The organism is Pseudomonas sp. P7779, from assembly GCF_013386315.1.
Taxonomy (GTDB): Bacteria; Pseudomonadota; Gammaproteobacteria; order Pseudomonadales; family Pseudomonadaceae; genus Aquipseudomonas.
Genome location: NZ_JACARZ010000122.1, coordinates 1 through 57,152, shown reverse-complemented (window position 1 = coordinate 57,152; position 57,152 = coordinate 1). Strand labels below are relative to the sequence as shown.

Annotated in this window: 48 protein-coding genes, 4 tRNA genes and 1 pseudogene; 31 read left to right on the top strand and 22 right to left on the bottom strand. The window is 60.2% G+C overall.

Features of this window, described 5'->3' with window-relative positions; translation table 11 throughout:
* Positions 1-79 precede the first annotated feature (79 nt).
* From HX869_RS28290 to pcaC, 9 genes are all read left to right on the top strand, one after another.
* The gene (locus HX869_RS28290) at positions 80-937 is read left to right on the top strand and encodes a CoA transferase subunit A (protein ID WP_003219830.1); all 858 of its coding nucleotides are present in this window, start codon (positions 80-82) and stop codon (positions 935-937) included.
* A complete protein-coding gene (locus HX869_RS28285; RefSeq protein WP_172834582.1) occupies positions 934-1,716 on the top strand; it encodes a CoA-transferase subunit beta in 783 nt (260 codons plus the stop codon). Before HX869_RS28290 ends, HX869_RS28285 begins: the two co-directional genes overlap by 4 nt.
* The gene (gene pcaF / locus HX869_RS28280) at positions 1,713-2,918 is read left to right on the top strand and encodes a 3-oxoadipyl-CoA thiolase (protein WP_178904001.1); all 1,206 of its coding nucleotides are present in this window, start codon (positions 1,713-1,715) and stop codon (positions 2,916-2,918) included. The genes HX869_RS28285 and pcaF overlap by 4 nt, the downstream gene beginning before the upstream one ends.
* Before the next feature lie 28 nt (positions 2,919-2,946).
* A complete protein-coding gene (gene pcaH / locus HX869_RS28275; RefSeq protein ID WP_003219824.1) occupies positions 2,947-3,651 on the top strand; it encodes a protocatechuate 3,4-dioxygenase subunit beta in 705 nt (234 codons plus the stop codon).
* A gap of 1 nt (position 3,652) precedes the next feature.
* On the top strand, positions 3,653-4,219 hold the full coding sequence (gene pcaG, locus HX869_RS28270) for a protocatechuate 3,4-dioxygenase subunit alpha (RefSeq protein WP_003219820.1): 567 nt from the start codon (positions 3,653-3,655) through the stop codon (positions 4,217-4,219).
* 180 nt (positions 4,220-4,399) lie between these two features.
* Complete coding sequence (locus tag HX869_RS28265; RefSeq protein ID WP_003219818.1) at positions 4,400-5,695, top strand: MFS family transporter; 1,296 nt, start codon at positions 4,400-4,402, stop codon at positions 5,693-5,695.
* Positions 5,696-5,744: 49 nt separating this feature from the next.
* The gene (locus tag HX869_RS28260; RefSeq protein ID WP_178903998.1) at positions 5,745-7,109 is read left to right on the top strand and encodes a 3-carboxy-cis,cis-muconate cycloisomerase; all 1,365 of its coding nucleotides are present in this window, start codon (positions 5,745-5,747) and stop codon (positions 7,107-7,109) included.
* Between the two features lie 10 nt (positions 7,110-7,119).
* A complete protein-coding gene (gene pcaD, locus HX869_RS28255; protein ID WP_178903997.1) occupies positions 7,120-7,911 on the top strand; it encodes a 3-oxoadipate enol-lactonase in 792 nt (263 codons plus the stop codon).
* A gap of 187 nt (positions 7,912-8,098) precedes the next feature.
* The gene (gene pcaC / locus HX869_RS28250; protein ID WP_003219813.1) at positions 8,099-8,491 is read left to right on the top strand and encodes a 4-carboxymuconolactone decarboxylase; all 393 of its coding nucleotides are present in this window, start codon (positions 8,099-8,101) and stop codon (positions 8,489-8,491) included.
* Here pcaC and HX869_RS28245 read toward each other — a convergent pair.
* The 5 genes from HX869_RS28245 to HX869_RS28225 form a co-directional block, all read right to left on the bottom strand.
* Complete coding sequence (locus HX869_RS28245; RefSeq protein WP_256736797.1) at positions 8,488-9,429, bottom strand: polysaccharide deacetylase family protein; 942 nt, start codon at positions 9,427-9,429, stop codon at positions 8,488-8,490. The genes pcaC and HX869_RS28245 overlap by 4 nt on opposite strands.
* 36 nt (positions 9,430-9,465) lie before the next feature.
* A complete protein-coding gene (locus tag HX869_RS28240) occupies positions 9,466-10,734 on the bottom strand; it encodes an OprD family porin (RefSeq protein ID WP_178903996.1) in 1,269 nt (422 codons plus the stop codon).
* Positions 10,735-10,882: 148 nt separating this feature from the next.
* Positions 10,883-11,740, bottom strand: coding sequence for a copper homeostasis membrane protein CopD (copD, locus tag HX869_RS28235; protein WP_178903995.1), 858 nt, complete (start codon positions 11,738-11,740; stop codon positions 10,883-10,885).
* Between the two features lie 3 nt (positions 11,741-11,743).
* Complete coding sequence (gene copC, locus HX869_RS28230) at positions 11,744-12,109, bottom strand: copper homeostasis periplasmic binding protein CopC (RefSeq protein ID WP_178903994.1); 366 nt, start codon at positions 12,107-12,109, stop codon at positions 11,744-11,746.
* Positions 12,110-12,132: 23 nt separating this feature from the next.
* Positions 12,133-12,576 carry a GNAT family N-acetyltransferase gene (locus tag HX869_RS28225; RefSeq protein WP_003207827.1) on the bottom strand — a complete coding sequence of 148 codons (444 nt, stop codon included), beginning with the start codon at positions 12,574-12,576 and terminating at the stop codon, positions 12,133-12,135.
* Between the two features lie 144 nt (positions 12,577-12,720).
* On the opposite strand from HX869_RS28225, the gene HX869_RS28220 reads away from it, so the two are divergent.
* Positions 12,721-13,341, top strand: coding sequence for a TetR/AcrR family transcriptional regulator (locus HX869_RS28220; protein WP_003207828.1), 621 nt, complete (start codon positions 12,721-12,723; stop codon positions 13,339-13,341).
* Positions 13,342-13,459: 118 nt separating this feature from the next.
* On the opposite strand, the gene preA is transcribed toward HX869_RS28220, so the two are convergent.
* The 3 genes from preA to hydA form a co-directional block, all read right to left on the bottom strand.
* Positions 13,460-14,734 (bottom strand): NAD-dependent dihydropyrimidine dehydrogenase subunit PreA, encoded by a 1,275-nt coding sequence (gene preA / locus HX869_RS28215; RefSeq protein ID WP_003207829.1) that lies wholly within the window; start codon positions 14,732-14,734, stop codon positions 13,460-13,462.
* On the bottom strand, positions 14,734-16,101 hold the full coding sequence (locus tag HX869_RS28210; RefSeq protein WP_087694481.1) for an NAD(P)-dependent oxidoreductase: 1,368 nt from the start codon (positions 16,099-16,101) through the stop codon (positions 14,734-14,736). The genes preA and HX869_RS28210 overlap by 1 nt, the downstream gene beginning before the upstream one ends.
* Before the next feature lie 163 nt (positions 16,102-16,264).
* Positions 16,265-17,704: a dihydropyrimidinase gene (gene hydA / locus HX869_RS28205; RefSeq protein WP_003207833.1), complete on the bottom strand. Its 1,440-nt coding sequence runs from the start codon at positions 17,702-17,704 to the stop codon at positions 16,265-16,267.
* 601 nt (positions 17,705-18,305) lie between these two features.
* Between hydA and HX869_RS28200 the strand changes: the two genes are divergently transcribed.
* Both HX869_RS28200 and HX869_RS28195 read left to right on the top strand, forming a co-directional pair.
* Positions 18,306-19,793 (top strand): NCS1 family nucleobase:cation symporter-1, encoded by a 1,488-nt coding sequence (locus HX869_RS28200; RefSeq protein ID WP_178903993.1) that lies wholly within the window; start codon positions 18,306-18,308, stop codon positions 19,791-19,793.
* 179 nt (positions 19,794-19,972) lie between these two features.
* Complete coding sequence (locus tag HX869_RS28195) at positions 19,973-21,256, top strand: Zn-dependent hydrolase (protein WP_087693198.1); 1,284 nt, start codon at positions 19,973-19,975, stop codon at positions 21,254-21,256.
* A gap of 124 nt (positions 21,257-21,380) precedes the next feature.
* Here the strand turns inward: HX869_RS28195 and HX869_RS28190 are convergent, their stop codons facing one another.
* Positions 21,381-21,629 carry a DUF6124 family protein gene (locus HX869_RS28190; protein ID WP_177045914.1) on the bottom strand — a complete coding sequence of 83 codons (249 nt, stop codon included), beginning with the start codon at positions 21,627-21,629 and terminating at the stop codon, positions 21,381-21,383.
* Between the two features lie 431 nt (positions 21,630-22,060).
* On the opposite strand from HX869_RS28190, the gene HX869_RS28185 reads away from it, so the two are divergent.
* Positions 22,061-22,444 (top strand): polymorphic toxin type 44 domain-containing protein, encoded by a 384-nt coding sequence (locus HX869_RS28185; protein WP_256736796.1) that lies wholly within the window; start codon positions 22,061-22,063, stop codon positions 22,442-22,444.
* 109 nt (positions 22,445-22,553) lie between these two features.
* Positions 22,554-22,874 (top strand): hypothetical protein, encoded by a 321-nt coding sequence (locus HX869_RS28180; RefSeq protein ID WP_226476354.1) that lies wholly within the window; start codon positions 22,554-22,556, stop codon positions 22,872-22,874.
* 223 nt (positions 22,875-23,097) lie between these two features.
* On the opposite strand, the pseudogene HX869_RS28175 reads toward HX869_RS28180, so the two are convergent.
* Positions 23,098-23,459: pseudogene (locus tag HX869_RS28175) on the bottom strand (RND transporter); the annotation flags it as partial.
* 297 nt (positions 23,460-23,756) lie between these two features.
* Here HX869_RS28175 and HX869_RS28170 point away from each other — a divergent pair.
* Together HX869_RS28170 and HX869_RS28165 are read left to right on the top strand one after the other, a co-directional pair.
* Complete coding sequence (locus HX869_RS28170; protein WP_178903992.1) at positions 23,757-24,686, top strand: DMT family transporter; 930 nt, start codon at positions 23,757-23,759, stop codon at positions 24,684-24,686.
* On the top strand, positions 24,683-25,930 hold the full coding sequence (locus HX869_RS28165) for an ATP-grasp domain-containing protein (protein ID WP_178903991.1): 1,248 nt from the start codon (positions 24,683-24,685) through the stop codon (positions 25,928-25,930). Before HX869_RS28170 ends, HX869_RS28165 begins: the two co-directional genes overlap by 4 nt.
* Positions 25,931-25,981: 51 nt before the next feature.
* On the opposite strand, the gene HX869_RS28160 is transcribed toward HX869_RS28165, so the two are convergent.
* From HX869_RS28160 to HX869_RS28150, 3 genes are read right to left on the bottom strand one after another with little or no spacing between them, the layout of a single operon-like run.
* Positions 25,982-27,400: an efflux transporter outer membrane subunit gene (locus tag HX869_RS28160; RefSeq protein WP_178903990.1), complete on the bottom strand. Its 1,419-nt coding sequence runs from the start codon at positions 27,398-27,400 to the stop codon at positions 25,982-25,984.
* Positions 27,384-28,550: an efflux RND transporter periplasmic adaptor subunit gene (locus HX869_RS28155; RefSeq protein WP_003207841.1), complete on the bottom strand. Its 1,167-nt coding sequence runs from the start codon at positions 28,548-28,550 to the stop codon at positions 27,384-27,386. The genes HX869_RS28160 and HX869_RS28155 overlap by 17 nt, the downstream gene beginning before the upstream one ends.
* The gene (locus HX869_RS28150) at positions 28,540-31,761 is read right to left on the bottom strand and encodes an efflux RND transporter permease subunit (protein ID WP_003207843.1); all 3,222 of its coding nucleotides are present in this window, start codon (positions 31,759-31,761) and stop codon (positions 28,540-28,542) included. The genes HX869_RS28155 and HX869_RS28150 overlap by 11 nt, the downstream gene beginning before the upstream one ends.
* A 216-nt stretch (positions 31,762-31,977) precedes the next feature.
* Between HX869_RS28150 and HX869_RS28145 the strand changes: the two genes are divergently transcribed.
* Entirely contained in the window at positions 31,978-32,388 is a 411-nt protein-coding gene (locus HX869_RS28145; RefSeq protein ID WP_003207845.1) for a hypothetical protein, read from the top strand.
* Between the two features lie 4 nt (positions 32,389-32,392).
* Here the strand turns inward: HX869_RS28145 and HX869_RS28140 are convergent, their stop codons facing one another.
* The gene (locus tag HX869_RS28140; RefSeq protein ID WP_003207847.1) at positions 32,393-32,554 is read right to left on the bottom strand and encodes a hypothetical protein; all 162 of its coding nucleotides are present in this window, start codon (positions 32,552-32,554) and stop codon (positions 32,393-32,395) included.
* Between the two features lie 263 nt (positions 32,555-32,817).
* Here HX869_RS28140 and HX869_RS28135 point away from each other — a divergent pair, with 263 nt between their 5' ends.
* On the top strand, positions 32,818-33,447 hold the full coding sequence (locus HX869_RS28135) for a peptidase C39 family protein (RefSeq protein ID WP_050550299.1): 630 nt from the start codon (positions 32,818-32,820) through the stop codon (positions 33,445-33,447).
* Positions 33,448-33,493: 46 nt separating this feature from the next.
* On the opposite strand, the gene pbpG is transcribed toward HX869_RS28135, so the two are convergent.
* Together pbpG and folD are read right to left on the bottom strand one after the other, a co-directional pair.
* Positions 33,494-34,426 (bottom strand): D-alanyl-D-alanine endopeptidase, encoded by a 933-nt coding sequence (gene pbpG / locus HX869_RS28130; RefSeq protein WP_003207851.1) that lies wholly within the window; start codon positions 34,424-34,426, stop codon positions 33,494-33,496.
* A 208-nt stretch (positions 34,427-34,634) separates the two neighbouring features.
* Complete coding sequence (folD, locus tag HX869_RS28125; protein ID WP_003207853.1) at positions 34,635-35,489, bottom strand: bifunctional methylenetetrahydrofolate dehydrogenase/methenyltetrahydrofolate cyclohydrolase FolD; 855 nt, start codon at positions 35,487-35,489, stop codon at positions 34,635-34,637.
* A gap of 230 nt (positions 35,490-35,719) precedes the next feature.
* Between folD and HX869_RS28120 the strand changes: the two genes are divergently transcribed.
* From HX869_RS28120 to HX869_RS28075, 10 genes are all read left to right on the top strand, one after another.
* Positions 35,720-35,796 (top strand) — tRNA-Arg (locus tag HX869_RS28120).
* Between the two features lie 32 nt (positions 35,797-35,828).
* Positions 35,829-35,904, top strand: a tRNA-His gene (locus HX869_RS28115).
* A 56-nt stretch (positions 35,905-35,960) separates the two neighbouring features.
* Positions 35,961-36,045, top strand: a tRNA-Leu gene (locus HX869_RS28110).
* Positions 36,046-36,127: 82 nt separating this feature from the next.
* Positions 36,128-36,203, top strand: a tRNA-His gene (locus HX869_RS28105).
* A 401-nt stretch (positions 36,204-36,604) separates the two neighbouring features.
* Complete coding sequence (gene tig / locus HX869_RS28100; RefSeq protein ID WP_177054184.1) at positions 36,605-37,915, top strand: trigger factor; 1,311 nt, start codon at positions 36,605-36,607, stop codon at positions 37,913-37,915.
* Between the two features lie 92 nt (positions 37,916-38,007).
* On the top strand, positions 38,008-38,643 hold the full coding sequence (clpP, locus tag HX869_RS28095) for an ATP-dependent Clp endopeptidase proteolytic subunit ClpP (RefSeq protein ID WP_003174822.1): 636 nt from the start codon (positions 38,008-38,010) through the stop codon (positions 38,641-38,643).
* Between the two features lie 112 nt (positions 38,644-38,755).
* Positions 38,756-40,039 carry an ATP-dependent Clp protease ATP-binding subunit ClpX gene (clpX, locus tag HX869_RS28090; RefSeq protein ID WP_003207856.1) on the top strand — a complete coding sequence of 428 codons (1,284 nt, stop codon included), beginning with the start codon at positions 38,756-38,758 and terminating at the stop codon, positions 40,037-40,039.
* Positions 40,040-40,190: 151 nt separating this feature from the next.
* Positions 40,191-42,587 carry an endopeptidase La gene (gene lon / locus HX869_RS28085; protein WP_003207858.1) on the top strand — a complete coding sequence of 799 codons (2,397 nt, stop codon included), beginning with the start codon at positions 40,191-40,193 and terminating at the stop codon, positions 42,585-42,587.
* A gap of 146 nt (positions 42,588-42,733) precedes the next feature.
* Positions 42,734-43,006: an HU family DNA-binding protein gene (locus HX869_RS28080; protein ID WP_003174819.1), complete on the top strand. Its 273-nt coding sequence runs from the start codon at positions 42,734-42,736 to the stop codon at positions 43,004-43,006.
* A gap of 230 nt (positions 43,007-43,236) precedes the next feature.
* Positions 43,237-45,111, top strand: a complete 1,875-nt coding sequence (locus HX869_RS28075) for a SurA N-terminal domain-containing protein (RefSeq protein WP_003207860.1) — start codon at positions 43,237-43,239, stop codon at positions 45,109-45,111.
* 89 nt (positions 45,112-45,200) lie between these two features.
* Here HX869_RS28075 and nhaA read toward each other — a convergent pair whose 3' ends face one another.
* Entirely contained in the window at positions 45,201-46,535 is a 1,335-nt protein-coding gene (gene nhaA, locus HX869_RS28070) for a Na+/H+ antiporter NhaA (protein ID WP_177028349.1), read from the bottom strand.
* A 115-nt stretch (positions 46,536-46,650) separates the two neighbouring features.
* A complete protein-coding gene (locus HX869_RS28065; RefSeq protein WP_177022254.1) occupies positions 46,651-47,829 on the bottom strand; it encodes an MFS transporter in 1,179 nt (392 codons plus the stop codon).
* 127 nt (positions 47,830-47,956) lie between these two features.
* On the opposite strand from HX869_RS28065, the gene HX869_RS28060 reads away from it, so the two are divergent.
* Positions 47,957-48,856 carry a LysR family transcriptional regulator gene (locus tag HX869_RS28060; RefSeq protein ID WP_178903989.1) on the top strand — a complete coding sequence of 300 codons (900 nt, stop codon included), beginning with the start codon at positions 47,957-47,959 and terminating at the stop codon, positions 48,854-48,856.
* Positions 48,857-48,945: 89 nt separating this feature from the next.
* Positions 48,946-49,785, top strand: a complete 840-nt coding sequence (locus HX869_RS28055; protein ID WP_003207865.1) for a DUF2242 domain-containing protein — start codon at positions 48,946-48,948, stop codon at positions 49,783-49,785.
* Here the strand turns inward: HX869_RS28055 and aceE are convergent, their stop codons facing one another.
* On the bottom strand, positions 49,786-52,455 hold the full coding sequence (gene aceE, locus HX869_RS28050) for a pyruvate dehydrogenase (acetyl-transferring), homodimeric type (protein ID WP_003207866.1): 2,670 nt from the start codon (positions 52,453-52,455) through the stop codon (positions 49,786-49,788). It abuts the gene before it with no gap.
* 145 nt (positions 52,456-52,600) lie between these two features.
* On the opposite strand from aceE, the gene HX869_RS28045 reads away from it, so the two are divergent.
* The gene (locus HX869_RS28045) at positions 52,601-53,071 is read left to right on the top strand and encodes a MarR family winged helix-turn-helix transcriptional regulator (protein WP_008431958.1); all 471 of its coding nucleotides are present in this window, start codon (positions 52,601-52,603) and stop codon (positions 53,069-53,071) included.
* Positions 53,072-53,215: 144 nt separating this feature from the next.
* Here HX869_RS28045 and HX869_RS28040 read toward each other — a convergent pair whose 3' ends face one another.
* The 3 genes from HX869_RS28040 to HX869_RS28030 all read right to left on the bottom strand — a co-directional run bounded on the left by HX869_RS28040 (position 53,216) and on the right by HX869_RS28030 (position 56,705).
* Positions 53,216-54,235, bottom strand: a complete 1,020-nt coding sequence (locus tag HX869_RS28040) for a pyruvate dehydrogenase (RefSeq protein ID WP_134327008.1) — start codon at positions 54,233-54,235, stop codon at positions 53,216-53,218.
* 300 nt (positions 54,236-54,535) lie between these two features.
* Positions 54,536-55,570 (bottom strand): AraC family transcriptional regulator, encoded by a 1,035-nt coding sequence (locus tag HX869_RS28035; RefSeq protein ID WP_177021050.1) that lies wholly within the window; start codon positions 55,568-55,570, stop codon positions 54,536-54,538.
* A gap of 4 nt (positions 55,571-55,574) precedes the next feature.
* Positions 55,575-56,705 carry a carbon-nitrogen hydrolase family protein gene (locus tag HX869_RS28030; protein ID WP_008431963.1) on the bottom strand — a complete coding sequence of 377 codons (1,131 nt, stop codon included), beginning with the start codon at positions 56,703-56,705 and terminating at the stop codon, positions 55,575-55,577.
* Between the last annotated feature and the right edge of the window lie 447 nt (positions 56,706-57,152).

Here is a 57,152-nt window from a genome sequence, read left to right as displayed (position 1 = left end):
CCCCGACCCCCGGCTTAATCTTCAAGCACTTCGGCGCTGCCTCCAGCGCCTTTTTCGATCGATACCGGGAGCCCACCCCATGGCTGAAATCCTTTCGCTGGCTGATGCGGTAAAGCAGTTCGTGAATGACGGCGACACCGTTGCACTCGAAGGCTTTACTCACCTGATCCCTACGGCGGCAGGTCATGAAATCATTCGTCAGGGCAAGAAAGACCTGACGCTGGTGCGCATGACGCCTGACCTGATCTACGACCAGTTGATCGGCGCCGGCTGTGCACGCAAGCTGATTTTCTCCTGGGGCGGCAACCCGGGCGTGGGTTCACTGCATCGCCTGCGGGACGCCGTTGAAAAGCAATGGCCGCAACCGCTGGAGATCGAAGAGCACAGCCACGCCGACCTGGCCAATGCCTACGTCGCCGGTGCCTCCGGCCTGCCATTCGCGGTGTTGCGCGCCTACGCCGGCTCCGACCTGCCCAAGGTCAACCCGCTGATCAAGACCGTGACCTGCCCCTTCACCGGTGAAGTACTGGCGGCCGTGCCGTCGGTGCGCCCGGACATCACCGTGATCCACGCGCAAAAGGCTGACCGCAAGGGCAACGTGCTGCTGTGGGGCATCCTCGGGGTGCAGAAGGAAGCGGCCCTGGCGGCCAAGCGCTGCATCGTTACCGTTGAAGAAATCGTCGACGACCTCAACGCGCCGATGAACGCCTGCGTGCTGCCGACCTGGGCCCTGACTGCCGTGTGCCATGTGCCGGGTGGCGCGCATCCGTCCTACGCCCACGGTTACACCGAACGTGACAACCGTTTCTACCAGGCCTGGGACCCCATCGCCCGGGACCGTGAGACGTTTACTGCGTGGATCAACGAATACATCCACGGCACCGCCAATTTCAGTGAATTCCAGGCCAAGCTGGCCACCGCGCAGGAGGCCAAATAATGGCTTACTCGACCAACGAAATGATGACCGTCGCCGCCGCGCGCCGCCTGAAGAACGGTTCGGTGTGCTTCGTCGGCATCGGCCTTCCCTCCAAGGCTGCCAACCTGGCGCGCCTGACGTCGTCGCCGGATGTGGTGCTGATTTACGAGTCCGGCCCGATTGGCGCCAAGCCTTCGGTGCTGCCGCTGTCCATCGGTGACGGCGAGCTGGCTGAAACCGCTGACACCGTGGTGCCGACCGGTGAGATTTTTCGCTACTGGCTGCAGGGCGGGCGCATTGACGTCGGCTTCCTCGGCGCGGCCCAGGTCGACCGTTTCGGCAATATCAACACCACCGTGGTCGGTGACTACCACCAGCCCAAAGTGCGCCTGCCAGGTGCCGGTGGCGCACCGGAGATCGCCGGCTCCGCGAAGAGCGTGCTGATCATCCTCAAGCAGTCGGCCCGCTCGTTTGTCGACAAGCTGGACTTCATCACTTCGGTCGGCCACGGCGAAGGCGGTGACTCGCGCAAACGCCTGGGTCTGCCAGGCGCCGGTCCTGTAGGGATTATTACCGACCTGTGCATCATGGAGCCGGAGGAGGGCAGCCACGAATTTGTCGTCACCGCCCTGCACCCCGGCGTGACCCGTGAGCAAGTAGTGGCCGCCACCGGTTGGGCGATTCGTTTTGCCGACCAGGTGACCACCAGCGCCGAACCCACCGAGATTGAACTGACTGCCCTGCGCGACCTTGAGGCACGCACCGCTGCCGCCCACGGCCAAGCCCCCGGAGAAGCCTGATGCGCGACGTATTTATCTGTGACGCCATTCGTACCCCTATCGGCCGTTTTGGCGGTGGCTTGTCCACCGTGCGCGCCGATGACCTGGCGGCACTGCCGATCAAGGCGCTGATGGAACGCAACCCATCGGTGGACTGGAGCGCTGTGGACGAAGTGTTCCTCGGCTGCGCCAACCAGGCCGGCGAAGACAACCGCAACGTGGCGCGCATGGCGGCATTGTTGGCGGGCCTTCCGGAGAGCATTCCCGGCGTCACCCTGAACCGCCTGTGCGCTTCGGGCATGGACGCGATCGGCACGGCCTTCCGCGCCATCGCCAGCGGCGAGATGGAACTGGCGATTGCCGGTGGCGTCGAGTCGATGTCCCGCGCGCCGTTCGTGATGGGCAAGGCCGATGCGGCGTTCTCGCGCAACATGAAGCTGGAAGACACCACCATCGGCTGGCGCTTTATCAATCCGTTGATGAAGGCCCAGTACGGCGTCGATCCGATGCCGCAAACCGCCGACAACGTGGCCGACGATTACAAAGTCTCCCGCGCCGATCAGGACGCCTTCGCCCTGCGCAGCCAGCAACGTACCGCTGTTGCACAGGCTGCCGGCTTTTTTGCTGAAGAAATCGTGCCGGTGCGTGTCGCCCATAAAAAAGGCGAAACCCTGGTCGAGCACGACGAGCACCCGCGGGCCGATACCACTTTGGAGGCCCTGGCCAAACTCAAGCCGGTCAACGGCCCTGACAAGACGGTCACTGCGGGCAACGCCTCGGGTGTGAACGACGGCGCCGCAGCGCTGATCCTGGCCTCTGCGGAAGCCGTCAAAAAACATGGCCTGACCGCTCGAGCTCGTGTGCTGGGCATGGCCAGCGCCGGTGTGGCACCTCGGGTCATGGGCATCGGCCCGGTGCCGGCGGTGCGCAAACTGGTGGAACGCCTGGGCCTGGCGGTAACTGATTTCGATGTGATCGAACTCAACGAAGCCTTCGCCAGCCAGGGCCTGGCCGTGCTGCGCGAGCTGGGGATTGCCGACGACGCACCGCAGGTCAACCCGAACGGCGGCGCGATTGCCCTTGGCCATCCGCTGGGCATGAGCGGTGCGCGCCTGGTACTGACCGCGCTGCATCAGCTGGAAAAAACCGGTGGCAGCAAAGGCCTGGCGACCATGTGCGTCGGTGTGGGCCAAGGCCTGGCCCTGGCAATCGAACGCGTTTGAGACCCACAAGAATAAAGAGGATTGCTCCATGAGTGACAAGCCCGGATACCGGCGCCCGCAAGCGGGTACTCAGCCTGATTACCTGCACCCGGCCTACCAGTCGACGAACCTGCGTTCGCCGTCCAAGCCGTTGGTGTTCCTGCCCCATTCCCTGTCGGAAATCACCGGCCCGACCATCGGCGCCGAGCGCGTCAACGAGAAGGACAACGACCTGACCGCCCAGCACGAAGGCGAGCCCCAGGGCGAACGCATCATCATTCACGGGCGCGTGCTGGATGAAAACGGCCTGCCCGTTCCCGGCATCCTCGTGGAAATCTGGCAGGCCAACGCTGCCGGCCGCTACAACCACAAGCGCGACCAGCACGACGCACCGCTGGACCCGAACTTCACCGGCACCGGGCGTACCGTCACCGACGCCGACGGCTGGTACCAGTTCCAGACCATCAAGCCCGGCGCCTACCCGTGGGGCAACCACCACAACGCGTGGCGCCCGGCACACATCCACTTCTCGCTGTTCGGCCCGAGTGTGCTGACGCGGTTGGTGACGCAGATGTATTTCCCCGGTGACCCGCTGCTGGCCTACGACCCGATCTACAACTGCGTCCCGGACACGTCCGCCAAGGAACGCCTGATCGCCTCGTTCGATCTGGAAAAAACCATTCCGCACTATGCCCTCGGCTACCGTTGGGACATCGTCCTGCGCGGCCGCGACGCCACGCCGATGGAGAAATGAGATGAGCCTCAACGCGACTACTTCCCACACCGTCGGGCCGTATTACCACATCGGCCTGACCTGGCTGAACCGCGAAGACCTGACCGTTGCGGCCACCCTCGGCGAGCGCGTGGCGATCACCGGGCAGGTGGTGGATGGCAATGGCGATGTGGTCAACGACGCCATGCTGGAAGTCTGGCAGGCCAATGCGGCCGGCAAGTACGACCATCCCGAGGATGAGCAGGACAAACCGGTGGACCCGAACTTCGAAGGCTTTGGCCGGGTGCCGGTGGACGCTGAAGGGCGGTTTCGCTTTACCACCATCAAGCCGGGCAGTGTGCCGGGGTTGAAGGGCACGACCCAGGCGCCGCACCTGGTGGTGCTGGTGTTTGCCCGTGGGCTGGTGAAGCACCTGCTGACGCGGATTTACTTTGACGGTGAAGCGGCGAATGGGGATGACGCGCTGCTGGCGTGTGTGCCGCAGGAGCGCCGCCGCACGTTGATCGCCAAGGCGGATGCGGCGGGTGTGTATCAGTGGAATGTGATTTTGCAGGGCACAGACGAAGAGACGGTGTTCTTCGATTACTGAGTTGGCTGAGGATCTATCGCAGGCAAGCCAGCTCCCACAGGGGAATGCATTCCAAATGTAGGAGCCGGGCTTGCCCGCGATGAGGCCGGCTCAGGCAACAAATATCCAAAAGTCTGCTTGCGGAACATGGTTGTTGCAAAGTATGTCTAGGCTATAACCGTTCCCACTGAGTGAAAAAACATGACAACAAAAACCAGCCACTACACCGGAGAAGAACGCAGCAAAAGGATTTTTGCGATTGTCGGTGCCTCTTCCGGCAACCTCGTCGAATGGTTCGACTTCTACGTCTATGCCTTCTGCGCTATCTATTTTGCCCCGGCGTTTTTCCCGTCGGACGACCCCACCGTGCAACTGCTGAACACCGCCGGCGTGTTCGCCGCCGGCTTCCTGATGCGCCCCATCGGCGGCTGGCTGTTCGGCCGGGTGGCGGATAAACACGGTCGCAAGAATTCGATGATGATCTCGGTGCTGATGATGTGCGCCGGTTCCCTGGTCATCGCCTTTTTGCCCACCTACAAAGACATCGGCGCCTGGGCCCCGGCCCTGCTGTTGGTCGCCCGGTTGTTCCAGGGCCTGTCGGTCGGCGGCGAATACGGCACCACCGCCACCTACATGAGTGAAGTCGCCCTCAAGGGCCAGCGCGGGTTCTTCGCCTCGTTCCAGTACGTGACCCTGATCGGCGGGCAACTGCTGGCGGTGTTGGTGGTGGTGATCCTGCAACAGATCCTCACCGAAGAAGAACTGCGGGCCTGGGGCTGGCGCATTCCGTTTGTGATCGGCGCCATTGCGGCGGTGATCTCGCTGTTGCTGCGTCGCACCCTGAAAGAAACCACCAGCAAGGAAATGCGTGAAGACAAGGACGCCGGCAGCATTGCCGCGCTGTTCCGCGATCACAAGGCGGCGTTTATCACCGTGCTCGGCTACACCGCCGGCGGCTCGCTGATTTTCTACACGTTCACCACCTACATGCAGAAGTACCTGGTGAACACCGCCGGGATGCACGCCAAGACCGCCAGCTACATCATGACCGGCGCGCTGTTCTTCTACATGTGCATGCAGCCGGTGTTCGGCATGCTGGCGGACAAGATTGGCCGCCGTAACTCGATGCTGTGGTTCGGCGCCCTGGGCACGCTGTGCACTGTACCCATCCTGTTGACCCTGAAAACCGTCAGCAGCCCGTTCCTGGCTTTTGTGCTGATCACCCTGGCCCTGGCCATCGTGAGCTTCTACACCTCCATCAGCGGCCTGGTGAAAGCCGAAATGTTCCCGCCACAAGTACGCGCACTGGGCGTGGGCCTGGCGTATGCGGTGGCGAACGCGATCTTCGGCGGTTCGGCGGAATATGTGGCCTTGGGGCTCAAGTCCATGGGCATGGAGAACACCTTCTACTGGTACGTCACGGCGATGATGGCGGTGGCGTTCCTGTTCAGCTTGCGCCTGCCCAAAGAGGCGGCGTATTTGCACCACGATCTGTAACCGGCTGGCGCATGCCCGTTGCCGGGTATGCGCCACCTAGGGATGTGTTATGACGATGCGCACGAGCAACCAACTGTTCGACGCCTACTTCACCGCCAACGGCATGGCTGAAGTGTTCTGCGACCAGGGGCGTTTGCAGGGCATGCTGGATTTCGAAGCGGCGCTGGCCCGGGCCGAGGCTCAGGTCGGGTTGATCCCGCAAGCGGCCGTCGCGCCCATTGCCCAGGTCTGCCTGGCCTCTCTCTACGACGTAGATGCCCTCGGCGACGCCATCGCCACCGCAGGCAACTCTGCGATTCCGTTGGTCAAGGCCCTCGGCAAGTTGATCGCCAGCGAAGATGCCGGCGCCGAACGTTATGTGCATCTGGGCGCTACCAGCCAGGATGTGATGGACACCGGCCTGGTGCTGCAACTGCGCAGTGCGGTCGAGCTGATCGAACATGATCTGGCGCGGTTGGGGGACATTCTTGCCGCCCAGGCCCAGCGTTACGGGACAACTCCTTTGGCGGGCCGGACCTGGCTGCAGCATGCAACGCCGGTCACGCTGGGCATGAAGCTCGCCGGTTGGCTCGGCGCAGTCACCCGCAACCGGCAACGTCTCAGTGAGCTGAAGCCGCGTTTGCTGGTGCTGCAATTTGGCGGTGCTTCCGGAACCCTGGCGGCCCTCGGCGAACAGGCGATGCCGGTGGCGCAAGCACTGGCCGCCGAGTTGCAGTTGGGCCTGCCGGAGCAACCCTGGCACACCCAGCGCGACCGCCTGGTGGAGTTTGCCTCGGTGCTCGGTTTGATCGCCGGCAGCCTCGGCAAGCTGGGTCGCGACATCAGCCTGCTGATGCAGACCGAAGCGGCGGAAGTGTTTGAGCCGTCGGCCCCCGGCAAGGGCGGCTCTTCGACCATGCCCCACAAGCGCAACCCGGTGGGCGCTGCCGTGCTGATCAGCGCTGCCACGCGAGTGCCCGGCCTGGTGGCAACGATGTTCAGCGCGATGCCCCAGGAACACGAACGCAGCCTGGGCCTGTGGCACGCCGAATGGGAAACCCTGCCGGAGATTTGCCGGCTGGTATCCGGTGCATTGCATCAGGCGCTGCTGGTCAGCGAAGGCCTGGAAGTCGACCCCCGGCGCATGGTCCAAAACCTTGATCTGACCCAGGGTCTGGTACTGGCCGAAGCGGTCAGCATCGTCCTCGCCCAGCGCCTGGGCCGCGAAACCGCGCACCATCTGCTGGAACAATGCTGCAAACGCGCCGTCGCCGACGGGCGCCACCTGCGGGCGGTGCTGGGGGATGAACCCCAAGTGACTGCCGAGCTTTCGGCGGCCGAACTCGATCGCCTGCTGGACCCGGCGCACTACCTGGGCCAGGCGCACACCTGGGTCACCCGGGCCGTGGCCGAACATTTTGCTTTGACTGCCTGAGGAGGCTGCTGTGGGATTTGTACAACTCGCCGATGGCGAACTGAACTACCAACTCGATGGCCCCGAAGATGCACCGCTACTGGTGCTGTCCAACTCCCTGGGCACCGACCTGCATATGTGGGACATCCAGATCGAGGCGTTCACCCAGTACTTCCGGGTGCTGCGTTTCGACACCCGGGGCCATGGCAAGTCGCTGGTCACCGAAGGCCCCTACAGCATCGAGCAATTGGGCCGTGACGTGTTGGCGCTGCTGGATGCGTTGCAGATCGAGCGCGCGCATTTCTGCGGGTTGTCCATGGGCGGCCTGATCGGCCAGTGGCTGGGGATCAACGCGGGTGAGCGTTTGCGCCGGCTGGTGGTGTGCAACACCGCCGCGAAGATCGGCACGCCCGAGATCTGGAACCCACGCATCGAGATGGTCCTGCGCGACGGTGCGGCCGCGATGGTTGCCCTGCGTGATGCGTCAATTGCCCGCTGGTTCACCGCTGACTTCGCCGAGGCTCATCCTGACCAGGCCAAGCTGATCACCGATATGCTGGCGGCGACTGATCCCCAGGGTTATGCCGCAAACTGCGCGGCCGTGCGCGACGCGGATTTCCGCGAGCAACTGGCGTCGATCAAGGTGCCGACCCTGGTGATCGCAGGCAGCGAAGATGCGGTGACGCCGCCGGCGGGTGGGCACTTTATCCAGGCGCATGTGCAGGGCGCCGAGTATGCCGAGTTCTATGCCGCGCACTTGTCCAACGTGCAAGCCGGCGCGGCGTTCAGCGACCGTGTGCTGGAATTTCTGCTATCGCGCTGAGTATCGCTGAACCCTGTGGCGAGGGAGCTTGCTCCCGTTGGGCTGCGTAGCAGCCCCTGAGCAGCCGCAATCCAACTATTTGTACAGCCCTGCAGCGGCCTCACTGGGGCCGCTGCGCGACCCAACGGGAGCAAGCTCCCTCGCCACAGGTATGTGCCTGTCGTCACCGTTGCATGAGGAGCGTTTTGTGGACGAGAAACAACGTTATGCCGAAGGCCTGCAAGTGCGCCGCGAAGTGCTGGGCGACGCCCACGTCGACCGCAGCCTCAATGCCCTGACCGAGTTCAACAGCGAGTTCCAGGAAATGATCACCCGCCACGCCTGGGGTGATATCTGGACCCGCCCGGGCCTGCCGCGGCATACCCGCAGCCTGATCACCATCGCCATGCTCATCGGCATGAACCGCAGCGAAGAGCTGAAGCTGCACCTGCGCGCCGCCGCGAGCAACGGTGTGACCCGCGCCGAGATCAAGGAAGTGCTGATGCAGAGCGCGATCTATTGCGGGATTCCGGCGGCGAATGCGACGTTTCACTTGGCCGAGTCGGTGTGGGATGAGTTGGGGGTAGAGTCGCGCGCCTAGTGCGAGTCAGCGTCCCACACCCAATTCCACACACCTGGCAGGTGCACCACGTCGTCGGCGCTTTTTACCGTACGGGCCATGGCGGCTCGCTGCAAGGTTGCCCGGTCGGTGTAGAAAGGCTGTGTGGCGAGGGGCACGCCATTGATATGGGCGCTGTCCAGCAGGATTTGCAGGTATTCCTTCAAGTGCCAGGCGGTGTAGCGGTTGATATCGTGGAAGGTCACCACCACCGGGATCACGCCGTCCACCGTCGGTAATTCGCCTTTGGCGATGCGCTCGCGCACCACCGAGAGTTGGCGTATCAGGTTTTCCCGTCGACGCGGGCTGCCGTTGAACACCCAGATCACCCCATCGTTTGCACTCAGGTCGGTCAGCAACACATGCATGCCGTGTTGCTGATAGGCGGCGAAGGTGCGCTTGTCATAGTTCCAGAACGGCGGGCGTACCAGTGTGGGCGGTTGGCCGGTGATGGAGGTGAGGGTCGACGAACCCAGGCTGAGGTAGTGCTCCAGTTCAGCCGGATTCTGCAAGCGATGGTTGCTGTGCCACGGGGTCGCGGTGTGGAAGCCCAGGATATGGCCGGCCGCGTATTCGCGCTCCATGGTCTTGTAGCCCCGGGGGTTGCCGCCGGAGCGGGGCGCCTCGGTCTGCAGGAAGAACACCGCCTTGATCCCCGGCTGTATCGGGTTGTTCGCCAGGTCCGCCATCACCGAACGGCTGGGGTTCATGAAGCCCGAGGCGCTGGGGCCGTCATCGAAGGTCAGCAAAAAACGGATCGGCGCCTCGGTTTTCAGGCGTTGTTCGGTTTGCGGTGTCAGCGCCAGGGGCGGGCCGATGCAACCGCTGAGGCTCAGGGCCAGGGCTAATACCGCCGATACGGTGGCGAAGGGTTTCATGGCGGACTCGAATGACATTGGCTGCTGGGGCGGGTCATCCATGACACGCGCGCACCATACAACAAGACTGTCGAGGCTTTACAGCAGGCTTATCGGGTAACTGACGATCAACCGGTTTTCATCAAACTCGTTGTTGTTGTAGTCCCGGCGCATGCTGGAGTTACGCCAGCGCACATTGAGATTCTTCAGCGCTCCGCTCTGCACCACGTAGGCCACTTCACTTTCCCGTCCCCATTCCTTGCCATCGGTCACTGTGCCGCTGTGCACGTTGCTGCCGCTGATGTAGCGGTTCATCAGCGTGAGGCCAGGAATACCCAGGGCGGCGAAGTTATAGTCATGGCGTACCTGCCAGGATTTTTCCTGGGCGTTGTCGTAGCTGGCGTTGTAGCTGTCGTTGGCCAGGGTGCCGCCGCTGGTGCCGTTGACGCGCATCCAGGCGCTGTCGCCGCTGAGTTTCTGCAGGCCGATATAGAAGCTGTTGCCTTTGTATTTGGCCGAGAGCAGGGCGAACGCGGTTTTGTTGTCGAGGTCGCCGGCCAGGGCCTTGCCGTCTTCCTTGCCGGTGAAGAACCCGAGGTTGGCGCCCAGCGTCCAGTCGCCCACGGGCTGGCTGTGGGTCAGGTTGAAATACTGTTGCTGGTAGATGTCACTGAGTTCGGCGTACCACACGCCAACCTGGGTGCGCTTGTCGTTGAAGGTGTATTCGCCGCCGCCGAAGTTGAAGCGGTCCGAGGTGAATGCGGCTTTGCCGTTGAGAAACATGTCATCCATGCTCGCGTCGTTGCGCGGGCTGTTGCCGCGAAACTGGCCGCCATACAAGGTCAGGCCGGCGATTTCCCTGGACGTTACCTGGCCGCCGCGGAACGTTTGCGGCAGTGAGCGGCCGTCATCCGAGCGCAGGATCGGCAGTACCGGCATCCATTCGCCGACTTTCAATTCTGTGTTCGACAGCCTGGTTTTCAGCGCCACGCCCAGGCGCCCGAAGTTATCGGCAGGGCGGCCATCGCTGCGGGTCGGCAGCAGTTGGGTGCCGGCGGTACCTTTGCCGCCGTCGAGTTTCTGCGAGTAAAGGCCCAGCACGTCCAGGCCGAAACCGACGGTGCCTTGGGTGAAGCCGGACCTGGCATCGAGAATGAAGTTTTGCGTCCACTCCTCGGCCTTGCCCTGGGGGTAGGCGGGGTTGGTGAAGTTGCGGTTGAAGTAGGCGTTGCGCAGGTTGAGCGTGGCGGTGGCGTCATCGATGAAGCCTTCTGCCGAGGCGGTGGCGGGGAGGGTAAAGGCCAGGCTGCTCAAACCGATGGCGGCAAAACGGGTGGTGCCGGAGAAATGGCGGACGTGTTGGCTCACAGTGACGCTCCCTTGTCTTCTTGTTGTTTTTATTTTTTGTTATACGTTGTCGTACAACATTGGGAGCGATATTTGCGAGGTTTCAGGGGGTTGTCAATCGAAAGTTATACGATGACTCCCTGCGTGAAGGGAGTCAGTGGGGGAGGAGTTATCCCGCTGCAACCATGGGCGGCAAGGTGCCAAGCAGCGAAACGGCGGCTACCGCTGAAACACCTAGTAACCATTCAATCATCACGCTGGCCTTCAAGGCAGGCAGCCGCTGCTCACAGTTGTGAATCCGCAGGCGGTTCAGCAGCGCCAGGGCGAGCATGCCGAACACCAGCAGCACCTTGATCAACAGGATCAGGGCGAACCCTGTGAACAAGGGCGTCGGCCAGAACTGCCCGGTGAGCACCCGCACGTTGATCAATCCGGTCACCAGCAGCCCTGTCACCAGGCCATAACCGATGCCACTGAAGCGCTTGAGGATCGGTTCCAACGGATAGCGGGGCGATTGCCTGAGGATCAACACCAGCAGGAGCAGGCCGCCCAGCCAGGCACCGACACACACCAGGTGCACCACCTGATTGAGGATCAGCAACTGTCCGGCCATGCCATTGAGCATGGCGCCATGGCCCACCGGTGCCAGTGTCGCCAGCAGCAATGCACAGAGCGGCAGGCGCAACGCCTTCCACGGCGTCATCAGGCCCAGCACCAGCAGCACGTTCAGTAGCAAGTGCCAGGTCCAGACCTGGCCGAAGAAGGTTTTGCCCAGCACCAACTGCACGGTCGACCATTCCAGCGCGCCCAGCCCGACACCGGCCATGCTCGCGCTGATCAACAGCAGCCACGCCACCCCCGACACCAATGCCAGCCACGCCAACCCTTGGGTGATGCGCGACAGTTGGCGGTCCAGCACCGGTTGCGGTCCCGCGCCCAGCAGCCAGGGCCTGAACACAGAGGCCCCGAACATCAACAGCACGACGATGAAATGCAGGAAACGGCACAGCACCAGCAGGGTGGCCATGGATTATTGGCCGACCTTGAAGCTGTATTCACCGTTGCTCTTGTGGGTATCCACCGAGACCGCGTTCCACACCACTTTGTAGGTGCCGGCGGCCAAGGGTGCGGCCGGTGTCACCACCAATACTTTCTTGTCGGCGTCCGGGGTTTCCAGGCCCTTGATCGCGACTTCGGTGCCGTCCTTGCTCAGGGATACCTTGGTGAAGGTCGCTTCAACGCCTTCGCTGAACGTCAGGCGCAGGTCCTTGGGCGCGGCGACGCTGCTGTCGGCGCCAGGCTCCGAGCTTTTCAGGTGGGCGTGGGCAAACGCGGCCGAGGCGCCCAGCAGGGAAGCGAGCAGGGCAACGGTGGTGAGGGTCTTCTTGATCAACATTGTTCAATACCTTCAGGTGAGAGTCAGTCGTTCGGTAGTGCCATGTGCAACAAGGGGAAGGGCTTGCCTTCGCCATCGACGGGCGAGCGGCCGGTCTGGATAAAACCATAGTGCAGGTAGAAACCCACGGCCTGTGGATTCTGCTCGTTCACGTCGACCCGCAGGGTGTCGTGGCGGGCGCGGACGAAGTCCAGCAACTGGCGACCGATGCCCTGGCCGCGTCGGTTCGGGTCGATAAACAGCATCTCGACATTATTGCCGCCGGTGCCGACGAAGCCGCCAATGCCTTGGGTATCTTCGTACACCCACACTTCAAGTGCGGGCATCGGCAGGTAGCAGTCGCGTACCAGGGGCAGCAGGCGCTGGATGTCGTCTTCGCTGAGAAAGTCATGGGTGGCGCGCACCGAGCGTTCCCACAGTGCACCCAGCACCGGGTCGTCGCACGCGCTTCGCTGTCGAATAGTCATGGGGGATGATCCTTCGAGGGGATGGCGATGCTAACCAATCCGCTATCGACGGGGAAGGTTCTTGTACGAAGTTTCACAGTGGCGTGTCGCCGCGATCTAGAGCGGATGGTAGTCTTGAAGCCATGTTGTTGTCAGGGAGCCCTTATGGGCAATCACAAGATCGGTATTCGTCGGGTCAACGTCGAAAAGATTCTGCTGGCGGCTGAAAAGGTCTTCGCCGAGAAGGGCTATGGCAGCACCGCCATGGCCGACATCGCTGAAGAAGTGCAACTGCCGCGCTCCAACCTGCATTACTACTTCAGTACCAAGAGCGAGCTGTACAGCGCGGTGTTGTTCGACCTGCTCGAGGTGTGGAAGCAGGACGCCTTGTGCTTCGAGATGTTCGACGACCCGCGGGTGGTGCTCAGCAGCTACATCCGCGCCAAGATGCAACATTCCCGCAGCCGGCCTTATGGTTCGAAAGTCTGGGCGAATGAAATCATCCACGGCGCGCCAACCCTGGGGGAGGCGCTGGATGTGAGCCTGTATGACTGGGCCAAGATGAAGGAAGCGAAGATCCGCCAGTGGGTGGAGGACAAGCGGATTTTGCCGGTGGAGCCGTCGAGCCTGCTGTATATGATCTGGGCGTCGACCCAGCACTATGCCGACTTTGACCATCAGGTGAAGATCCTGAATGACCATCAGCCGTTGTCGGACATGCAGTTTGAGCGGGCGGTGCAGACGGTGACGAGTGTGATCCTGCGGGGGATCGGGTTGGAGCCCTAGATCGTTCCCACGCTCCGCGTGGGAATGCCGCCTGGACGCTCTGCGTCCGTTCTTAAGGTCGTGACGCGGAGCATCAACGGATGCATTCCCACGCGGAGCGTGGGAACGATCATTCAGGCTACACCGCCTCGCGGTAGGGGTTCCTCGGGTCCTGCGTCCAGTTCAAAAACGGCTTTCCGGTATCCACCGGCACCATCTCGATACAGTCCGCCACCGGGCAGGTGATCTGGCACAGGTTGCACCCCACGCACTCATCATCGATCACCTCGTATTTATGTGTCCCATCCGCCTGCTTCAAGCTGGCAATCGCCTGGTGCGACGTGTCTTCACAGGCAATATGGCAACGCCCACAGCCAATACACGCCGCCTGGTCAATTTTGGCGATCACCTGGTAATTGATATCCAGGTACTTCCAATCCGTCGTATTGCCCACCGCCCGCCCGGAAAATTCCTGCAGGCTGCTGTAACCCTGGCTGTCCATCCACCGCGACAGCCCGTCCTTCATTTCTTCGACAATCCGAAACCCATGCAGCATCGCCGCCGTGCACACCTGCACCGCGCCGCAGCCCAGCGCGACGAATTCCGCTGCATCGCGCCAGTTGCCAATCCCGCCAATCCCGCAGATCGGCAAGCCTTGTGTCTGTGGGTCCCGGGCAATCTCCGCCACCATGTTCAGTGCGATGGGTTTCACCGCCGAGCCGCAGTAACCCCCGTGGGTGCTTTGGGTGCCGACCATCGGCAGGGCGACCATGCGCTCCAGGTCGACACTGGTGATGGAGTTGATGGTGTTGATCAGCGACACCGCATCCGCGCCCCCGCGATACGCTGCCCGCGCCGCCACGCGTATGTCGGTGATGTTCGGCGTGAGCTTGACGATCACCGGCAGCGAGCAATAGGTCTTGCACCAGCGCGTCACCTGTTCCACATACTCCGGCACCTGGCCCACCGCCGCGCCCATGCCGCGTTCCGGCATGCCGTGGGGGCAGCCGAAGTTCAGCTCGATGCCGTCGCAGCCGGTGGCTTCCACCAGCGGCAGGATGTGTTTCCACGACTCCTCAACACACGGCACCATCAATGACACGATCAGCGCGCGGTCCGGCCAGTCCTTTTTCACCTGGGTGATTTCCCGCAGGTTGATCTCCAGGGACCTATCGGTAATCAGCTCGATATTGTTGATGCCGAGCACTTCACGGTTGGCGCCAAAGTGTGCCGAGTAGCGCGATGAGACGTTGACCGCGGCCGGGTCTTCGCCGAGGGTTTTCCAGACCACGCCGCCCCAGCCTGCTTCAAAGGCGCGGACCACGTTGTAGGCCTTGTCGGTAGGCGGCGCGGAGGCCAGCCAGAACGGATTGGGGGCTTTGATGCCGGCGAATACAATCGAGAGATCGGCCATTACGCAGCCTCCACATTCAGCATGAGTTGAGCGTGCATGGCTTGCGCGGCCAGCTTGCCGTGTTGCACGGCCTGGACGGTGAGGTCCTGGCCGAGGCTGACGCAATCGCCGCCGGCGTACACACCGGGGATGCTGGTGCGCAGCTGTTCGTTGACGAAGATCCGATCGCCCTGGCGTTGGAGTTGGTGGGCCAGCGGGTCGTGCAGCGCCTCGTCGTCGAAGCCTTGGCCGATGGCCTTGAAGATCGCGTCGGCGGCCAGTTCGAAGGTCTCGCCGGTGGCTTGCAGGCGGCCATCGACCATGCGGGTGCGGGCGAAACGCATGCCGCGCACATGGCCCTGGTCGTCGAGCAACACTTCTTCGGGCTGGGCCCAGGTCAGCAGGCGTACCTGGTTGGCCTTGGCGATGTCCTGCTCATGGCCGGTGGCGCCCATTTCAGCCAGGCCACGGCGATACACCAGGTTGACGTCGCGAGCACCGAGGCGGGCCATTTGCACCGCCATGTCGATGGCCGTGTTGCCGGCGCCGAGCACGATACAACGGTCGGCCAGGGGCAGTTGACTGAGGTCGTCGGCCTGGCGCAGTTCACGGATGTAGTCGGTGGCGGCGAGCAGGCCGGGGGCGTCCTCGTGTGGCAGGCCGAGCTGTTTGCTGGCAGCCAGGCCAAGGCCGAGGAACACTGCATCGAACTGCTGGTGCAGTTCGCTCAAGGTCAGGTTGTCGCCCAGGCGCTGGCCGTGGCGGATCTCGATGCCGCCGATCTGCAGGAGGAAATCCAGTTCCTTTTGCGCGAAGTCATCCACCAGCTTGTACTTGGCGATCCCGTATTCATTCAGGCCGCCGGCTTTTTCCCGGGCTTCGAAAATCACCACGTCATGGCCGTGCAGGGCGCTGCGATGGGCGCAGGACAAACCCGCAGGCCCGGCGCCGACCACCGCGATGCGCTTGCCGGTGGGCGCGGCGCGCTGGAACGGGTGTTCGCTGAAGTGCGCGTTGTCCACCGCGTAACGCTGCAACAGGCCGATCAGCACCGGGGCGCATTCCTCGGCATTGTTGCGCACGCAGGCTTGCTGGCAGAGGATTTCCGTCGGGCAGACCCGGGCGCAACTGCCGCCGAGGATATTCGCCGAGAGAATCTTCTGTGCGGCGCCCTGGACGTTCTCCGTGTGGATATTGCGGATGAACGACGGGATATCGATCTCGCTGGGGCACGCGTTAACGCACGGCGCGTCGTAGCAGTAGAGGCAGCGCGAGGCTTCCAGTTGGGCTTGCCGGGCATTGAGCGGCGGCGCCAGGTCGGTGAAATGCGCGGCGAGGGCCGCCGCATCTTCATGGGGGTGGGGAAGATGGTTCAGGGTCTGGATCACGGTATTGGCCTCACGGTTTTTGAGGTGCTGCCTCTGGTGGGCAGTGGTTTTTTTGTTGCCTGTACCGGCCTCTTCGCGAGCAAGCCCGCTCCCACATTCGTCCCCATTCCAGCAGGATAAATGCAGTCGAATGTGGGAGCGGGCTTGCTCGCGAATGGCGGCCTCAGCGTTTCACTGCAACCGGCCTGGAACGCTCCGCCCGCTTGCTCAACTGCTCAAACACCGGCGGATACGTCGGCCGTTCGATATACCGACCCGCACCCCGTTCGGCGCGCAAATCCCCATCCGCCCAGACCAGCTTGCCCTGGCTGATGGTATGGCTCGGCACGCCGCGCACGGTCTTGCCTTCGAAGATGTTGAAGTCGACTTTCTGGTGGTGAGTCTTCGCGGAAATGGTCCGTGTGCCTTGCGGGTCCCACAGCACCAGGTCAGCATCGGCCCCCACGCGGATCGCTCCTTTGCGTGGATACAGGTTGAAGATCTTCGCCGTGTTGGTAGACGTCAGCGCAACGAATTCCTGCATCGACAAGCGCCCAGTGTTCACGCCCTCATCCCACAACAGCGCCATGCGGTCTTCGATACCGGCAGTGCCATTGGGAATCTTGCTGAAGTCATCCCGCCCGGCGGCTTTTTGCTCGGCGCAGAAGCAGCAATGGTCGGTGGCGGTGGTGTGCAGGTTGCCCGATTGCAAGCCATGCCACAGTGCCTCCTGATGCCCGCGCGGGCGGAAGGGCGGGCTCATCACATAGCCGGCGGCGGTCTGCCAGTCGGGGTGTTGATACACGCTGTCGTCCAGCAGCAGATGCCCGGCCAATACTTCGCCGTACACCGGCTGGCCCTTGCTGCGGGCATAGGTGATTTCATCCAGCGCTTCCTTGGTGGACACGTGCACCAGGTACAGCGGCGTGCCGATGGTTTCGGCAATCCTGATCGCCCGGCTGGCGGCTTCACCTTCCACCTGCGAAGGCCGCGACAACGGATGCGCTTCAGGCCCGGTAATGCCCTGGGCCATCAGCTTGCGTTGCAGGTGATACACCAGCTCGCCGTTTTCGGCATGCACCGTCGGTACCGCACCCAGTTCCAGGCAGCGTTCGAAGCTCGCCACCAAGGTGTCGTCGGCGGCCATGATTGCGTTCTTGTACGCCATGAAATGCTTGAAGCTGTTGATGCCGTGTTGGCTCACCAGCTCGGCCATTTCCTCGCGGACCTGCTCGCTCCACCAGGTAATGGCGACGTGAAAGCCGTAGTCGGACGCCGACTTCTCGGCCCAGCCGCGCCACTGATGGAAGGCTTCCAGCAGGGATTGCTGCGGGTTGGGAATCACGAAGTCGATGATCGACGTGGTGCCGCCCGCCAACCCGGCGGCCGTGCCACTGAAAAAATCTTCACTGGCCACGGTGCCCATGAAGGGCAACTGCATATGGGTGTGGGGGTCGATGCCGCCGGGCATCAGGTATTGACCGCTGCCGTCGAGTATCTCGGTGCCGGCGGGAATATCCAGATCAGTGCCAATGGCGCGGATTAGACCGTCTGCGCATAAAACATCGGCTCGGTAACTTTCATCATGGGTAATAACGGTAGCGCCACGGATCAACAGCGACATGTCGAGTTCCTCACAGGCTTGACCGGCTTGTGCCAGTTCTAAGTGTTGTCATGCGTCGCGCCGCTGGAAAATTAATTCCTGTCAGCAGTGACAGGAATAGAAACTAGCCCGAGTTTTTCGAATGAGCAAGAATATTTTTTATAAGCTTATGTCTGTAATAACTGATTGAATTTTAACGATAAAAATTCAAAATCACCAAAATGTAGCGACCTCTCACCATTTTGACGCACTTGACAGGTTCCCAATATGAGCAACATTTCCTATTGCAAATCAGACGCTTGAGACATGCCTCTTGACGGGGCCGGTAAATAAAAATAATTGTGTTGCACCAGATTGAGTCCTGAGGGTTCGGACAACTTCTGCGTTATTCGGCCTGAGTAACGCTGAAAGTAACGAGGGGCTCTTCGGTCGAGACAATAAAGCTGATAAACATCAGCAAGTTATATAAGCGGTGCGGGCAGGTTGACGGTTTACGGCACGGTTATTGAGTGCGGTGGCGGTTGGCCGGGTCCCGGATGTCATGTTGTCAACGAGGTACTCCGGCCATCCCGTGCACGTCACGGGATGAGCAAAAATAATTCGAAAAAACCGTGGAGCGGCCATGCAACAGAACAGATCGCAAGTCATTGAGCGCAACGGCCTGTACGAACTCGACGCCGGCCCCGACGTCCTCGACAGCCCCCGCTACAACCACGATATGGCACCGACCAAGGTGCGCGAACGCACCTGGAACAAGTGGCATATCACCGCGCTGTGGATCGGCATGTCGGTGTGTGTGCCGACCTACACCCTGGGCGGCGTGCTCACCGCGTACTTCGGGTTGTCGGTGGGCGAGGCGCTGATGGCGATCCTGCTGGCCAATATCGTGGTGCTGATCCCGCTGACCCTCAACGCCTTCCCCGGTACCAAGTACGGCATCCCGTTTCCGGTGTTGTTGCGCTCGTCCTTCGGCGTGCTCGGCTCCAACGTGCCGTGCCTGATCCGCGCGTTGGTGGCGTGTGGCTGGTTCGGTATCCAGACGATGTTTGGCGGCCTGGCGATCCACCTGTTCCTGGGGTCGATTTTCGAGGGTTGGAAATCCCTTGGCGGCACCGGTGAAGTGATCGGCTTCATGATCTTCTGGACCCTGAACCTGTGGGTGGTATTGCGTGGCGCCGAGTCGATCAAATGGCTGGAAACCCTGTCGGCACCGCTGCTGGTGGCGGTGGGTATCGGGCTGCTGGTGTGGGCGCTGCCGAATGTGTCGCTGACCGAGCTGATGGCGATCCCGCCCAAACGTCCCGAAGGCGCCAGCCTCACCGGCTACTTCATGGCGGGCCTGACGGCGATGGTGGGTTTCTGGGCCACCTTGTCGTTGAACATTCCCGATTTCAGCCGCTACGCCAAAAGCCAGAAAGACCAGATCCTCGGGCAGATTTTCGGCCTGCCGCTGACCATGTTCCTGTTCGCCGCCCTCGGCGTAATCATGACCGCCGCCTCGGTGAAACTGGTGGGCGTCAGCGTCTCCGACCCGGTCACCCTGATCGGCCATATCCAGAGCCCGGTGTGGGTGGCCGTGGCCATGGCGCTGATCATCATCGCCACCTTGTCCACCAACACCGCAGCGAACATCGTCTCACCCACCAACGACTTCCAGAACATCGCGCCCAAGCTGATCAACCGCACCACGGCGGTGGTGCTCACCGGCCTGGTGGGCCTGGCGTTGATGGCCCATGAGCTGCTGAAAAAGCTCGGGCTGATCATCTCCGAGGTGAGCCTGGAAACCGTCTATTCCAACTGGTTGCTGGGTTACTCAAGCCTCTTGGGGCCGATCGCCGGGATCATGGTGGTGGACTATTTCATCATCAAGAAACAGCAACTGGACCTCGCCGGTTTGTATCGCGATGACGTGTACCCGGCGTGGAACTGGCATGGCTTCCTGGCGTTTGGCGTGCCGGTGGTGTTGACGTTGCTGTCCCTGGGCAGCGATGCGTTCAGCTGGTTCTACAGCTATGGCTGGTTCACCGGCTCGGCGCTCGGTGGCCTGTTGTATTACGCCCTCTGCATGAAACGCGGGGCTCGTGTGGTCGCCGTGAAAACACCGCTTTAATCGATGTGGAATGCAATCAAATGTGGGAGCGGGCTTGCTCGCGAATACGGTGTGCCAGTCGCCAGATGTGTTAGCTGAATCACCGCCTTCGCGAGCAAGCCCGCTCCTACATTTTTGATCGCAGTCCTCCAGTGAGAGTCTGGTCAAATTCATAAGAACTACTGTCTGAGGAGATCCCCATGAACGCTGCCATAGACGTTCTGCAATCCACCCATCAGCACATCAACCGCGATCGTCTGTGGCTGTCCCTGATGGAACTCGCCAAGCTCGGCGCCACCCCCAAGGGCGGCGTCTGCCGCCTGGCCCTGACCGACCTCGATCGCCAGGCCCGCGACCTGTTTGTGAAGTGGTGCGAGGAAGCGGGCTGTACCGTGACCATCGATGGCGTCGGCAATATCTTCGCCCGCCGGCCGGGGCGCAATCCCCAGTTGCCGCCGGTGATGACCGGCAGCCATATCGACACCCAGCCCACCGGCGGCAAGTTTGATGGCTGTTTTGGCGTGCTGGCGGGCGTTGAGGTATTGCGCACCCTCAATGACCTGAAGGTGGAAACCGAAGCGCCGCTGGAAGTGGTGGTGTGGACCAACGAAGAAGGCTCGCGCTTTCCTCCATGCATGATGGGCTCCGGGGTGTTTGCCGAGAAATTCACCCTGGCCGACACGCTGGCCAAGACGGATGCCGACGGCGTGACCGTGGGCGATGCGCTGAATGCCATTGGGTATGCCGGATCACGCCCGGTGAGCGGGCACAAGGTGGGCGCATATTTCGAAGCACATATCGAGCAAGGTCCGATTCTTGAGGATGAAAAGAAAACCATCGGTGTGGTGCTGGGCGCCCTTGGCCAGAAATGGTTCGACCTGAAACTGCGGGGTGTCGAGGCGCATGCGGGGCCGACCCCGATGCACCTGCGCAAGGATGCCCTGGTCGGTGCCGCGGCCGTGGTGGCTGCAGTTAACGCGGCGGCGTTGGGTCATCAGCCTCACGCCTGCGGCACCGTCGGTTGCCTGCAGGCGTATCCGGGCTCACGCAACGTCATTCCTGGCGAAGTGCGCATGACCCTGGACTTCCGCCATCTGGAACCGGCGCGGCTGGATTCGATGATTGCCCAGGTGCGCAAGGTGATCGACGAGACCTGCGCCAAGCACGGCCTCACATTCGAGATGACACCCACCGCTGACTTCCCGCCGCTGTACTTCGACAAAGGCTGCGTGGATGCCGTGCGTGATGCGGCCAATGGGTTGGGGTTGTCGAACATGGATATCGTGAGCGGGGCAGGGCACGACGCGATCTTCGTCGCGGAACTGGGGCCGGCGGGAATGATCTTTGTGCCGTGTGAAGGTGGCATCAGCCATAACGAAATCGAGAACGCGGCGCCGGATGATTTGGCGGCGGGGTGTGCGGTGTTGCTGAGGGCGATGGTGGCAGCTTCGGTGGCAATCGCCAGCGGCAAACTGGCTGCCTGAGTCGACAGGCTTCACTCCTCTTCAAATGTGGGAGCCGGGCTTGCCCGCGATAGCGGTGTTTCAGACACAGTTGCAGTGCCTGACACTCCGCTATCGCAGGCAAGCCAGCTCCCACATTTATGGGTCAGCTCACGGCTACCCTCGCATCCACCACCCGATCTACAAGCAACTGCACACCCTCCAGCATCCGACACATCCCCAGCACCACACTGCGCTGTGAACCATCAACCTCAAAGGCCAAGTGCGCGGCGATGGCATTGATGGATTCCAGATCCTGAGAGGCATTAAGCAGCAGGGTTTCGGTATCGAGACCAGGGCGGAGGGTGAAGAACAGGTTTGAATCGGAAAGAGGATTTGGACTGTCTTTGATCATGATGCAGTTCCTGGAGAGTTAGAGACTACCACCAGGTTTTTCTCACGAACGAAGGTGGCAGCTGTACGCGGAGTGAGAAAACCAAGACCCCAGGAGCTTGGCCACGCCGAAGCGTGCCCGCGCACAGCCGCCATAACAGCGAGCACAGAAAAAGCGCCTGCACTGTATACGGCGGGCGCTTTTGCGCCAATGGAGTCGTTCGGATTTCTCACGTCCGGTCGCTGAATTGGCAGCGACTGGCGAAGACTAGTGGTGCCCGTTCCGACCAGCAACCCGAAAAAAACGTAGGAAATATGTCGCTTCGAGGATGGGTTGTAAGGCATGTCCTGCTCCTTTGTACGAAGTCTCTTTTGTTCTTCGTGCCGCTCATTATTTCGGGCTTCCAGTGTTAGGTTCCGACACGCAAAAACCTAATGCAAAGGAAGCATTTGATGGCGAACCCTATGCCACCACCCGGCGTATCGCTCGACGAAAATATGGCCACCGCGTTCCACAAAAAAAATGTGCTGAAGGCTGGTTCCGCGTTTATGTACTCTTGGTTTTATACTCAGGTCCGCAATCGCGGTCCTTGGGACTACAAGAAGATTTCCAAAGAATATGAAACCTTTGGAAACTTTCATTATGGCGCGGTGGGGACAGCTGCTGGTTTCAGCGAAGAAGTGCTTTTGCGCGCAGCGGGGCTTGCTCAAAGCAGAGCGGGCACGGATAAACCCGAGTTCGGTCGTTGGTGGGGAGAGGCACCTTTCGGTGATGATCCGGTCGATCAATACTGGATCAAGGAAGGAATCAGGTATGCCAGGTTCAGGAACTACTAGAAAGCCGATTTACTCAGTTGTCACTACGATCCTATTGGCGTTTTGCTTGGTGTATATCGGTGGTAATTGGCTGCTATCGCCGGGGCACCCGCAATTGACAGAAGTTGTAATGAGAGTGCCACTTGGCACTGACGGGGCCGTCTATGGCGTCAAGGATGACCGTGGAGGGGCAACTGTTCCGTTCAGCTATCGATATTACGTTTACCGCGCCTTGGAGGACGACAGTGAAGTATTGGCTGCATTGAGGGATGCCAGCCCATTTCTAATTACGCGTGACGCATCGGCAAAAGTTGATGTTCAGGGCCGTACGATCAATGTGTCGGTGGCGGGGGATGTATCCGACTATCACAGCAGTACGCTGTATCGACATGCCAATGGCAGCGATTACACAGCAGTGAGTGTTTTTCTGAATAGTCGGCCGGAAGATTGAAATTGGCGGTGGGTCAGTCTAGAGATGTTTGACGTGACCCACGTCGGTGGCGATTGCCAGCGGCAAACCGGCCGCCTGAGTCGACAGGCTTCACTCCTCTCAAATGTGGGAGCCGGGCTTGCCCGCGATAGCGGTGTTTCAGACACAGTTGCAGTGTCTGACACTCCGCTATCGCAGGCAAGCCAGCTCCCACATTTGATCCAGGGTGGGCTCGAGATTTGTATCAGGCGTCGGGCTTCCAGCCTCCGCCCAGCGCCGTCACCAAACCCACACTCGCCTGCAATTGCCGCGTCTGCACCGCTTGCAATGTGCGCTGCGCCTGCAACGCCGCCGTCTGCGCCGTCACCACATCCAGATAACTCAGAGCCCCGCCAGATAACTGTTCATCCAGCGCTTTCTGCTGCAAATCCGGCAGTTGCCCCTAGTTATCTTCCACCTCGCGCACGGCGCGTAAAACCTGGCTGCGGTAGTGGGCCGAGGCCTCTTCAAATTCGGCCTTGGCTTGGCACTCAGGCGCCCGCCGTCGAAGATCGGCAGGTTTACCAAGGGCCCCAGAGCCCAGTGGGTACTGGTAACTGCAGATAATGGGTTAAATAGTATGAAGGTCACATCCGAGCAGCTTGTGTGAAAGTTCCCTTTTTCATTTTTCCGTTATCGGTGCTACCTGAAGGTGTTAGTTTTTTTGCAAGCACCTAACCGTTTTGCTAGCTATTTACTTTTGCAATGTTTTGATAGGGTTAAATGCATCGGAATAAATTTTTGGATTGAAGGAGGAGTAATGAAGCTAGGTGATATAGAAGATACGTTACTTCTTAAAGCATGGCATCGATACGATGAAACAATTCGAAGCCCGTCAAGGTTGCACACCATCTGGTGATTTAAATGAGTAGCTTGATGCGGCGTGGAATGGTGCTTGGGCTGATTTTTTGCTTTATCAGTGCTGCATTTGACGTGTATGTGGCTTTTGTTACCCAAATGATAAATCCCTTGGTAGTCATTTTTTACTGCTTCAGTTTTTCAGGAGCGTTTTTTCTAAGTTTTACGCTCTTGCGAAGTGACAAAAAACTTATCTTAAAACTGTGCGAAAACATATTGTTAGTTTTTTTAGTCAATGTTGCAGTTCTATTGAACTGGGGCGGCCTATTCTACGCACTCCGTTATCTGGAACCTGCCGTTGTCGGCGTGGCCTCAGTGGCATGCGGGCCGGCGCTAACGCTCATCCTCTCTGCTCTTGATAAAAACAGAGTTAAAACCGCGTTGGCGGATAAATTGATTTCCTGGCTGGTACTGATTTCCGTGGGAATCATGTTGTTCAAGTCATTCATGGGTGACAGTGGTGTGTCTTCCACCACTACCGGGCAGCGAATGCTTGGCATCGTCAGCGTTCTGGTGTGCGCGTTGGGCACCGTGATGTATACGATCGTCTCGAAAAAGCTATTCGCTCGACAGTGGGTTGTTTATGAAATTCTGGCGGTCCGAAATGTGGTGATGATCATTGCCTGTGTCGTCTTGATTCCCGCGACGGGTGTCGGTTTTGCCTTGGGCCCTGAGCTGTTCTGGCCGATGCTGACGTTAGTGGTGATTGGCCATTTGCTGCCGATTTATCTGATTCAAAAAACCATTCATTATCTCAGTGCTATCCATGTATCGCTGTTACTGCTGACACTGCCGGTGTTTGTCCTGCTGCTTCAATATCTCGACACACGAGTGGAGTTTTCGGCAGCCAGTGTCACGGCGGTTGGCGTCATTATTTTTTTACTCTCTGGACGAGCAATCGCAAGTCTGTATCTCGAAAGGCGGGGATTGAGATGAGCAGAGTCGTGATAGTCGATGGTTTTTCATCCGGTAAGTTTGTCGCGAAAGCGTTGCGTGAGCGAGGCTGTACGTTGATCCATGTGGCGTCGTCCGCGACGCTCGATGATTATTACTACATGGGTTTCGATGCCTCGATTTATGAATGTCTGATCGTCAATAAGCAGTTGGAAGCGACGGTCGAACGCGTTGCGACGTTCGATCCCCAGTACATCATCGCTGGGGCTGAAACCGGTGTGTTGTTGTCTGATTGGCTCAACGAGCAGCTCAATCTTCCTTATCGCAACCAATTCAACCGAACTCAAGCGCGCAGGAACAAGTTTGAAATGATCCGTTGTGTCGCCGACGCTGGGCTGCCAGCCGCGCAACAGGCTATCGTTGAGTCATGGAATGCGGCCAAGGCCTGGATCCTGGGGCATGGCAGGTTTCCCGTGGTGCTGAAACCTCTGGATAGTGCAGGCGCGGATGGGGTTTATATTTGCGATGATTTGCAAGATTGTGAGGTCGCCTTCGGAAAGGTTTTGGGAACGACCAATCGACTCAATATTAGGAACGCTCAGGTCCTGATCCAGGAATATTTGGTTGGTGTGGAATATGTTGTGAATATGGTTTCCCTGGGCGCGAGGCAGATGGTCACTGAAGTGGTGAGATACCGAAAGGAGCGGCTGGACAGCGGTAGCGTCATTTACGACATTGATGAACTCGTCAGCCCTGCCGAGCCTGAGTGTGAGCTGCTGGTCGACTACACCCGCAAGGTCGTCAGAAGCCTGGGCATTGAAAATGGCCCTAGCCACGCGGAGGTTATGCTGACCGAAAAAGGTCCCAGACTTGTGGAGATCGCAGCGCGCACCGACGGAATTCTTCGTCCTGAAGTATCCGAACAGACGACAGGACTGGGGCAGATTCGCGCCACGGTTATGTCCATCGTTGAGCCGGAACAATTTGAGCGCTTGCTTGACGCCCAGGTAGGTTATGAATTGTTGCTGCACAGCTATAACGTCTGCCTAATCAATCGTTCGCCGGGTTGTTTCACCAAAGAGCTGTTTTTAAGCGAGCTTCTGAAGCTCGAGTCCTATTTTTATTCGGTGTTCTACGTTGGCAGCGGGCAGCCGATTGGCATGACCAAAGACGTATTCAGCCAACCGGGTACCATTTATTTGGTGCATGCCGACAACGCGGTCATCAAGGCGAATTATTTGAAGCTTCGAGCACTCGAGGCTGTGGGAGCCTACTTGGCGCCCTGACGTCCGGATCAACAAAACTCCCGTATGTAATCCCGGTTGTAGGAAGCAACCTCACGCCCCAGGCAACCAGCCGCCGCCCAGCGCCGTCACCAAACCCACACTCGCCTGCAACTGCCGCGTCTGCACCGCCTGCAACGTGCGCTGCGCCTGCAACGCCGCCGTCTGCGCCGTCACCACATCCAGATAGCTCACAGCCCCCGCCTGGTAACTGTTCATCGCCAGTGCCTGTGTGTGTTCGGCGGCATTCGCGGCGGCTTGTTCGTCCATCGCCTCCTGCTGCAAGTCGCGCAGTTGCCCAAGGTTGTCTTCCACCTCACGCACGGCTCTTAACACCTGGCTGCGATAGTGCGCCGAAGCCTCTTCAAACTCCGCCTTGGCCTGGCGCTCATTGGCGCTCAACCGGCCGCCATCAAAGATCGGCAGATTCACCAGCGGCCCCAGCGCCCAATACCGATTGGCGGCGGAGAACAAGTTGCCCACACCTTGGGTCTGCCCGCCAATCAAGCCGGTCAAACTGAAATCCGGGTACCACGCCGCCTTGGCCACGCCGATATTCGCGTTGGCCGCAAACACCCGTCGCTCGGCTGCCGCGATATCCGGCCGGCGTTGCAGCAGGTGGCTCGGCAGTTGTTGCGGAATCCCCGGCAGCGCGATCAATTGCTGGCTCGGCGGCAGCTGGAATTCACTGGCGGATACGCCCACCAATTCACCAATCGCATGCTCGGTGAGATTGCGTTGACCGCGCACATCGTCAAGCTGCGCCTGTGCTTCAGCCAGCTGATTCTGCGCCCGGGTCAGGTCGAGCTCCGAGGCGATCTGCCCCTCGTACCGGCTGCGGGTCAGTTTCAGCGCCTGGCCAAAATCATCCAGCGAACTGCTGAGAATCCGGCTCTGGGCATCCAGCCCGTTGAGCTGCACGTACAGCGTCGCCAACTGATGCTGCAGGCTCAGGCGCGCCACCGCCAAGTCATCTCCGGAGGCTTGGGCCTGTGCATCGCCAGCCGCCACCTGGTTGCGGATTTTGCCCCACAGGTCCAGGTCAAAACTCAGCGCAAACCCCGCCGTGTTGCTGTTGTACACCGAAGGCTGGGTATCGCCCCGCAGTGGCCGACTGTCCGATTGCCGCTGGCGCAACGGTTGCGCGCTGGCGGTGATTTGCGGGAACAGCCCGGCACGCAGTTGGCTGGCATACGCCTGTGACGCATCGAAATGCGCCAACGCTGCGGCCAGGTCCGGGTTGGCCTTGAGCAGTTGTTCCTGCAGGTCGTTCAGGCGCGGGTCCTGATACAGCTGCCACCACTTCGGCGCCAGTTGGTCGGACGGTTGCGCGCTGTGCCACGGGCCGTCGCTGGTCTGTTCGCGGTACTTGGCCGGCAGGTCGATGGTCGGCGCCTTGTAGGTGGGCGCCAGCGAGCAACCGTGCAGTGCCACCAATACCAGGGCCGCGAGGGGTTTAAGCCTTGGGCGCATGGGCACCTCCGGCATCGGCCATTTGCACGGCGTCGCCTTCGCGCAGTGCGTCGGGTGGGTTGTCGACTACGCGGTCAGTAGGTTTCAAGCCCTGGTCAATCACCAGGCGCTCGCCGAGGTCGAGGCCGATGTGGATGTCTTGCAGGTGCACGTGGTTCTTGGCGTCCAGTACCGCGACCTGGGTGCCTTCGGCGCGGAAGATCAGGGCGCTGGCCGGGATGCTCACGCCATGGGTATCCGCCGGAATCGCCAGGGTGGCTTCGGCGTAGTCGCCGGGCAGCAACTTGCCGTCCGGGTTGTCGGCCACGAACTGTGCGAGCAGGGTGCCGGAGCGGCGGTCGATGGCGGTGGAGTCGCCCATCAGCTTCGCGCTGAAGTGTTCGCCGGGGTGCTCGGGTACCGTCAGTTGGGCGGCCAGCCCGGGATGAATCACCGCGGCGTAGTTCTGCGGCACTGGCACGTAGAGGCGCAGTTGGTGGGTGTCGGCGATGTCGAACAGTTCCGGATCGCTGTCGCTGTCAGCCTTGATCAACTGGCCGATGTCGGTGTTGCGTGCGGTGATCACGCCGGCGAATGGCGCGCGGATGGTCTTGTAGTCTTCCAGGGCCGAGAGCCGCGCATAGTCAGCCTCGGCGGCCTGGGCGTTGGCCTTGGCGGCCAGGGCATTCGAGGTTTTTTCATCGGCCTCCTGGCGCGATACCGAATGGCTGTCCAGCAGGTTTTTCCAGCGGGTGGCAGTGGTTTCTGCCAGTCGTGCATTGGCCTGTTCCTGCACCATGCGCGCGTGGGTTTGTGCTACCTGCTGGTCGAGGTCGGGGCTGTCGATCTCGGCGAGAATCTGCCCGGCCTTGACCTGGCTGCCGATGTCGACTTTCCAGTCTTTCAGGTAACCGCTGACCCGCGCATGAATCGGTGCCTTGCTCCAGGCTTCCAGATGCGCGGGCAGGCGCAGGGTGTCGCCGGCCGCGTTCTGTTTGGGCTGGAACACCAGCACCTGCGGCACGGCGGCGGTTTCGGTCCAGGCGGTGACGGATTTTTCATGCATCGTACGGGCGTGCAGGCCGTTGGCGACCAACAGGGCGGCCAGTGTCAGGCCGCCGACACCCATGAGCATCAGACGCTTGCGCGAGGGTTTGTGATCAGACGACATGTGAAGTTTCTCCAGCAGCAGCGCGAGTAGGGTGACGACCGTGGACCAGGCTGAAGACCACGGGTACAAACAGCAAAGTGGCAGTGGTGGCGAGGATCAGGCCGCCGATCACGGCACGTCCCAGCGGCGCGTTTTGTTCTTCGGACAAGGCCAGCGGCAACATGCCGATGATCATCGCCAGGGCGGTCATGCAGACCGGGCGGAAACGGGTGTAGCCGGCTTCCAGTGCGGCCTTGAGTGCATCGCCATGTTCGGCCAGGCGCTCTCGGCAGAAGCTCACCACCAGGATCGAGTTGGCGGTGGCCACGCCCATACAGAGGATGGCCCCCGTGAGTGCGGGCACCGACAATGACGTGCCGCTGAGGAACAGCATCCAGACGATTCCCGCGAGCGCTGCCGGCAGTGCGGTGATGATCACGAACGGGTCAGTCCAGGACTGGAAGTTGACCACGATCAGCAGGTAGATCAGCACCACCGCACCGAGCAGGCCGAAGCTCAAGCCGTTGAACGCTTCATGCAGCGCATCGATCTGCCCGTGCAGGCTGATGGTCGCGCCTTTGGGGCGCATCGGGGCCATGTCGTTCAGCACTTTTTGCACATCGCTGGCGACGCCGCCGAGGTCGCGGCCTTGCACGTTGGCGTACAGGTCCAGGGTCGGCTCGATGTTGTAGTGGGTCACCACCGCCGGGCTTTGTACCCGCGAGATGGTCGCCACGCCGCCGAGGATCTGCGACTGACCATCGGCACCGGTTACCGGCAACGCTTCCAGGGACGGCAGGCTGTCGAGGCGGTATTGCGGGGTGGCTGCCACGATCGAATACGACACGCCGTTGGCCGGGTTGAGCCAGAACGTTGGTGCGGTTTGCGAGCTGCCGGCCAGGGACGCAACCATGCTGTTGGTTACGTCACGCTCGGTGATGCCCAGGCCGTTGGCACGCATGCGGTCCACGTTGACTTGCAGTGACGGGTAGCCGGTGGACTGCTGGATGCGCAGGTCGGCAATGCCCGGTATGTGTTTCAGGCGACGTTCCAGTTCGATGGCGTAGGCGCGGTTTTCTTCATCGCTGCGCCCGGAGATTTTCACGTCCAGCGGGGCCGGCGAACCGAAGTTGAGGATCTGGCTGCTGATGTCTGCCGGGAGGAATGCGAACTGGCTGCCGGGGAAGCTTTCGGGCAACGCTTCACGCAGTTTTTTCACGTAGTCGGCGGTGGGCGCATGGTCCTTTTTCAGGGTGACCTGAATATCGCCGTCCTGTGGGCCGATGGTGCCACTGCTGCTGTAGGCCATGTCGATGCCGCTCAGCGGGATGCCGATGTTGTCGACGATGGTGTCCAGTTCGTCGGCCGGAACGATCTCGCGAATCCGCGCTTCGATCCGGTCAAAGGCCGCCGCGCTTTCTTCGATGCGTGTGCCCAGCGGCAAGCGCACGTGCAGGGCCATGGCCCCGGCGTCGGTGGCCGGGAAGAAGTCCTGGCCCAGGCTTGGCAGCAGCAGGAACGAGGCAAGGATGCACGCCAGAAAACCCACGATGAATCGCTTGCGTGCGCCCAGGGCGAGGGTCAGCAGGCCGTGGTAAACGTCCCGCACGTTGGAGAAGTGACGCTCAAAACCCTGCTGGAAATTCAGCACCGATTGCAGCACCGCGTTGCGCTGCGGTTTGTGCTGGTCGCCCTCGTGATGGTTGATGAATTCATCTTCCGGGTGATGACCTTCACCTTGCTCCGGCACGTGCGGCTTGAGCAGGAACATCGCCAGGGTCGGCACCAGGGTTCGCGACAGAATGAACGAGCTGGCCATGGCGAAAATCACCGCCAATGCCATCGGGCGGAACAGGTAGCCGGCGATGCCTTGCAGCATGAACATCGGCACAAACACGATGCAGATACACAGCAGGGACACGAACGCCGGGCCGACGATTTGCTTGGCGCCGTCGAGGATCGCGTCCTTCACCGCCTTGCCTTGTTCCAGGTGCCAGTTGATGTTCTCGATGGTCACTGTGGCGTCGTCCACCAGGATCCCCACCGCCAACGCCAGCCCGCCGAGGGTCATGACGTTGAGGGTTTGCCCGGTGGCCGCCAGCAGGGCGATGGCCGACAGTACCGCGAGGGGAATCGACGCGGCGATGATGATGGTCGAGCGCCAGCTGCCGAGGAACAGCAGGATCATCGCACTGGTCAGCAAGGCGGCGATGATGCCTTCCTGGGCCACGCTGCCCACCGACTGTTTGACGAACACCGAGGCGTCGCCGAGCAGTGAGGTCTTCAGCGACGGCGGCAGGGTTTCATTGATGCGCGGCAGCATCTGGCGGATGCCGTCGATGATCGACAGGGTGGAGATGCTGCCGTTTTTCAGGGCCGGCATCAGCACCGCACGGTGGCCGTCGACGCGCACGATGTTGGTCTGCGGCGGCGAGCCGTCACGCACGTGGGCCACCTGGCCGATGGTGATGATCGCACCGTCGACTGTCTTGATCGGCAAGTCGTTGAGCTCATCAATCGCCTTCGGGCTGTTGTTGAGCAAAATCGTGTATTCGTTGGGGCCGAGTTTGGCGGTACCCACCGGGATAATCTGGTTCTGCAGGGCCAGGGCGTTGCCTACGTCCTGCGCCGAGAGACCTTTGGCGGCCAGCGCCTGGGGGTCGAGGTCGAGGGTGATCTGGCGTTGCTTGCCGCCCATTGGCGTGGGCATGGCCAGGCCGGGCAGGGCGCTCAGGGGCAAGCGGATGTTGTTCTGCACCAGGTCGCGGATCTTCGCTTCCGACAAGCTGGGGCTGGAGAACGCCATCTGCAGAATCGGCACCGTAGAGGCGCTGTAGTTGAGGATCAGCGGCGGCGTAATGCCCGGTGGCATCTGCTTGAGCACGGTTTGTGACACCGCTGTTACCTGGGCGTTGGCGGTGCGGATATCCACGCCGGGCTGGAAGAAAATCTTCACGATGCCCATGCCGGGTAACGACTGCGATTCAATGTGCTCGATGTCGTTGACGGTGGTACTCAGGGAGCGTTCGTAGGTGTAGATCACGCGACCGGCCATGGCGTCCGGAGACAGGCCGTTGTACTGCCAAACCACCGCAACGACGGGGATGCCAATATCGGGAAATACGTCAGTGGGGGTACGCAAGGCCGCCATGGGCCCGATGATGCAGATGAAAATTGCCAGCACGATAAACGTGTAGGGCTTGAGCAGTGCGGTCTTTACCAGCCCGAGCATGCCGTAACCTCCAAAGGAGTTGGATTGCAAACGCTCGCAGTCTTGACGGACCCACCTAACACGCACCTTTCAGCCAGGTGAAGGAAGATTTAGTTAACGGCTGAAGATCCTTTCATATGTATTCATTTGTTCAACAATGGTGACAGTAACAAGCTGGATACCGATCGAACGGGAGCTGTTTCGCCTGTTCACTCTTTATCCATTTGGAGTTCTGCCATGTCTCTTAAACCCTTGTTGTTGATCCCGGCCTTGAGTGCGGTCCTGTTGTTGTCGGCGTGTGCCGGCCCGATGCCGAAGGCGGACCCGAGCGAAGCCTGGATCGGCTTGCAAGAGGAGGCACCCAACGACCTGATGGCCGAGCGGGTAGACGGTAAAAACATTAATGATGGCCGCTACTTCGAAGTGAAACCCGGCGCGCATCGCCTGGACGTCACCTTGTTTGAAGAAGAGGCGGGGGATGATAACCAGCAGGATTGTCGCGGGCATGTAACCTACGGCAACTTCAAGGCCGGCGAGCATTACACCCTGGTGGAATCCAGCCTGGGTACGACGGTGCGTGCCGAGTTGAAGGATAGCCACGGCAAGGAGTTGGCGCAGACCGAAGACTTCAGTTGCATGCCTGGCTAAGGCGTCAGGCGTGGTGCCCGGCGGGTTTGTGCAGCTTGCCGGGTGCTGCGGGTTTTACGTGTGGGTGATGGTGCCGGCGGGTCACGCGCATCACGCCCCACAGCATGGCGGCGGCGACGGCCAGCCAGCCACAGATCAAAAGCAGAATCGTTGTTGTCAGGCTCATAAGTGCCTCCTTTCGCCCGGTGCCGGGCACACACTGTCTTCTCAATGGACAGTCTAGCTATCCGCAGGTTGCCTGCTATTGACCAATGGTCGTGTGCGTCCAACTTGTTTGCTCTATCGCCGGCCTTTTACTGCGCTGCAAGGCTATACCCGCGCCCCGGAGCGTCCTATGATCAGGGCCCACGTCGACCGTTGATCAAGTGAGTGAAGAAGTTGCGGTTTCCCTCGAACATTAAAACCTCCTGGTGGGTCGCCGCCTGTTTCATGGGGCTGGCGGCCTGTTCCTCGCATCCAAAACCCACGAGCATCCCGGGCCTGCCGGAGAGTGTCGAGCTCAAGGGCGTGCCGGCGTTTCGCGGTGAGACTTACCTCGGTGGCCCAGCCGCTCTTGCCAGCATGCTGTCTCAACAAGGCATTGTGATTACACCGGGGCTATTGGATAAGCCACTGCATTTGCCGGGCGCTGAAGCGGACCTTGAACGCAACATGCAGGTGCTGGCCCGTGAATACGGGATGTTGGTGTACCCGCTGGAAGATCAGCTGCCGGCGCTGCTGGCACAGGTCGCGGCCGGGTACCCGGTGATGGCGCGTATCACCCAGGGCTCGACCTTCTGGGCCGGGCCGCGGTATGTCGTGGTGGTGGGTTACAACAAGCAGAAGAGCATGGTGCTGCTGCGTTCAGGCTTGGCGCGGCGCATGCCGATGGATTTCAGCGCGTTTGAGTCGGCGTGGAAAGACGGCGGCAAGTGGGCGGTACTGATTCAGCGGCCCACCCAGTTGCCGGTCAAGGTCGACGCCCAGCGCTGGCAGCAGGCTGCCAGCGCCACCGCGCAGGCGGGCCAGGAACAGGCCGCGGCCCAAGCAGTCAAGGCACTGGCCAGTCAGGCCAAATAAAAAAACGGCGCTCAAGGGCGCCGTTTTTTATGTCGCTATTTACGGATCAGCGGGACTCGGTGACCTGAACATTCGCCCGTGGGCGGTTCTTCAGGTTCTTGTCAGCCTTGTAGCGCAATGCGACGTCTGGCACCGAGCCGCTCTTGCCGGTTTCGACCCAGCTGCGGATGCGCCCGGCATCGGCAAAGTGGGTGAATTTGCCGAAGGCATCGAGGATCACCAGCGACACCGGGCGATTACCCATGCTGGTCACCAGTACCAGGCAATGGCCGGCCTGGTTGGTAAAGCCGGTCTTGGTCAGCTTGATGTCCCAGTTGGCGCGGTTGATCAGGTGGTCAGTGTTGGAGAAACCCAGGGTGTAGTTGGGTTTGCGGAACGAGACGGTCTTTTCCTTGGTGGTGCTCAACTGGCTGAGCATCGGGTACTTGCGTGCGGCGGCCAGCAGCTTGCTCAGGTCGCGGGCGGTGGACACGTTATGGATCGACAGGCCGGTAGGTTCCACATAATGGGTACTGGTCATGCCCAGTGCCTTGGCCTTGGCGTTCATCGCTGCGATGAAGGCCGGGTAGCCGCCCGGATAGTGGTGGGCCAGGCTGGCGGCGGCGCGGTTTTCCGAGGACATCAGGGCAATCAGCAACATCTCCTTGCGCGGCATCTCGCTGCCGATCTTGACCCGGGAGAACACGCCTTTCATCTCTGGCGTGTCCTTGATGTTGATGTCGATGTATTCATCCATGTTCTGCTTGGCTTCCAGCACGATCAGGCCGGTCATCAGTTTGCTCACCGAGGCGATCGGCACGATGACATCCGGGTTGCTGGCATAGATGACTTTGTTGGTCTGCAGGTCTACCACCATCGCACTGCCGGAGGCGATGTGCAGGGTGGACATGTCGCGGGGAGCGGTGGTGGTTTCGCTTGCGCTCGCGAAGGTGCCTGTCAATGCAAAAAATAGGCTGACAATGGAAAGATGAATTTTCACGCGGATGAACTCGCTAAAAAAAGTAGGGATATACCGTTCTGCACGGACTTTCTGATAAATGCCGTTACATTTTAGGAGTATGGATCAGAAACTGTCGAATGTTCTTCTGAAAACAGATGAAACCCCTTAAAAACAAAGAAAAAACTACTTTTTTTCGGCCAATAAAAAGCCCTGCGATAAGGCAGGGCTCTTTCAGAACGGCTGGTTATTAGACGTGCAGGGTTTCGGCGGCGTACAGGGTGTTTTCCAGCAGGCAGGCACGGGTCATCGGGCCGACACCACCGGGTACCGGGGTGATCCAGCCGGCACGGGGCAGGGCGGTTTCATACACCACATCGCCCACCAGCTTGCCATCGTCCTGGCGGTTGATGCCCACGTCGATGACGATGGCGCCCTCCTTGATCCACTCACCCTTGACCAGGCCCGGCTTGCCGGCGGCGACGACCACCAGGTCGGCGCGGCCAACGTGGCCGGCCAGGTCCTTGGTGAAGCGATGAGTCACGGTCACGGTGCAGCCGGCCAGCAGCAGTTCCATGGCCATCGGGCGACCGACGATGTTCGAGGCGCCGACGACGACGGCATCCAGGCCATACAGATCGACGCCGGTGCTTTCCAGCAGGGTCATGATGCCCTTCGGGGTGCACGGGCGCAGCAGCGGGATACGCTGGGCCAGGCGGCCGACGTTATAAGGGTGGAAACCGTCGACGTCCTTGTCCGGGCGGATGCGCTCGAGCAATTTCGACGCGTCCAGATGCTCGGGCAATGGCAGTTGCAGCAGGATGCCGTCGATGGCCGGATCGTCGTTGAGGCTGTCGATCAGGTCGGTGAGGGCCTGTTGGGTGGTGTCTTCAGCCAAGTCGTAGGCTTTGGAAATAAAGCCGACCTCTTCACAGTCTTTACGCTTGTGCGAGACATAAACCTGAGAGGCAGGATCGCTGCCGACCAGGATCACCGCGAGGCCCGGCGTGCGCAGGCCTTGTTGGCTGCGCTCGGCGACTCGTTTGGCGATCTGCTGGCGCAGGCTGGCGGCGATTGATTTGCCGTCGATAAGTTGTGCAGTCATTACGCGTGATTAACCATCGAGAGGGGGAAGAAAAGTGCGCGCATTCTCGCATGCCATGGCGTGAGGGCAAAGGCGCTTGGTCTGCAAATTCCCCTAACCCCTTAAATAAAATGAGTTTTTTATAAAAAGGATTTGACGGGTTTCGGGTCCATCTATACTATTCGTCGCACTTGTCGGGCACAGCCTAGCACTGGTTAGTTTGTAATCCTCCAAGAGTACAGATTAATAAGGCGCCCGTAGCTCAGCTGGATAGAGCATCCGCCTTCTAAGCGGATGGTCGCAGGTTCGAGTCCTGCCGGGTGCGCCATTAGGCAGCTTTGGCACAAGTAGCGCAATATGGTGGGCGTAGCTCAGTTGGTAGAGCACGGGATTGTGACTCCCGTTGTCGAGGGTTCGATCCCCTTCGTCCACCCCATATTTAAAAAGGCGCCAGATTAATAGTCTGGCGCCTTTGCTTTAAAAGCTTCAAGCGCGGATGTGGTGGAATTGGTAGACACACTGGATTTAGGTTCCAGCGCCGCAAGGTGTAAGAGTTCGAGTCTCTTCATCCGCACCAAATAAAGTTTCGTGAAGGCCTGCGGGTCGACGCGAAGCTCAACAAATAGCCTTATTGACGGGCTTTTTGGTCACGCAATATGGTGGGCGTAGCTCAGTTGGTAGAGCACGGGATTGTGACTCCCGTTGTCGAGGGTTCGATCCCCTTCGTCCACCCCATATTTCGAAAGGCGCCAGATTAATAGTCTGGCGCCTTTTTTGTTTCAGCGGTTTGAGTTTCAACGCAGTCGCAGGTGTTGGGCTGCAGGGCAGGGCGTTTCGTCGTATTTATGTTTCGCGATGATGCCGCACTGCTTGCCGGCCTTGTCCGCAGGGTCGGTTGTCAGGGAGATGATTGGCAACCGCTTCTATATATAGAAGGGTTGGCGCAGAGCCCTGGCATGATGGGATGTATTTGCCACCGGGGCGAGCTGCACTCGTGCATTCGCACCTATAAATTGCCTGCTGTTTTTTTACCCGTTTTCAGTAGGGTGACTTCTTGAGTTTGACCCACTAGAATGCATGCCCTTGATTCTGGGGTCGGAAACGGCCAGCTAACGTCTGTGCAACGAGGAATATCCATGCAAGTTTCTGTTGAAAATACTTCTGCTCTTGAGCGCCGCATGAGCATCACCGTGCCGGCCGAGCGCATCGAGACCCAGGTCAACAAGCGTCTGCAGCAGACTGCCCAAAAGGCCAAGATCGCTGGTTTCCGTCCAGGCAAAGTGCCAATGAGCGAAATCAAGCGCCGCTTCGGTGCTGATGCACGTCAGGAAGCGGTAGGTGACGTGATCCAGGCTTCCTTCTACGAAGCCGTTGTCGAGCAAAAGCTGAACCCGGCTGGCTCGCCTTCCATCGAGCCCAAGTCCCTGGAGGCAGGCAAGGATCTGGAATACGTTGCAATCTTCGAAGTGTTCCCTGAATTCGAAGTTGCCGGTTTCGATTCGATCGCCATCGAGCGCCTGAGCGCTGATGTTGCTGACTCCGACCTGGACAACATGCTGGAAATCCTGCGCAAGCAGAACACCCGTTTTGAAGTGGCCGATCGCGCTGCCCAGAACGAAGACCAGCTGAACATCGATTTCGTTGGCAAGGTTGACGGCGAAGCATTCCCTGGCGGCTCCGCCAAGGGTACTCAACTGGTGCTGGGTTCCAACCGCATGATTCCTGGTTTCGAAGACGGCCTGGTTGGCGCCAAAGCCGGCGAAGAGCGCGTTCTGAACCTGACTTTCCCGGCTGACTATCAGAACCTTGACCTGGCTGGCAAAACCGCCGAGTTCACCGTGACCGTCAACACCGTTTCCGAGCCCAAGCTGCCGGAACTGAACGAAGAGTTCTTCAACCAGTTCGGCATCAAGGAAACCGGCATCGAAGGTTTCCGCACCGAAGTTCGCAAGAACATGGAGCGTGAACTGCGCCAGGCCATCAAATCCAAGGTCAAGAACCAGGTGATGGACGGTCTGCTGGCTGCCAACCCGATCGAAGTGCCGAAGGCCCTGCTGTCCAACGAAGTTGATCGTCTGCGCGTGCAGGCTGTTCAGCAGTTCGGCGGCAACATCAAGCCTGACCAACTGCCGGCCGAACTGTTCGAAGAACAGGCCAAGCGCCGCGTTGTACTGGGGCTGATCGTGGCTGAAGTGGTCAAGCAATTCGACCTCAAGCCAGACGAAACCCGCGTTCGCGAAATGATCCAGGAAATGGCTTCGGCCTACCAGGAGCCTGAGGCTGTTGTGTCCTGGTACTACAAGAACGACCAGCAGCTGAACGAAGTGCGTTCGGTTGTGCTGGAAGAGCAAGTTGTGGATACTGTTCTGCAGAAGGCTAAGGTGACCGATAAAGCGGTCTCTTACGAAGAAGCAGTCAAGCCGGCTGAAGCAGCACAAGCCGACTGATCGCTCAACTCGTTTGAAAATACACCCATAAGCCAGCCTCGCGCTGGCTTATGCGTATTCAAGACATGACTATTTGGGAGTAACTGCAGAGCATGTTCCGTAATTCGTATATTCAGCAGAACTCTGATATCCAGGCCGCTGGCGGCCTGGTCCCGATGGTTGTCGAGCAATCTGCTCGTGGCGAACGCGCCTATGACATCTACTCGCGCCTGCTCAAGGAGCGAGTGATCTTTCTGGTTGGTCCGGTAGAGGACTACATGGCCAACCTGATTTGTGCGCAGCTGCTGTTCCTTGAAGCGGAAAATCCGGACAAGGACATCCATCTCTACATCAACTCCCCGGGCGGTTCGGTGACAGCGGGCATGTCGATCTACGACACCATGCAGTTCATCAAGCCGAACGTATCGACCACCTGTATCGGTCAGGCGTGCAGCATGGGTGCTTTCCTGCTGACCGCTGGTGCTGAGGGCAAGCGTTACTGCCTGCCGAACTCACGCGTGATGATTCACCAGCCACTGGGCGGTTTCCAGGGCCAGGCATCGGACATCGAAATCCATGCCAAGGAAATCCTCTTCATTCGTGAGCGTCTCAACACGCTGATGGCCAAACATAGCGGGCATACCCTGGAAGAGATCGAGCGCGACACCAACCGTGACAATTTCATGAGCGCCGAAGCGGCTCGTGAATACGGGTTGATCGACGCAGTGATCGAAAAGCGCCCCGCTTAATATAAGCAGCTCAAAATAGGGCTGGTCGGCAGGTCCGACCACCAGTGGACTTGAAAAAGCCCTCAATAGCCTTCATCTTGTGTTGCAAGCCTATCGGATTTGGATCGAACGAATGACTGACACCCGCAACGGCGAGGACAACGGCAAGCTGCTCTATTGCTCCTTCTGTGGCAAAAGCCAGCATGAAGTACGCAAGTTGATTGCCGGCCCCTCGGTCTTTATCTGCGACGAGTGCGTCGACCTGTGCAATGACATCATCCGTGAGGAGGTGCAGGAAGCCCAGGCCGAAAGCAGCGCGCATAAATTGCCTTCACCTAAAGAAATCAGCGGCATCCTTGATCAGTATGTGATTGGTCAAGAGCGTGCAAAGAAGGTTCTGGCCGTAGCGGTGTACAACCACTACAAGCGCCTGAACCAGCGTGACAAGAAAAGTGACGACGTCGAGCTCGGCAAAAGCAACATCTTGCTGATCGGCCCTACAGGCTCGGGTAAAACCCTGCTTGCAGAGACCCTGGCTCGCCTGCTGAACGTTCCCTTCACCATCGCTGACGCAACCACTCTTACCGAGGCCGGTTACGTAGGTGAAGACGTCGAGAACATCATTCAGAAGCTGCTGCAGAAATGCGACTACGACGTGGAGAAGGCCCAGATGGGCATTGTCTACATCGATGAAATCGACAAGATTTCGCGCAAATCCGACAACCCGTCGATCACCCGGGACGTTTCCGGTGAAGGCGTGCAGCAAGCGCTGTTGAAACTGATCGAAGGCACGGTTGCTTCCGTACCGCCACAAGGCGGCCGCAAGCACCCGCAGCAGGAATTCCTTCAGGTTGATACGCGCAACATCCTGTTCATCTGTGGCGGTGCGTTCTCCGGCCTGGAAAAGGTTATTCAAAACCGTTCCACCCGTGGCGGCATTGGCTTCAGTGCAGAAGTACGCAGCAAGGAAGAAGGCAAGAAAGTCGGTGAATCCCTGCGTGAAGTCGAGCCTGACGATTTGGTCAAGTTCGGTCTGATCCCTGAATTCGTTGGTCGTCTGCCGGTCCTGGCGACGCTGGACGAGCTGGATGAGGCTGCGTTGATGCAGATCCTCACCGAGCCGAAAAACGCCCTGACCAAGCAATACGCCAAGCTGTTCGAGATGGAAGGTGTGGACCTCGAGTTCCGTGCTGACGCGCTCAAATCGGTGGCCAAGCGGGCACTGGAGCGCAAGACCGGCGCCCGTGGTTTGCGCTCGATCCTCGAAGGCGTACTGCTCGACACCATGTACGAAATCCCCTCGCAGTCCGAGGTGAGTAAAGTGGTGATCGACGAAAGCGTTATAGAAGGCAAGTCCAAGCCACTGTATATCTACGAAAACAGTGAGCCGGCTGCCAAGGCTGCGCCAGACGCGTAAGCGTTGCACCGCCGAGCTGTACAAAATAAAGGGGCCTTAAGGGGCCCCTTTGTTTTTACTGCGTTTAACTGATGCCATTACGCTTGTTTTTTTTGCAGGCAGCCCCCATCTTGGTTTCAAGCTTACTTTCATCTGTCATAGAGGCGAAATCATGAAGACAACCATCGAATTGCCTCTCCTGCCGTTGCGTGATGTCGTCGTCTATCCGCACATGGTTATCCCGCTGTTCGTGGGGCGCGAGAAGTCTATCGAAGCCCTCGAGGCCGCGATGACGGGCGACAAGCAGATCCTGCTGCTGGCCCAGAGAAATCCTGCTGACGATGATCCGGGCGAAGATGCCCTGTATCGCGTTGGTACCGTTGCAACTGTCCTGCAACTGCTCAAGCTGCCTGATGGCACCGTCAAGGTGCTGGTGGAAGGCGAGCAGCGCGGTGCGGTCGAGCGCTTCATGGAAGTGGACGGCCACCTGCGTGCCGAAGTGGCGCTGATCGACGAAGTCGACGCCCCTGAGCGCGAATCCGAAGTGTTCGTTCGCAGCCTGCTGTCCCAGTTCGAGCAATACGTGCAACTGGGCAAGAAAGTCCCCGCAGAAGTCCTCTCTTCCCTCAACAGCATTGATGAGCCAAGCCGCCTGGTCGACACCATGGCCGCGCACATGGCGCTGAAAATCGAGCAGAAGCAGGACATTCTCGAGATCATCGATTTGTCGGCCCGGGTCGAACACGTCCTGGCGCTGCTGGATGCCGAAATCGACCTGCTGCAGGTTGAGAAGCGCATTCGCGGCCGTGTCAAAAAGCAAATGGAGCGCAGCCAGCGCGAGTACTACCTGAATGAGCAGATGAAGGCCATTCAGAAAGAGCTGGGCGACAGCGAGGAAGGCCACAACGAAATCGAGGAGCTGAAAAAGCGCATCGATGCCGCCGGCCTGCCGAAAGACGCGTTGACCAAGGCCACTGCCGAGCTGAACAAGCTCAAGCAAATGTCGCCGATGTCGGCCGAAGCCACCGTGGTTCGTTCGTATATCGACTGGCTGGTGCAGGTGCCGTGGAAGGCCCAGACCAAGGTGCGCCTGGACCTGGCCCGCGCCGAAGATATTCTCGACGCCGATCACTACGGCCTCGAAGAAGTCAAGGAACGCATTCTCGAATACCTCGCCGTGCAAAAGCGCGTGAAGAAGATTCGTGGCCCGGTGTTGTGCCTGGTCGGTCCTCCTGGTGTGGGTAAAACCTCGCTGGCGGAGTCGATTGCCCACGCCACCAACCGCAAATTCGTGCGCATGGCCCTGGGCGGTGTGCGTGATGAAGCGGAAATCCGTGGTCATCGCCGGACTTACATCGGTTCGATGCCAGGAAGATTGATTCAAAAGATGACAAAGGTGGGTGTGCGCAACCCGCTGTTCCTGCTCGATGAAATCGACAAGATGGGCAGCGACATGCGTGGCGACCCGGCGTCTGCTTTGCTGGAAGTGCTCGACCCCGAGCAGAACCACAATTTCAACGACCATTACCTGGAAGTCGACTACGACCTGTCCGACGTAATGTTCCTGTGCACCTCCAACTCGATGAATATTCCGCCAGCCTTGCTGGACCGGATGGAGGTGATTCGTCTGCCGGGTTACACCGAAGACGAGAAGATCAACATCGCCGTCAAATACCTCTCGCCCAAGCAGATTGCGGCCAACGGCCTGAAAAAAGGCGAGATCGAATTTGATGCCGACGCGATCCGCGACATCATTCGTTTCTACACCCGCGAGGCCGGTGTACGGGGCCTTGAGCGTCAACTGGCGAAGATCTGCCGCAAGGCCGTGAAGGAACATGCGCTGGAAAAACGCTTCTCGGTGAAGGTCACCGCTGACCTGCTGGAACACTTCCTGGGCGTGCGCAAATTCCGCTACGGCCTGGCTGAGCAGCAGGACCAGGTAGGCCAGGTCACTGGCCTGGCGTGGACCCAGGTGGGCGGCGAATTGCTGACCATCGAGGCCGCCGTGATCCCGGGCAAAGGGCAACTGATCAAGACCGGTTCCCTGGGTGACGTGATGGTTGAATCCATCACCGCCGCGCAGACCGTGGTGCGCAGCCGCGCCAAGAGCCTGGGGATCCCCCTGGACTTCCACGAGAAGCACGACACCCACATCCACATGCCGGAAGGGGCAACGCCGAAAGACGGTCCTAGCGCAGGCGTAGGCATGTGCACGGCACTGGTATCAGCCCTGACCGGCATTCCGGTGCGCGCCGATGTCGCCATGACCGGGGAAATCACCCTGCGTGGCCAGGTACTGGCCATTGGTGGCCTCAAAGAGAAATTGCTGGCTGCACACCGCGGTGGTATCAAGACTGTGATCATTCCTGAAGAGAATGTCCGCGACTTGAAGGAGATTCCTGACAACATCAAGCAGGATCTGCAGATTAAACCGGTTAAATGGATTGACGAGGTCCTGCAAATTGCGCTGCAATACGCGCCGGAGCCCTTGCCGGATGTGGCTCCTGAGATAGTTGCAAAGGATGAAAAACGCGAGACTGACTCTAAGGAAAGAATTAGCACGCATTAATACGTTTAAGCCTGGGGGCTTCCTTGACAGCTTTTTAGAGCCCTTGTTATAAAGCGGCTCTTAAGTGTCTGTAGGCCATTCAGCACTGGTTTTTGCTTTCACCAAAAAACTTAGAATCATACTCAATAGATATAAGGGGACTTAGAGTGAACAAGTCGGAACTGATTGATGCTATCGCTGCATCTGCTGATATCCCGAAAGCCGCTGCTGGCCGTGCGCTGGACGCAGTAATCGAATCCGTCACTGGCGCTCTCAAGGCCGGCGACTCTGTGGTACTGGTTGGTTTCGGTACTTTCTCTGTGACCGATCGTCCAGCTCGCACTGGCCGTAACCCACAGACTGGCAAGGCTCTGCAAATCGCCGCTGCCAAAAAACCAGGTTTCAAAGCCGGTAAAGCCCTGAAAGAAGCCGTTAACTAAGCTTCGCTCAAGCCTTACCCATCCGGGTCGGACGCAGGTCTGACCTGGCAGCGGAGCGGCAGCTGACCCGAGTATCCATCGGGTCGCCACGCCGGGGGTGTGGGTTCAAACCCCCGTCCGCTCCGCCAGTTACGAGAAGGCGCATCCTCGGATGCGCCTTTCTTCTATCCGGACTCTACCCACGCTCCACGGTTGCCTAATTTTGAAGTTCAACCGTTTCTGGGGGACGCATGCTGCAGAATATCAGGGACAATTCACAAGGCTGGATTGCCAAGACCATTATCGGGATCATCGTCGCATTGATGGCGTTCACCGGTATCGAGGCTATTTTTCAGGCTTCGACCAACAACAAGCAGGACGTGGCCAAGGTCAACGGTGAAGAAATCACCCAAAGCGAACTGGGCCAGGCCGTCGACATGCAACGTCGCCAGCTGATGCAACAGCTGGGCAAGGACTTCGATGCTTCCTTGCTGGACGAAAAGCTGCTGCGCGACGCCGCCCTCAAGGGCCTGATCGATCGCAAGCTGCTGCTGCAAGGCGCGGCCGATTCGAAATTCGCTTTCTCCGAAGCTGCGCTGGATCAAGTGATCCTGCAGACGCCGGAATTCCAGGTGGATGGCCAGTTCAACGCTGAGCGTTTCGACCAGGTGATCCGTCAGCTGGGCTACAGCCGTATGCAATTCCGTCAGATGCTGAGCCAGGAAATGCTGATCGGCCAGGTTCGTGCAGGCATTGCCGGCAGCGGTTTTGTGACTGATGCCGAAGTGCTCGCGTTCGCCCGTCTGGAAAAACAGACCCGCGATTTCGCCACCGTCAGCGTCAAGGCCGACCCTGCAGCAGTGAAGATCACTGACGACGAGGTCAAGGCTTACTACGACCAGCACGCCAAGGAGTTCATGACCCCGGACCAGGTGGTCATCGACTATCTGGAGCTGAAGAAGGCTTCCTTCTTCGACCAGGTCGCGGTCAAGGACGATGAGCTGCAAGCCCTCTATCAGAAAGAAACCGCCAACCTCGCTGAACAGCGTCGCGCGGCGCACATCCTGATTGAAGTCAACGACAAGACCACCGACGAGCAGGCCAAGGCCAAGATCGAAGAGATCCAGGCACGCCTGGCCAAGGGCGAGAAATTCGAAGCCCTGGCCAAGGAGTTCTCCCAGGATCCGGGTTCTGCGAACAACGGCGGTGACCTCGGTTTCGCTGGCCCTGGCGTCTACGACCCTGCCTTCGAAACAGCGCTGTATGCACTGAACAAGGACCAGGTCTCGGCACCGGTGCGTTCCAGCTTCGGCTGGCACCTGATCAAGCTGTTGGGTGTTGAAGCACCAGAAGTGCCATCGTTCGCCAGCCTGAAAGACAAGCTGACCCGCGAGCTCAAGACCCAGCAGGTTGAACAGCGTTTCGTCGACGCGACCAAGCAACTGGAAGACGCTGCATTCGAAGCTTCCGACCTGGCCCAGCCGGCGTCGGACCTGAAGCTGACCGTGCACACCTCCGCGCCGTTTGGCCGTGAAGGTGGCGAAGGCATTGCTGCCAACCGTGCCGTGGTGACCGCTGCATTCAGCCCTGAAGTACTGGATGAAGGTGCCAACAGCACCGCCATCGAGCTGGACCCGGAAACCATCGTGGTGCTGCGTGCCAAAGAGCACCTGAAGCCTACCCAGCTGCCGCTGGAAAGCGTTGCCACTGCCATCCGTGCCCAGTTGACCAAGGAGCGCGCGAGCGCTGCGGCGAAGACTCACGCGGACGAGCTGATTGCCAACCTGCGTGATGGCAAGACACCGCTGAACCAGCCGGTGGATGGCCAGGCCTGGAAAGTCACCGAAGCGGCCACCCGTGGCCAGGAAGGCGTCGAGCCAGCCGTGCTGCAAGCCCTGTTCCGCATGCCAAAGCCTGCGGCCAAGGACAAGCCGACCTTCACCAGCGTGACACTGCCAGACGGTAGCCTGGTGATCGTGCGCTTGAACGCGGTCAATGAAGCCGCTGCACCGACCGATGACGAGAAGGCTCAGTACCGCCGCTTCCTCGCGTCCCGTGTCGGCCAGCAAGACTTCGCCGCCTATCGCAAGCAGTTGGAAACCAAGGCTGAGATCAAGAAGTTCTGATCTCGTAACAGCCTGAATAAAAAGACCCCGGCCTGAAGAGGCCGGGGTCTTTTTTTATCCACTAATCAGCTGACTCAACCAGTCTTGATTCAACGCGCAAACTTGAGCTTGCCCCAACTCAGGCCAATCACAGCCGCCAGGGTCGAAGCGCTCAGCACACTCAGCTTGGCAGCCGACAGCAGCGTCGGATCGGAGAAGGCCAGTGACGAGATGAAGATCGACATGGTGAAACCAATTCCCGCCAGCAGGCCCACCAGGGCGACGCCGTTCCAGGTCACGCCCTCCGGCAGTTGGCAGATGTTCAGTTTGACCAGCACCACGCTCGCCAGCATCACACCGAGCGGCTTGCCGAGCACCAACGCCAGGATGACCCCCATGAACACACCGTGGGGCAGCGGGTCGTTCAGGTTGAACCCTTGCAGGCTCACTCCGGCGTTGGCCAGGGCAAACAGTGGCATGACGCCGAAGGCCACCCAGGGGTGCAAGCCCGCTTGAATACGTTGCACCGGCGGCAGCATTTCCCGCTGGGCCTGTCTCAATTGCTTCAACGGTTTGGCGACTTGATGGGCACTTTCAGCCGATTGTGAAAGCCGCTCCATCAGCTCGTTGAACGTGCGCCCGATGGTGTCCAGAGGGCGTTCCCGAGTCGGTCTGGAAGTCACGGGCGTTATCAGGCCAAGCATTACGCCCGCGAGCGTCGGATGGACGCCGGTCTTGAGCAGGCCAAACCAGACAATCGCCCCTGGCAACAGGTACACCACCGCCTTGCCAATTCCCATCCGCTGAAAAACCAGCACCAGCGCCAGCCCGCAGGCCGCGATCACCAGGCCCATGTAGTCCAGGCTGGCGGTATAGAAAATCGCGATGATCAGGATGGCGACGATGTCATCAATGATCGCCAAAGCCAGCAACAGGATGCGCACGCCAGCCGGAATCGATTTGCCCAACAGCGCCAGCACGCCCACGGCAAATGCAATGTCGGTGGCAGTGGGCACTGCCCAGCCACTGGCCGCGACCGTGCCATGGTTGAGCAGGGTGTAAATCAGCGCCGGCATCAGCACGCCACCCAGTGCCGCGCCGAGGGGCAGGGTGGCCAGTTTCAGGTTGGCGAGTGCGCCGTCCCTGATCTCCTGGCGAATCTCGGCGCCCACCACCAGGAAGAAGATGGTCATCAGCCCATCGTTCACCAGGAAGTGCAACGAGCGCGAGACCGTGAAGTCTCCCAGCCCGATAGTGAGTGGGGTGTTCCAGAAGTGTTCGTAGGAATCTGCGACGGGGCTGTTGGCCCAGACCAGCGCGACGATCGCTGCCAGCAGCAACACGATACCGCTGACTGCTTCGATCCTTGAAAACCGCTCCAATGCGGACAGGGCGCCTTCGACCAGAACCTGGGGGCGCGGAATAGCAGGGTGTTTATCAGGCACGACAAGTCTCCATTGGCGGCCCGACCAATGCTTATCCTTTAACCTGCGCTGTGCCGTATGCAGCAGCGCACCCGGTGCGATCATAAGAGTTAAGAAACATCACGTCACGTTTCGTTTAAACATCGGTTAAACGCAGCGTCGCGATCAGCGCCAGTACGACCAACGCGGCGACCGCCCATGGAAACGATGTCACTCCCCACCCTTGCAACAACATGCCGCCGAGTAGTCCGCCACCGGCGATGCCCAGGTTCCACACCGTCACCAGCATCGACTGTGCGGCATCGGCTGAATCCCCGGCCGACTTGGCCAGCGCCGTTTGCAGCAATGCCGGCAAACCGCCAAACGCCAGCCCCCATAAGGCCACCGTGGTGTAGATCACCGTCGCCGAGGTGATCCAGAACGCCAGCGCCAGGGCCGACAGCGCGAACATTGCGCAGCTGATCACCAATAACGCGCGCAGCCGCTGATCAATCAGCGCGCCGACGATCCAGATACCCAGCAGCGCCGCCAGGCCAAACACCAGCAGCACCTGGTCGATGTCCGCTGCAATCCCGGCAGGTACCAGGAACGGCGCGATATAGGTGTAGAGAATGTTATGAGCCAGCACGTAGGTGAAAGTCACAAACAGCACCGGACGAATTCCTGGCAGTGCCAGCACCTGGCGCAGCCCCAGGCGTTTTTCCGCCTGTTGCCCGGCAAAGTCCGGGACCTGCCAGCGCACCCAGGCCAGCAGCACAACCGTCAGGCCGGACATGATCGCGAAGCTCAGGCGCCAGCCAACCGTGGTGCCCAGGAATGTCCCGGCCGGTACACCCAGTGACAGCGCCAATGGCGCGCCGAGCATGGCCACGGCAATGGCCCTGCCTTGCAGGTGCGGCGCAACCATGCGGCTGGCATAACCGGCCAGCAGCGCCCAGAGCAATCCCGCGAACACCCCGGCGAAGAACCTGGCCACCAGGGTCAGCAGGTAATCGCTGGAAAACGCCGTCACACTGTTGACCAAGGCAAACCCGCCGATGGCAATCATCAGCAATGGCCGCCGGCGCCAGCCCCGGGTGGCGATGGTCAGGGGAATCGCGGCCAACAGCGAGCCCAGGGCGTACAGGGTCACCAACTGGCCCACCAACGCTTCGGACACCCCGAGGCCGGCGCCCATTTGCGGGAGCAAACCCGCCGGCATGGCTTCGGTGAGGATAGTGATGAAACCGGCGGTAGCCAATGCCAACAGACCGCCCAGAGGCAGTCGTTCACGGCTCACCGCGCGGGTCGTGGAAGATAGGGCGCTGTCACTCATGTTTTCTGGCTCCGGTTTTCAGACGAAAGGGCAGGGAGCCAGAGTAGGGTGCTGCACGGTGGAGAAAAACAGGCTAAGGTTCCGAACTTATCGGACGCCAATGTCCGCAATCCTCGGGAGCGAGACGATGGACAGCCTGGGCAGTATTTCAGTGTTTGTGCAGGTGGCCGAAACCCGCAGCTTTACCGAGGCCGGGCGCATGCTGGGGGTGTCGTCCTCGGCGATTGGCAAAAGCATCGCGCGCATCGAAGGGCGCCTGGGGGTGCGGCTGTTCCATCGCAGCACCCGCAGTATCACGTTGACCAGCGAGGGCGCACTGTTTCTCGAACGCTCCCGGCGCATCCTGGCGGAAGTCGAAGCCGCAGAACAGGAACTGAGCCAGGCATCCGCCACCCCCAGAGGCAAGTTGCGCGTCAGCCTGCCGCAAGTGCGCGGCTTGTTGATGCCGGTACTGACGGATTTCATGCGCGCCTATCCCGAGATCGAGCTGGACGTGGACTTCTCCGACCGCATGGTGGATGTGATCGAGGAGGGTTTCGACGCGGTGATCCGCACCGGCAAACCCGAGGACTCACGCTTGATGGCGCGCCACCTCGGGTATTACCGCCTGGTGCTGGTGGCGTCCCCGGAGTACCTGCGCCTGCACGGTACGCCGCGCCAGCCCCGGGATTTGAGCGACCACGCCTGCCTGCGCCACAAATTCTGCGCCACCGGCAAACTGGAAACCTGGCCTCTGCGCCCGGAGCCGGGCCTGCCGGAGCCGACCCTGCGTGCGCCGCTGGTCTCCACCACCATCGAATCACTGATGCACGTGGCCCATGAAGGCCTGGGGATTGCCTGCCTGCCAGACTTCATGGTCCGCGAATCGGTGGAGCAGGGCCGGCTGCAACGGGTGCTGGACTATTACCTGGAGCACAGCGGCAGCTTCTGGATGCTCTGGCCATCAAGTCGCCATGCCTCGGCGAAATTGCGCGTGTTTATCGACCATATGGGCGAGCGGCTTTTTCCTGCGGACACCGTCCCGTAAGGCTGTGACGTTTTACCGACAGGAATTCGCGCGCCGAGGCCACGTTCTGTTGCACAATACCGCCCTGACTGTTTTCCTCAGGATTTTCGATGTCGACATCATTTCACTTGCGTAGCCTCGGGTTGGCGCTGGTGCTGGCGGGCGCTGCGGGCTGCTCGTCACCCAAGACCGCTATTTATGAACATGAGAACTTCGACGACTCCGGCACGTTTTCCCGTGATTACCCGGTCAGTGACACGGCGGCCTGCGAAGCGGCGCGGCGTGCGCTGTTGAGCCAGGGTTACATCATCACCAGCAGCGATCCAAAGCTGGTGGCGGGTAACAAGAGCTTCCAGCAGACCGGCGAAACTCACCTGCAGATCAGCTTCAACGTGGTGTGTGCCGACGATGGCAGCGGCAATCATCACTCGACGATGTTCGCCAACGCCTTGCAGGATCGCTACGCCTTGAAGAAGGTCAACAACTCCGCCAGCCTCGGTGTGGGTGTGTTGGGTTCGGTGTCGATGCCGATTGGCTCCACCGACGACTCCATGGTCAAGGTGGCCAGCGAGACGGTGTCTGCGCCGAAGTTTTATGAGCGTTATTTCGCCCTGGTGGACGTTTTCCTGCCCCAGGAAGTGAAAAAGGCAGCGCATATTCCAGAGAAACCCAAGGCTGACCTGGGCATCCCGGAACCTAAGGCAGCTCCGGCGGCCGATAAGGCCGATAAGGTTGAAGCGCCGAAAGAAGTGCCAAAAGAAGCGCCGGCCACACCGGCAGCCCCAGTGACGCCGGCGGTAGTGCCAGCGGCATCGGAGCCGGTGGTACCACCGGCGGAACCTGCGCCGATTGCACCAAAGGAAGCCCCGGCACCTGCGCCAGAAGCCACCACTCCTGCGCTGCCGGCGCCGACCGAAGCGATTCCGCCTCTGCCGACGCCTGCGCAGTAACTACACCGCTACGGGGTTGGCCTTGTCGACGTTGATCCCGTAGCGGCTGATCGCCTCCGCCACCCTGGCGCGGCTGATCAGGCCGTCATCCGCCAGCGCCTTCAAGGCCGCCAGGGCAATGAAATACCGGTCCACCTCGAAGAACTCGCGCAAGGTTTCGCGGGTATCCGATTGCCCGAAGCCATCGGTGCCCAGCGCCACAAAGCGCCGGCCCGGTACAAACGGGCGAATCTGATCGGCAAAGATTTTCATGTAGTCGGTGGCGACCACCACGGGCCCGGGCTGGCCCTCAAGGCACTGCTCGACATAGCTGGTACGCGGTTCGCTTTCAGGATGCAGCAGGTTCCAGCGCTCCACGGCATGGCCTTCCCGGCGCAGCTCGGTCAGGCTGGTGACACTCCACACATCGCTGGCCACGGCAAAATCATCGCGCAGCAGGTCCGCGGCGGCGATGACTTCCCGCAGGATCGAACCGCTGCCCATCAGCTGTACCCGTGGTTGCGTGGTGTCTTCAGCCGCCTTCAACCGATACATACCCTTGAGAATCCCGTCCTCGACGCCTTCGGGCATCGCCGGGTGCGGGTAGTTTTCGTTGAGCAGGGTGATGTAGTAGTAGATGTCCTCTTGCTCGACGTACATCCGGCGCATGCCTTCGCGAATGATCACCGCCAGCTCGAAGGCAAACGTCGGATCGTAGGAAATGCAGCACGGGATCACCGAAGACAGCACATGGCTGTGGCCATCGTCATGCTGCAGGCCTTCGCCCATCAGCGTGGTGCGCCCGGCCGTCGCCCCCAGCAGAAAGCCCCGCGCCCGTGCATCACCTGCGGCCCAGGCCAGGTCGCCGACCCGCTGGAAGCCGAACATCGAATAGAAAATGTAGAACGGTACGGTCATCAAGCCGTGGTTGGCGTAGGACGTACTTGCTGCGATCCACGAGGAAATGGCGCCGGATTCATTCAGGCCTTCCTGCATGATCTGTCCGTCCTTGCTCTCCTTGTAGTAGGACAGCTGGCCGGCATCTTGTGGGGTGTAGAGCTGGCCGACGGCGGAGTGAATGCCGATCTGGCGGAACAGGCTTTCCATGCCAAAGGTGCGGGACTCGTCCGGCACGATGGGCACGATCAGTTTGCCCAGGTTCGGGTCCTTGAGCAGGGTGCCGAGGATGCGCACAAAGGCCATGGTGGTGGAGATCGCGCGTTCGCCGGTGTCCTTGAGCTGGGTGGCGAAGGCATCCAGTTCCGGGATCTTCAGCGACTCGACCGCGCTATGGCGAGCCGGCACGTAGCCACCCAGTGACTGGCGGCGGGCGGCGAAATAGCGGGCCTCTTCGCTGTCGGCGGCCGGTTTGAGATACGGGATTTCAGCCAGTTGGTCGTCGGCCACTTCCAGCCCGAAGCGATCGCGGAAGGCTTTGACGGCTTCAGCGCCCATCTTTTTCAGCTGGTGGTTGATGTTCTGGCCTTCGCCGGCCTCGCCCATGCCGAAGCCCTTGACGGTTTTCGCCAGGATCACCGTCGGCTGGCCGCTGTGACGCACGGCGGCGGCATAGGCGTTGTAGACCTTGTCCGGGTCATGGCCGCCCCGTGAGAGTTTCCAGATGTCGTCGTCGGACATGTCTGCCACCAGCGCCAGCAACTCCGGGTATTTGCCGAAGAAGTGTTCCCGCACGTAGGCGCCGTTTTGTGATTTGTAGTTTTGATAGTCGCCGTCCACGCACTCCATCATGCGCTGGCGCAGCAAGCCGCTTTTATCCTTTTCCAGCAGCGCATCCCAACCGCCGCCCCAGATTACCTTGATCACGTTCCAGCCGGCGGCGCGGTACAGGCTTTCGAATTCCTGGATCACCTTGGCATTGCCGCGCACCGGCCCATCCAGGCGTTGCAGGTTGCAGTTGACCACGAAGATCAGGTTGTCGAGCTTCTCGCGCCCGGCCAGGGAAATGGCTGCCAGGGATTCCGGCTGATCCATCTCGCCATCACCGAGGAACGCCCACACCTTGCGGCCCTGGTGCTGCTTGAGGTCGCGGAACTCCAGGTAGCGCATGAAGCGCGCCTGATACGCGGCGGTAATCGGTCCGAGCCCCATGGAAACCGTAGGAAACTGCCAGAAGTCTGGCATCAGGCGAGGGTGCGGATAGGATGACAAACCGTCGCCACCGGCTTCCCGGCGGAAGTTGTCCAGCTGCGCTTCGCTGATCCGGCCTTCGAGGTACGCCCGCCCGTAAATGCCCGGCGCGGAGTGGCCCTGGATGTACACCAGGTCGCCATCGAAGCTTTCAGTTCGGCCACGGAAGAAATGGTCGAAGCCTACGTCATACAGCACCGCAGCCGACGCATAGGTTGCGATATGCCCGCCCACGCCGGAATGTTTGCCCGCGCGCAGCACCATGGCCATGGCGTTCCAGCGAATAAACGCATTCAGCCGGCGCTCGGTGGCCAGGTTGCCGGGGTAGGGCAGCTGGCGGTCTACCGGGATGGTGTTGACGTACGGGGTGGTCACCCGCCCGTAGAAGTCGCCATGCCGCGCCACGTCGAAATCCAGCAACTGATCAATCAGGTAATGCGCGCGCGGGCGGCCTTCGGTGGACAGCACCGATTCGATGGACTCCAGCCATTCGCGGGTTTCCTGTGGATCGTCGTCGAGGCGTACTGCAGTGTTCGGGGTCATGTCAGGCTCCAGGGTGGACGGGTTTCAGCGTGTGGGCTCCTTGTGGGAGCTTTGCGAATGTAGTTGCAATTGCAACTACATGGCTGAATCTAGCGCGGGATGAGCTACTATTGCAACCTTCTTGAAATTCCCCGGATGGTGTTGCATGTCGTCGAAAGAGCCTGATGTCTGGTTCCGTTTTGTTCGGGCCCACAGGACGGTCATCCGTGAAATCGAACGGCGCCTGGCCGATGCCGGTCTGCCGCCGTATGCCTGGTACGACGCTTTGTGGGGCCTGGAAAGTGGCCCCGATGGCACCCGGCGCATGCACGAATTGGCCGATGTGCTGGCCATCGAACGCTACAACCTGACGCGTCTGGTCGACCGCCTGGAAAAGGACGGCCTGGTGGTGCGTTCGCGCTCCGACGGTGACGGGCGTGCTGCCTTTGTCTCGATCACCGACGCGGGCCGGGTATTGCGTAAAAAGATGTGGAAAATCTACGAAAGCAGCGTGGATGAATTGTTTTTGTCGCAGCTCGACAGCGAGCAACGCCGGGGTTTTGCCGAGGCGTTGGAACGCACTGCAGGGCTGGCGATGGAGGCGGGTGTGCAGACCCGTGGGCGGCGTAAGACCTGAAGCAAATATTCCAGGCGACGCGGATTCCGTGTGGGAGCGGGCTTGCTTGCGAAAGCGGTGTGTCAGCAACAGTAATATCAACAGGCACACCGTCTTCGCGAGCAAGCCCGCTCCCACATTTGATCTGCGATGGATTGCAGATCGTCATTTCAGGTGATATCGATTCAGGGCGGTCTCCACCTGTTCTGCTTCGATCCAGCCGTCATCCGCCAACGCCTTCAATGCCAGCACCGCTACCCAATATCGACTGGGTGCAGACGTTTCCACGGAGCCCGCACCCAACGCCACAAACCGCGCATCCACATGCCCCGCCAATTGATCGACGATCGGCTGCGGATACCCGGTGACCGCGACCACCGGCGCGCCATCCCCAGCCAGGCAATCCCTTAGATGACAACTGCGCTTCGGTTCCAACGGGTGCAGGCGGTTCCAGCGTTGCGCCGCATTCGCTTCGCGGGCCAGCCGTGTATAGCTGGGGCAACTCCACAGTTGCGCCTCGACGTTCCAATCCGTCTCGAGCAACTGCGCGGCGTGCACGACTTCTTCAAACGCTCGACCCGCACCCAGCAACCGCACCCTCAATTCACTGGTGTATGAGCGCCGGACCCGGTACATGCCCCTGAGCGCATGCTCACTATCCTGCGGGCTCAGCCCTGGCCCTTCGTGTTGATCGTGCAGTGCCAGGTAGTAGAACCCCGGCTCGCCGTCGACATACAGCGCCTGCAAACCCGCCAGCACAATCGCCCGGGCTTCCTCGCCGGAGGCCGGGTCATAAGGTGTGCAGTGAGGATTGCTGGCCAGCCATAAGGGCAGTGAAGGGGAGGGCTGGGTTGCATTGTCGTTGCACAGGATGCCCCGCTGACGGGTCTCGCCGGACAGAGCGCGCAACTGCGCCGATGACGCGGCCGTGTGCAGGTACAGCATGGGTTTTTCCCCGGTATTGCGCGCGAACCAGGTGGGCCAGCTCACCACTCGGCGTGAGCGCGACTGGCCGCGAATCACCCACGCCTGCCGGCTGGACTCCAGGGTGTTGGCCATGGTCATCACGCTATACAGGGGCGAGCAGCGGGGCTGCTGCGTTGCATTCAGGGCGTCGATGCAGATCAGGGCAGAGCGTTCGGTGCTGGCAGTCATGAGCAGGGTCGCTTGGCAACGGGTGCCCATACCCTAAAGGAATTTGGCTTACGATTGCAATTGCAATGATTGCAGTTGCATCTAAAATTCATCCGGCTAAATCAAGGCAATCCTGCTACGTTTAATCCTGAAGTGCAGGAACGTCATGCCACGGACATTTTTTCGTCATGACGGCACTTTAGGCTGGTTGTGCAGGTCACTAAGCAACCCCTTTTCATAAAACAAGGAGTCAACCATGGACGATTACCAAGAAGAATTGCTCGAGTACCACGCCTTTGAACTGGATCCGCTGGATCCGGCCGATGATGCCACCGAGCTGTAAGACAGACGTCAGGCGGAATGCCGCTGACTGCGGCGAAATTCCCCTGGGGTCTGGCTGTTCCAGCGCTTGAACGCCCGTTGAAAGGCTTCCGCTGAAGCAAAACCGAGCAAATAGGCAATTTCACCGAACGCCAGTTCGGTATCGCGAATGTAGGTCATGGCCAGGTCGCGGCGAGTGTCGTTGAGAATCGCCCGGAACTGAGTCCCTTCTTCCGCCAGCTTGCGCCGCAGGGTCCAGGTCGGCAGTTTCAAGCGTGACGCCACTTCTTCCAGGTCGGGTTCCCGGCCACCATTGAGCATCGGCCCGAGCAAGCGGGTAATGCGCTCGCGCAGGCTGCGGGTGCGCGTCAACTGCTCCAGTTCCCGTTCGCACAACTGCACCAGTAATTGCCAGGTACTCGGGCAGTGTTCCGGGTTGCGCAGGGCCAGGGTTTGCTGGCTAAGGCGCAACTGATTGTGCTCGGCGCCAAACTGGATCGGGCAGTCCCCCAGCACGCTGTAGCGCTCGCTGTAGTCCGGTGCTTCGAATTCGATTTCGATGCGTTGCGCCTGCACCGGTTGCAGGCTCAGGCTCGACAACTGATGCAGCCACCCGGCGATGATCGAATCCACCACAAAGCGGTTGTAGGCGTTGTAGGGGCTGATGGAATAGAAGCGCAACCAGGCGCCATCCGTGTCCTCGTGAAAGCTCGACTGGCCGCGATAGTTGGAGCCGTACAAGGCTTCGAAGCGCGTCAGGGTACGGGCGGCTTCGCGCACGGTGGGCGCCTGGGCGGCGGTGACCCCGGCGAGCCCGGCCTGGCTCAGGCGGCTGAGCTGGCCCATGCGCAGGCCCAGGCTGGCGTCGCCGGTCAACTGGATGGCCGCAAAGCCCAGGCGCATATAGCGCGGGATCGACAAGCGTGCACCCGCCTCGGCCAGGCGTGCCGGGTCAAGGCCGTATTGCAGCAGCAACGGTTGCGGGTCCAGGCCATGGCTGTGGATCGCATCGGCCAAGGTGTGGACGAAGCCCACCGACAAATCCCCAAGCCGCACCGGCTTCATTGAGTTACAGCCACACGTTCAGCAGGCGCGCGCCACGGGCATTGCCGTCGGCGAACACCTGGCCGTTGCTGCTGAGGAAGCTTTGCCCGGCGCTGCCCATGTCAAAGAACTGCCCGCGCAGGAACACGCTCATGCCGGCGGTGGCCTGGCTGATGGGTTGCTGGCTGATCAGGGTCAGGCGGTGCCAGGCTTCGCCTTCGCTGAGCTCTTCGGGCTTGAGGCTGATCTCGGCTGGCGTCGACACGCTTTTGAAGCCGCGCCACGGCTTGTCCCAGGTCTCGCGGCCAATCACGAAGGCCGGCACCGCCACCAACTGGGCGCCTTGCTCGTTGAGCTTGCGGTAGTTGTCCGGGTACCAGCTGTCGCTGCCGATCAGGATGCCCAGGCGCCCGGCCGGGGTATCGACCACGCTGACGCTGTTTTCATCGCCCGGCTCAATAAAGCCGCGCTCGTCAAAAATCGGATACAGCTGGCGTTGCGGCTGGCCCAGCGGCAAGCCATCGCGGTCGAAGACCACACTGGTGTTGTACAGCGCGCCATGGCCAATCTGCAGCTGGCCCTGGTTGACGCTCGGGTTGGGCAGGGCAATGGAGCCGGCCACCAGGGTCACGCCGAATTCCTTGGCCAGGCCACCGAACAGCACTTGATAGTCGCGGGCCATGGCCGGGGCCTTCATACGCAGGTAGGCGTCGTCGATGCGGTCGTCACCCTTGGCGCTGATCAAGGCCCGCAGGAACAGCAGCGGGTTGCTCGCCGACAACCAGTTCATCGCTTCCTTGAGGTTGGTGGCCTGGTACAGCTCGTTCTTTTCGCCGCTGACCATCAGCCAGGTGCCGATATGTTCCGGCAGTACCACGATGGTCTTGTCGTTGATCAGGCCTTGGTCACGGGCGTTTTGCAGATAGGCCGCCAGCTTGAGGTGCAGGCGTTCCAGGCTCTGGTAGTCGGCGGGGAACAGTTCCGGCTGGATGCCCAGCAGGTTGCCGCGGTCGGCGGGCACGCCCTGGTCGACGGCCAGGTTGATCCGCAGGTCGGACAGGTAATGGCCCACGGGGCGCTCCTGGGTCCAGACCAGATAGGCGGAAACGGCGGCGACCAGGGCCATGATGAGGGTGAAGCCAAGAAGTTTACGCATGGGGCAAATGACAACGGACCGTGTGCTGGGTTTGCATTTTCTCTCAAATTTCTGGGCTGGGTACGAAAAACCGTGGTTTGGCACGAAAATCTCAAAAGCCTTGAGTGCGTGTTTTCGCCGCGGCCCTGATCTTTCCAGGGTCGACAGTAACGGGTTGTGACCACAGGTGCACGCGCGCTGGTCAATGCCGTGGGATGTTACTCGTGCGCGCACCAGCTTCTGGCAGATTGTTACTTTGTGCCTCAATACCGTGCGCAAGTTCCTCGCCAAGGTTGATTCGCGCGATGGGTTCGCGGAGGGCTGGCCGCGCAACTCAGGTGTTTCAGCGCCTTACAGGCCTCTCTGTTCAACGACGCGTCGAGTTGGCAACAACCTTGCATATGCTTGTATGTACAAGTAAAGATGTGTGCGTAAGAGTCCATGAACTTCCTCTTCGCACCCATCAAT

Excerpts from the sequence above, each read along its gene's own strand:
- HX869_RS28290 (WP_003219830.1), top strand. The coding sequence starts at position 80 with ATGGCTGAAATCCTTTCGCTGGCTGATGCGGTAAAGCAGTTCGTGAAT.
- pcaH (WP_003219824.1), top strand. The coding sequence starts at position 2,947 with ATGAGTGACAAGCCCGGATACCGGCGCCCGCAAGCGGGTACTCAGCCT.
- pcaG (WP_003219820.1), top strand. The coding sequence starts at position 3,653 with ATGAGCCTCAACGCGACTACTTCCCACACCGTCGGGCCGTATTACCAC.
- HX869_RS28265 (WP_003219818.1), top strand. The coding sequence starts at position 4,400 with ATGACAACAAAAACCAGCCACTACACCGGAGAAGAACGCAGCAAAAGG.
- HX869_RS28260 (WP_178903998.1), top strand. The coding sequence starts at position 5,745 with ATGACGATGCGCACGAGCAACCAACTGTTCGACGCCTACTTCACCGCC.
- HX869_RS28245 (WP_256736797.1), bottom strand. The coding sequence starts at position 9,429 with ATGGATGACCCGCCCCAGCAGCCAATGTCATTCGAGTCCGCCATGAAA.
- copD (WP_178903995.1), bottom strand. The coding sequence starts at position 11,740 with ATGGCCACCCTGCTGGTGCTGTGCCGTTTCCTGCATTTCATCGTCGTG.
- copC (WP_178903994.1), bottom strand. The coding sequence starts at position 12,109 with ATGTTGATCAAGAAGACCCTCACCACCGTTGCCCTGCTCGCTTCCCTG.
- HX869_RS28225 (WP_003207827.1), bottom strand. The coding sequence starts at position 12,576 with ATGACTATTCGACAGCGAAGCGCGTGCGACGACCCGGTGCTGGGTGCA.
- HX869_RS28220 (WP_003207828.1), top strand. The coding sequence starts at position 12,721 with ATGGGCAATCACAAGATCGGTATTCGTCGGGTCAACGTCGAAAAGATT.
- preA (WP_003207829.1), bottom strand. The coding sequence starts at position 14,734 with ATGGCCGATCTCTCGATTGTATTCGCCGGCATCAAAGCCCCCAATCCG.
- hydA (WP_003207833.1), bottom strand. The coding sequence starts at position 17,704 with ATGTCGCTGTTGATCCGTGGCGCTACCGTTATTACCCATGATGAAAGT.
- HX869_RS28200 (WP_178903993.1), top strand. The coding sequence starts at position 18,306 with ATGCAACAGAACAGATCGCAAGTCATTGAGCGCAACGGCCTGTACGAA.
- HX869_RS28195 (WP_087693198.1), top strand. The coding sequence starts at position 19,973 with ATGAACGCTGCCATAGACGTTCTGCAATCCACCCATCAGCACATCAAC.
- HX869_RS28190 (WP_177045914.1), bottom strand. The coding sequence starts at position 21,629 with ATGATCAAAGACAGTCCAAATCCTCTTTCCGATTCAAACCTGTTCTTC.
- HX869_RS28185 (WP_256736796.1), top strand. The coding sequence starts at position 22,061 with ATGGCGAACCCTATGCCACCACCCGGCGTATCGCTCGACGAAAATATG.
- HX869_RS28180 (WP_226476354.1), top strand. The coding sequence starts at position 22,554 with ATGAGAGTGCCACTTGGCACTGACGGGGCCGTCTATGGCGTCAAGGAT.
- HX869_RS28170 (WP_178903992.1), top strand. The coding sequence starts at position 23,757 with ATGAGTAGCTTGATGCGGCGTGGAATGGTGCTTGGGCTGATTTTTTGC.
- HX869_RS28165 (WP_178903991.1), top strand. The coding sequence starts at position 24,683 with ATGAGCAGAGTCGTGATAGTCGATGGTTTTTCATCCGGTAAGTTTGTC.
- HX869_RS28160 (WP_178903990.1), bottom strand. The coding sequence starts at position 27,400 with ATGCGCCCAAGGCTTAAACCCCTCGCGGCCCTGGTATTGGTGGCACTG.
- HX869_RS28155 (WP_003207841.1), bottom strand. The coding sequence starts at position 28,550 with ATGTCGTCTGATCACAAACCCTCGCGCAAGCGTCTGATGCTCATGGGT.
- HX869_RS28150 (WP_003207843.1), bottom strand. The coding sequence starts at position 31,761 with ATGCTCGGGCTGGTAAAGACCGCACTGCTCAAGCCCTACACGTTTATC.
- HX869_RS28145 (WP_003207845.1), top strand. The coding sequence starts at position 31,978 with ATGTCTCTTAAACCCTTGTTGTTGATCCCGGCCTTGAGTGCGGTCCTG.
- HX869_RS28140 (WP_003207847.1), bottom strand. The coding sequence starts at position 32,554 with ATGAGCCTGACAACAACGATTCTGCTTTTGATCTGTGGCTGGCTGGCC.
- HX869_RS28135 (WP_050550299.1), top strand. The coding sequence starts at position 32,818 with ATGGGGCTGGCGGCCTGTTCCTCGCATCCAAAACCCACGAGCATCCCG.
- folD (WP_003207853.1), bottom strand. The coding sequence starts at position 35,489 with ATGACTGCACAACTTATCGACGGCAAATCAATCGCCGCCAGCCTGCGC.
- tig (WP_177054184.1), top strand. The coding sequence starts at position 36,605 with ATGCAAGTTTCTGTTGAAAATACTTCTGCTCTTGAGCGCCGCATGAGC.
- clpP (WP_003174822.1), top strand. The coding sequence starts at position 38,008 with ATGTTCCGTAATTCGTATATTCAGCAGAACTCTGATATCCAGGCCGCT.
- clpX (WP_003207856.1), top strand. The coding sequence starts at position 38,756 with ATGACTGACACCCGCAACGGCGAGGACAACGGCAAGCTGCTCTATTGC.
- lon (WP_003207858.1), top strand. The coding sequence starts at position 40,191 with ATGAAGACAACCATCGAATTGCCTCTCCTGCCGTTGCGTGATGTCGTC.
- HX869_RS28075 (WP_003207860.1), top strand. The coding sequence starts at position 43,237 with ATGCTGCAGAATATCAGGGACAATTCACAAGGCTGGATTGCCAAGACC.
- HX869_RS28065 (WP_177022254.1), bottom strand. The coding sequence starts at position 47,829 with ATGAGTGACAGCGCCCTATCTTCCACGACCCGCGCGGTGAGCCGTGAA.
- HX869_RS28060 (WP_178903989.1), top strand. The coding sequence starts at position 47,957 with ATGGACAGCCTGGGCAGTATTTCAGTGTTTGTGCAGGTGGCCGAAACC.
- HX869_RS28055 (WP_003207865.1), top strand. The coding sequence starts at position 48,946 with ATGTCGACATCATTTCACTTGCGTAGCCTCGGGTTGGCGCTGGTGCTG.
- aceE (WP_003207866.1), bottom strand. The coding sequence starts at position 52,455 with ATGACCCCGAACACTGCAGTACGCCTCGACGACGATCCACAGGAAACC.
- HX869_RS28045 (WP_008431958.1), top strand. The coding sequence starts at position 52,601 with ATGTCGTCGAAAGAGCCTGATGTCTGGTTCCGTTTTGTTCGGGCCCAC.
- HX869_RS28040 (WP_134327008.1), bottom strand. The coding sequence starts at position 54,235 with ATGGGCACCCGTTGCCAAGCGACCCTGCTCATGACTGCCAGCACCGAA.
- HX869_RS28035 (WP_177021050.1), bottom strand. The coding sequence starts at position 55,570 with ATGAAGCCGGTGCGGCTTGGGGATTTGTCGGTGGGCTTCGTCCACACC.
- HX869_RS28030 (WP_008431963.1), bottom strand. The coding sequence starts at position 56,705 with ATGCGTAAACTTCTTGGCTTCACCCTCATCATGGCCCTGGTCGCCGCC.